Below are 57,671 nucleotides of genomic sequence, written 5' to 3'. Positions count from 1 at the left end.
CAGGCTGGCTGCTCGGCGAAGCCTACGACGCAGTGGCAGCCGTCGCCGGACGGCTCCTTCTGGTCATCGGATTACTCCTGCTGGTCCTCGGAGTGGTCTGGGCAGTGGTGTTATACAGCTACCGCTGGGCAGCCAGGAATCTTGATCAGTCGATCGCCCGCCTATTGGCCTGGTCGCATCGTCATCCCACTTTAGGACGCTGGTCAATCTCGGTCTTCGATCCCCAACGACGCGAGTCAGTCCCCCTGGCAGTACTCGCGGTGATGCTGCTCCTGTTGGGCTGGGGCTGGTTCGCACTCCTCATGATCGTCCTGGTCCATGGTGAACCACTACCGATGGATCTTGCAGTCAACAACATGATGTTGGCACTGCGCAATCCATTGGCAGACTACCCAATGACAGCCTTAGCCTCACTAGGCGACTGGCAAATCCTACTGCCCGCCATTACCGTTGCGATGGCATATCTGGCGTGGCACAAACGCTGGATGGCAGTACTGCACTGGTTGGCTGCACTCAGCTTTGGTCTGGCCTTCACTTGGTTGCTCGGCAAGACCATGCATGTCGTGCAGCCGCCAGCCGCCAGCAGCGGCTTTGGCTTTCCGTCCGTTGCAGTCACGATCGTCACCATCACCTTAGGCTTCTTTGCCGTACTGATCGCCCGGGAACTCCCCGGACGCAATCGGGTTTGGCCATACATGGTGACCGGCGCGCTCGCCTCTCTGATTGGTTTCGCACGACTGTACCTAGGTGCACATTGGCTCAGCGATGTGCTCGGCGGCATGCTATTTGGCATCTTCTGGCTCCTGGTACTGGGGATCGCTTATCGGCGACGCCTCACCCATGAACTTCAGGTCAACCCCTTAAGCTGGCTGTTTTATGGCACCTTCTCAATCGCTGCAATAGTGATGGCCCCCCGCCATCTAGAACAGAAGCTAACTAAGTTCGAACCGCCACCACCATCACCACGCACAATCGCTGCGGAAAGTTGGTGGAAAAATGACTGGCGTGAGCTGCCCGCGCGCCGTAACGAGTTCGACGATGCAGAACGCTGGCCGCTCAACGTCCAAGTGGCCGGTTCACTGGTGCCATTGCAGCAACACTTGGAAACCCAGGGATGGCGACGCCAGCCGCAAGCCGGCTGGAAGGAAGCATTGCACTTGCTCGACGTAAATTCCCAACCCAATACTGTTCCGGTGCTGCCGGCCACGTTGGACACACGCGTTGAAGCATTGCTGATGGTACGTAACAGCCCACATGCGGACGAATGCTATGTACTACGCCTATGGCCAACAGCCACTCAATTGCAGCCGGAACAACAACCACTCTGGCTGGGATCGGTACAGACACTGCACTATGATCGCCATTTCAGCTTAATGGGCCTCTGGTATCCGTTGCGTGGCGTGGACCTGGCACTGAAAGAATTGCAATCCTCACTCAGTGCATTGCACCATCGGGAAGAACACCACCCAGACACCAACACCCCGATACTGCTGATCGATAACCGGGCACCCACAGTCCCAACCGGTGCACCCACTATCCCTCAGGAACCGAGTGGCCTCCCTACAAGATAAGAAGTGACCGTTGAATCCTTCAGCCCGTCCCATTGATCAATCACCACGCCGCCCCTCAGCCGGGCGGCAGTAGAAACCACGCACATCATCTATAAAGATCTCTGCATGACGAGTACGGCCTGTGTCCAGTCACAAGACCGACCGATGCGCGGATCATCAGTCTGCAATAGTGATGCGGAGGCGTTCAGTATAGACACCAGATCACACAGGCACTACACAAAAACCGTAGCTTGCTTCTCGCTGCACACATTCACAGCCCCCCCCTTAGCGCAACTGCGCTAAGAATCGACGTGGTGCACCATCAAATCCACCATTAGACATGAATACAACATGGTCACTGGCATGTACCACCTCATTGAGCATCGACAGTAACCCCTCAGTATCATGAACCACATGCACCTGACCATGCATCTGTGCAACCACGCCTGCTGCGTTCCACACCAATCCTGGATGATCCAGAAACACCACGGTATCAGCCGCCTGTAGCGACGGCGCCAAGGCCTGCGCATGCGCCCCCAGCCGCATCGAATGACTGCGCATCTCGATCGCGACCACAATACGCGCATCACCCACATTCGCCCGTAACCCCTCCAGCGTGGTAGCGATCGCAGTGGGGTGGTGTGCAAAGTCGTCGTAAACCGTCACCGCCCCTCTCTCACCCAAGCATTCCAAGCGACGTTTGACACTGCGGAACTGCGCGAGCGACGGAATCACCGCAGCCGGCGCAACACCCACCGCATGTGCAGCCGCCAGCGCCGCCAGCGCGTTGAGTACATTGTGACGACCAAGCAACGACCAACTGACCTGACCGACCTCACATCCCTCGTGCCAGACCGAAAAACGACTCCCATCGGCAGCAATCAAACGCGCACTCCAGTGGAACTCAGGATCGAAACCGAAGCGCTCCACCGGCGTCCAACACCCCATCGCCAAGACCTCGGCCAAACGTTGATCCTCACCATTCACGATCAGCCGACCACGACCAGGGATGGTACGCACTAAATGGTGGAATTGCCGTTGTATCGCAGCCACATCAGGGAAGATATCGGCATGGTCGTACTCTAGATTATTCAGAATCACCACACGTGGACGGTAATGTACGAATTTGCTGCGCTTATCAAAGAATGCAGTGTCGTACTCATCCGCCTCCACGACAAACAACGGTCGAACAGCTGCAGACACCTCACCCGCCACCAACGGATCCATACTCCCCTGGCTCAGCACACCGCCAAGCCGCGCTGACACACCAAAATTCTCAGGCACACCACCAATCAGGAATCCCGGCGCACGTCCGGCTGCCTCCAATAACCAAGCCAAGATCGTCGTTGTCGTCGTCTTACCATGCGTTCCTGCCACCGCAAGCGTGTCGCGCCCTGGCAATACCCGCTCAGCTAACCATTGGGGCCCCGATATGTAACGGCATCCGCTATCAAGCAACGCCTCAACCGCTGCATTACCACGCGACAGCGCATTCCCTACCACCACCTCAGCACAATCCGCAGCGATATGCTCCGGCAAATAGCCATGCATCAATGTGATGCCAAGCCGTTCCAATTGCACTGACATTGGCGGATAGATGGCCTGATCGCTCCCCGCAACATTCCAGCCCAATTCACGTGCCAGCGCAGCGATGCCCCCCATAAATGTTCCGGCAATACCAAGAATATGCAATTTATTCATCGGGCCATTGTCACCGATCAGTGCAACGCTACGGACATCAGCAGATAAACGTCTATTTCAGAAGAGCCATTTCAGCGACTGGCTCCCACTCCAACTTCCAACAGCAACACTCCCCATGATGCACCTAAGCACCACAGTGACACATGCTTAACGGCAACACCCCATTTTCAGCAAGTCAATACGCTTGCCTCCTCCAGATAAGTAAAGAGGACCTCTGAACCCAAGTGGCATCATGTCAGAGCGTCATTGATACCGCACCTCTTCTCCAACATCCTAAAGTCACGTGAACCGACTTCAGCAACCCAGCGCAACCGCAATACGCTGGGAAACCTCATCCAAACGTCCCACACCATCCACGCGCAACAAGATGCCGCGCTGCTGATAGAAACCGATGACCGGCGCGGTTGAATCGTTATAGACCTGCAAACGCTTACGCACCGCATCAGGAGTGTCATCCTCACGGCCTTCCGCCTGAGCACGGCCAGCAATACGTTCCACCAACACATCGGTGGGTACCTCAAGCTGCACCACAGCATTTAAAGGATGCCCGAACTTGGCTAACAACCCATCCAGCGCAGCGGCCTGAGACAGATTGCGCGGATAGCCATCAAGGATGAAGCCTTTTACTACATCCGTATGGCTCAAACGTGACTCAAGCATGCCAAGCAAAATCGCATCGGAAACCAAATCACCTTGTGCCATGACTTGCTTGGCCTGTAGGCCAAGAGGAGTCCCAGCAACCACTTCACTGCGCAACAGGTCACCAGTGGAAATATGCGGAATCTGTAATGTTTCCTGCATTTGCGCCGCCTGAGTGCCTTTACCTGAACCAGGTGGTCCCAATAGAACCAATCGCATTAATTCACTCCATATAGAAAAAAAACAACGGCAAGCGGGGTTACACTTCGACCCTCTGCCTACACCGCACCATGATGCCGCGCAGCTTAACGCATCCAAGCGATGTCCCGGCAATGTCCTCGCACTACAAGAGCTCGTCCCACATGGCAAAAGAGACGTTGTTATACGCCCAATCCGGCGGCGTTACCGCTGTTATCAACGCAACCGCCGCCGCGGTCATCACCGAAGCACGGTCACACCGCATTAAAGTCCTCGCCGCACGCAATGGCATCCTCGGTGCACTGCGTGAAGACCTGATCGATACATCCAAAGAATCAATCACGGCAATCCGTGCCTTGACCCATACCCCAGGAGGCGCATTTGGCTCGTGCCGTTTCAAGCTCAAATCGCTTGAAGCCGATCACGAAAAATACGAACGGTTACTTGAAGTATTCAAAGCACATAACGTGCGCTGGTTCCTCTACAACGGTGGTAATGACTCCGCCGATACAGCGCTCAAAGTCTCACAGTTAGCCAAAACATTTGACTATCCACTGCACTGTATCGGCGTCCCTAAAACCATCGACAACGATTTGGCGATCACCGACGCCAGCCCCGGCTTCGGTTCAGCCGCAAAGTACACTGCTGTCTCCATATGCGAAGCCGCGCGGGATGTCGCAGCGATGGCCGAGACCTCAACTAAGGTTTTCATTTACGAAGCAATGGGCCGCCATGCCGGTTGGCTCGCTGCGGCTGCTGGCTTGGCCGGCCAAGGGCAGGAAGAAGCCCCCCACATCATCCTGCTCCCTGAACGCACCTACGACGAAACAGCATTTCTGGCGAAAGTCCAACAGGTAGTCGACCGAGTCGGTTGGTGCGTAGTAGTCGCCAGCGAAGGTATCCGCAGCAATGATGGGCGCTTCGTTGCCGATGCTGGCGGCACCACTGATGCCTTTGGTCACACGCAACTTGGCGGCGTCGCCGCTTACCTCGCCAACCGAGTGAAACAGGCACTCGGACTCAAAGTGCACTGGACGCTGCCAGATTACCTACAACGCTCCGCAAGGCACATCGCCTCCAAAACAGACTGGGAACAAGCACAGGCTGTGGGTAAAGCTGCAGTGCACTACGCACTGGAAGGCATGAATGCAGTCATGCCTGTCATCGTACGCACCTCTGACACCCCATACCGTTGGAAAATCGAGCCGGCAGCACTCACCAAGATTGCCAATCACGAAAAAACCTTACCAGCAAGCTTCTTACGCCGTGACGGCTTCGGCATCAGCGAACGTGCACGCACCTACTTTGAACCATTGATTCGTGGCGAAGCACCCATGCCCTACGAACGCAACGGATTACCGCGACACGTCCATCTGAAAAATCAAAGCGTACAGAAACGGCTACCTGCCTGGGAATAACACCCCTCACTGGTCACCTACAGTCTGCTTACTGACTTGAAACGTCATTGAAGGCCCAATCACCGAAAATTCCGCTTGCTTCCAGCAAGCGGTGATAGCGATCAATATTGCTGGTCGCTGCCAATGCAGCCAACTCTGTACAACAAAAATTTTAAATAAAGTAAAGAACGCCATACCAATCATCTGCGATGCACTGGATAGAAAGTAACCATAAACAAAGACATCAGTATCGGCTTAATCTCACCCAACAGCTTGCTTGAATCGTCTCATCGAACATCGCAATAAACAGCAACATGCCGATACCAAGCGACCAGATGACCTATGCCTCCATCAACAGGCGCTGCAATCACAGACAGCACGCCTTTAAAATCGTCCCACACCAACAATCGACACACATACGATCACATCATTCCATGCATCGTCATACCCTACTTGGCCTACTGTTGTTTCTATCCATCACAACCACAGCAGTAAATGCTGCTCCACAGATTCATGGCCGCGAAATCATCATTCCAGCGGAGGACATACAACCCTTTGTCTCCAACCACTTCCCACAAACAAAAACACTGCTGGGCGGACTGATCGAACTAAGCACCAGCCAACCACGCATCGCAATTCCACCCGGTCACCGAATGACACTCTCATTCGACCTGGCGATCTCCAGCGGTGGCGGCCAACCATCCCCGCTAGGGCGGGTCGGACTGAGCAGCGCGATGTACTACGATACTGCACGCCAAGCATTCTTCCTTGATCAACCCACCCTGGAGCATTTCAAACCAGCACATTCTGGCATCGAACTTGATGAACAAATCCGTGAGTTCATCAACACCTGGTTGCAAGACTATGCTCGCCGCGAACCGGTGTACCAGCTCAGTCCAGCACTGACCGCCATGCTAGGAAACGTCCATTTGCAATCCTCCACGATCACTAATGGCCACTTCTCACTGACCTTTGACCGCGACATCTCACCGCTCATACCAGACAATTGAAAAACAAATCACAACATCGCACGCGCAGTACATCGCAGCATAGAGACACATCATCCAACTAAACTGTAAAGAAAGACAGAACGTTGCTGGCACTGATAAAACCATCAGCAACAGGATGCAAAGATAATTAAAATAGGGAAAACAATAGCGCTAAAGACATAGAAAACATCTCACATCAATAACGCTCAATAAAACGTCCATTCTGAATGACGAAACAATTCACCCGATCGTTCTACAACCAAATAAGAAATTCACATGCATTTTGATTGATACAAAGCAAGGCTCATCAACACAAAGTAAATAAAAAACTCAACATGACATTAAGATTCACCCATCTGAATGCGACTCCGAAAATAACCATTGCACCTGAGAAATAAACACTCTACGTCATTGCAACACATCTGCATCCTTACGACATATCTCAATGCATCACGCCACCCAGGCGCAGCGGTACGGCAACCTAAATACACTTCAATTCAAATATCAGTGGATAGATGTGACGTCATGCATCAACACAGGCTATGCGTATGTGCAACGAGCAAACCAATCAATACACGCTTTGAATACCGCCACTCAAACCTAACAGGTATTTCATATCCGCACGACGACATAAAACCCCAACAGCTGTGATACAACACTGCACCCACTGTGTGAACGAACATCCCGATTGACGCATAAATTCATCAGAATCACTGCTATCCATCAGAAGTGACAATCACTCCAAACATTGCACCGTGACATTAATGCGAATGCCACACATGCGATGACCTCCCATGACCAAGCAACACCCTTATTTCAGCCACACATGGTCCACTTGGCTTTCCATAAATTGGAAACCACACCTAAAAAATTTATTCCTCATCACTAAAGCAATGACAGCATGAAAATATTGGAAGAGAAAAAAAGTGCCAGTAACTTAAATCATCTTAAAACGGCTTTTTTTGGGATGATTATTCTCTCCCTTGGTATTGGGATCGGACGGTTTCTTCATACACCTATCCTTCCGGTCATGCTGCATGAAGGCCAATTTACCTTTAGCCAACTTTCCTATATCGCCAGCGCTAACTACGCAGGCTATCTACTAGGAAGCCTATTTCTTTCCTTCGGAAAATTAGGCAACACATCCCGCACCACCATGATGTTATATGGTGCTGCCATTGTTACAAACGTACTAATCTTCGCAATGGCATTCACTAGCTATTTTTTTCTAGTGATGCTGATTCGTTTCACAGCAGGTATATCCAGCGCCGCCATGATGATTTTCGGCTCCATCACCGTCATGCGGCATACATTTAATGTACGGGTGATTGCGTCCCTATACGCTGGCGTCGGTATCGGAATTTTATTGGGCAACGAATACGTTGTTATCGGCCTACGTCATGGACTGAACGCCAGCGGGTTATGGTATGGAGCTAGCCTTTTATCCTTTATTTTTTTGCTATTGCTGTTTGTGCTGACACCACACGTAGAGGATAAGCCTCGTGAGGCCAGCGCATCTTTCCCAGTACAGCAAAATCCCTTTCTCTGGTGGCAATTGGCTGCACTGTATGGCTGTGCAGGGTTTGGCTACATCATCATCGCTACCTACCTGCCACTGATCGCAAAAACGTTCAATGTCCCTTTTATTGCCGAACATCTCTGGTCGCTGGTCGGACTGACCATCATTCCCAGCTGCTTTGCCTGGCTGTGGGCGGCGCAGCGCTGGGGAACACGACGCTGCCTGACCACCAACCTACTCATTCAAGGCTGTTGTGTATTGCTGACACTACTCAGCCAAGCGCCCTTTCTCTTAGTCATCAGCTGCATCGGTTTCGGCGCAACTTTCATGGGAACGACATCTCTTGTGATGCCACTTACTCGACAAGTCCGCGCACCACACCGTATCAACTTACTCGGACTCGTCACCCTCACCTACGGTATCGGCCAAATTCTCGGGCCACTGCTGACCAGTTTGCTGCACTCCAGATTGAACACTGTCACGCCCGCGATTATGTGTGGTGCAGTAGCCCTCTTCGTCGCGGCTGGCATCTGTCAATATTGCCTCGATAAAAAAGCAGTCAACGTCTAGAACCCATTTCCTTTAAGGACACGAAAACGTACCAAGCACTACGGTGACCATTCCTGGGATAGGTCCTCTTGGACAAACGGAACATCCAGTCTATCCGTCATCTGGCCGCCCTAATGATACGCATGGAATGCATCACCATTGATGTTGTAGCAATCCACACCGCCGCCAATAGCAGTACTGCTGGAAATCACATTATTTCTGTTGAACTTACTCCTCTGGGGTAGCCACGCATTACGCCATGCATCGTGCTACCCAACATACCCAGCCCAGCAACTTAGGAACAGCACGCACAACGGACGACGTGATTGACGACGTAATAAACATTAAAAACTGGCCCTACCTATGGATAAGCGCTGCAAACGTGCCGCCATCAACGCATCAGATCACCAATAACACATCCATCCGTGACAATGCCGACGCACGAAACTACCGTACGTCGGCATCCATCATCACCTCATACTAAAAACCAAGCTGGTAACGCAGTCCAAGACTCTCCCCACGGCTACGTGTACCAAAGTAATGCTCTAACCCCATGGTCCACAGACCTGCGGTCACTCCGACAGGCAAGACCATCGATAATCCAAGCACACCCCCAGAACGACCAGGCCAGGACGAAGCCACCAACGGCGTCCACGACGAAGTCGCTGTAAAGCTGGCCTGTGGATTCAAACCACTCTGACGCAACGTCTGCTGCCATTCACCATAACCACGCCATTGCACGCCACCCCAGCGCCACTCCGTACGCACACCGGCCAGTAACTGACTCCGCGTCGCTTGGGCGGACTGTACCTGTAAGCCAAAGCCAGAGCCACTCTGCTCACGGAATCCATCCGTCCGCAGTTGCGTTTGATCCAGACCAAGATACGGGGTCAATGCCAAGGAACCCTGACGCCAGTGATAGCCAGCCTCCACACTGCCACTCCAAAACTGACCGCTGTAGCGACTGGATGTCCAATCGTTCCAGTCACCCAGTTGCAACTGCCGGTCCAGGCGACGTTGGAAACTACCAAAACCAAGCTGCCCCAAGACATACAAGGGCCCCTGGGTGCGCTGTAAATACACACGCCCTTGCACTTGTCTGTCTATCCCTCGCAACCCAGAGGCACTACCGGAGGGGCTGCTATCGGCCTGACCAAAAGCAACACCCACAATGTCACCGGAGGCAAGTTGCGCATCATGTCCCACCAACCAGCCAGACAGGGAGAAGGTGCCGCTAGCCGCACCATTGTGCCCCGGACCACCCAAGGCTTGATGCCACGTCACAATACGCTCGCCCGAACGAGGCGCATCTAGACGCGTCGCCAAACTGCGGCGCCCCAAATCAATGGCATCAAGGCTAGCCGCCGCCGCCGCAACATGCGATTGCCCCGACAAACTCTGCAACGAAGCCGCCGCCACTGCCGCGCTACTGGACTGTTGCAATGCCGCTGCCGCCCCAATAAAACTGGTGGGCAACGCACCGCCGCCTTGCGCCTGCTGTGCATCAATTGCACGGAATGCATGCTCAACACGCTGGGCAGAGGCCTGCGCAACTCTATCAACGATCCCCAAAGCCTGTGCCGCCGCGCTGACATTCAGACGCTGCAGGGTCACGTAGGCATTGTTAGTGCCGTAAGTCAGACGACCTTCTCCAAGCAGCACAGCCGGACCCCAAGTCAACTGCGAGAACGTGCCGGTTAAACTACCATCGGCCTGCAATACGCTGTAGGAAGTATTGAAGGTCACATAATCACGTTTACCCAACACTTGGAGTTCCCCCCCTTTCAGGGTGGCATTACCAGCCACGCTCAGCTGATCTCCAACGTACAGTGCAAGACGCCCTGTCTCCAATTGGGTGTAATCACCCTGCACCTTGAGCCCATCCTTCCCAAGCTCCAGGGTGCCGGCATTGCTCACCGCACCGCCGAAGCGACCGCTACCAATCAACGTCGCAGTATTAGCAACGCTGACTGCGGATGCACCCAAGCTGGACGCTTGCAATGTGCCTCCCAGGACTTGGGTGGCTCCGGTGTATTGATTATTGCTGCCGCCAAGCACCAGTGTTCCGGTACCACGCTTGATCAAGCCGCCGCTGCCGGTAATGTCATTGCCCCAGGTGGAACGCCTGTCATCAAAGCTAACTTGGACATCACCCCAATCGAACTTAGCCGGGCCCAGCACTGCTTTACCCACATTCAGTGCACCATAGCCGAAGACTTCATCCACGCCGGGAGCACCAAGATCAGTCGCCGTACCAAGCAGGGTCTGCCGCACCAGGTCGTTGCTGAAATAGGGAAATGCCTCCCATACCAATGCCGCTGCACCAGAAACCAACGGCGCTGCAAACGAGGTGCCGTTCTGTATTAAATAACCATTTAGATAACCTTTATCACCATCCACTGGGCTAGTGGTAACGTTAGTGTCGATTTCAATGAGATCACCTGGTGCAGCTAAGCAATAGTGCATTGCGATGCCGCAATGGTTCGAGTACGAAGTCAATTGGTCGGGATGATCGAAACTATCCAGTGCAGCAACCACTAACCATCCCCTTTCCAGATCGGCAGGCGATGCCCCCCCTCCACCGTGGGCAAGCTCGGCAATCTGGAAAGTCGACCCGGTTGCTGTTGACTGTAGTTACCACTGGCGAAGATCACTAAGACATTGTTATTCAGCACTAAATCACGGTATACGTTCACGAAACCATCTGTCACCGCTGGATCTATCCATACTTGCTTATCGCCGGTGTTCTGATTCTCATATCCCCAGGAGTTGTTTTGGATACGCACTCCTGCGGCAATCATGTCGGCATTGACGCGTTTTAGCTGGGCTGCTTCTCCTTCAAAAAAGTTCCCGCCTATTGGGCTTTCTTTTGCACTTTCTGCTGCAGACGAGAAGACGCGCGCTGAGAAGATAGTCGCACCTGGTGCGATACCACCGGGCCAGTATTCAACGGGTTGCCCCGCAATGAGCTGTGCCACATTGGTGCCATGGCCACTCACATCATCTGGACTGGCGGGGTCTTGATAATCCACATACACATTGTTGTGGATGACCTGATCGTGCAATGTCACATGGTTACGATTCACGCCGGAATCAACGACGCCAACCATGTAGCCCTTACCAGTAAAGCCAAGTGTATGAGCGGGTTCTGTATTCGTAACATCTAGGTGCACGCGAAACTTGGCAGCTAACGCCGGATCCAAAACAGGTAATGGTGTTGGTGTTGGTGTTGGTGTTGGTGTTGGTGTTGGTGTTGGTGTTGGTGTTGGTGTTGGTGTTGGTGTTGGCGTTGGCGTTGGTGTTGGTGTTGGTGTTGGTGTTGGTGTTGGTGTTGGCGTTGGCGTTGGTGTTGGTGTTGGCGTTGGCGTTGGCGGACGAACTAACCCGCTACCACCGCAGGCACTCAAGAAAGCAACTAACGTTAATACCAGGATGCTACCGGGAAAAAATGCCGTTTTCATATTTTTCATCTTTATCCTTTAATGAAGATAATCAATAACACTTTTCGCTTTTACTTTATTTATGGAATGCCACTGCTTTGCAACTCTATTCTTATGATAGTTATCAAGTTATCAATTCAGATACGTGTTATATGCCCTGTCTCAAAATAAAAGTTTTAACATTGGCATAGTGTTCTTCTTAGATTTAGATAAATCAGGCTTTCTGGTCGGCGATAGATACTCCCTCTTTCTATAAGATTATTGTGTGAAATTTCAATGCAATCCAAAGTAACGATCTAGGAAATAGCACGCGAATCTTAATAGTACTATATGCATAAGACGACCGAAAATGAGTTGCACTGTATTGATGGTGGTTCTACAGTGCGTTACTGCGCATAAGCAAGATTTACTTATGCGCGTGAAATTCTCATAAAATCGAAATGAGTAATAGAACCTTAGTATCTCAGAGGCCACGCCACTAAATGAATTTTCCAGTGCAGATCACACTTTATACTTCGGCTCGAGGCAATGAGACGCTTCAGGTGCATTGATGAATATCATGATATCCGATGAGACAAATCATTCATTGCCTTTCAGGTCACGGACACAATAAAAGATTTTTCGCCTCAATAAATTGTCATGGACAGTAAGATTAAGATCCAGTTAACCGCACCCTCACCATGTCACCATTGATTAAATATTCAAGCTGAGCAAAGTCCATCATTAATTAAACGGCAGCGCCCGTTAGAATAACTAACAGAAAGCGCAATGTAATTCTAGAAGAGCCAGATCAAGGGAAAATCCGTCGGGGAGAAATATCTAATCTTCTAACAATTTCAGCGCCGTTTTTTTATGAATCACCTCGAAAAAGAAATAGCGAAACGGTAAAACTAACTGCCAACAACAGTTTGGCCAAAGATGACAATACAACATGAATGGGCCGCATCCTTGTCTAGGAAGACAAACGATCATGTGACGGGAGACAGGCGAAATCAACATCTTATTTATATACTCGATCAAAGATGAGTCATCTGTAGACAAGCGGCGTGCATCAATAGGATTACTATCGTAATAGGCACTACTCGATACGTTTGAAAAGATCAAGCAGACGATATGCAATGGGGAAAGAAACATAAAACACGAGCATAAAATATTCGGTCAGGTTATAAACTAAGATATTCTCGCCTTATTAACAGTTCTGAGAGAGCTGCAACGCCACTACAAGGGATGGAGAATCGGCGTCATTAGCTATAGCAAGTCAACGTTTCCTTCAAACAACTCATCAAGGAGCAGAACAACAATTAGATTGGGGGACTCAATAATGTAGTCATAGATCGCTTCGCGGTCTTGAACAATTTAGGCCATCTAGTGCAACCCCATCATTTAAATGGTTCAAGCAAACAGCACAACAGAATGGAAAGTTGGCTTCAAACTCAGTAGCCAACACTAAACGACCAACGTTTGCGGAACTAACATTGGTTTGCGCCTATTTTCAGCCGGAATCTGGTAGCCAAAGGTTTTTTGGATCATTGATGGTTGCGGACAATAGACCGCAGTCAAATAAAATGTATTGGCCGTAAGCAGTTTTTACTTAGGCGAATGGCGTATTTCTTATTGACGTATGCAATAACGCCTCATCAAACGGACTACACAACTAGGATATATCAAGCTACCCAAGCACGCCGGTTAACCAGCTTACTTCACGAATACGCCATTAAAAAGTGATTCTATAAAGCCATCGGCTTACTTAGTACGTTGGCTTATTTATTAATAATGAAGTTGCCTTCATATTGGATGTATGCGACAGCGCTTTATCCAACGCAGCCTGCCAATGCGATCATATTAAGAATAAAGGCAGCTGGAATATCTTGATAAGATAATCCAGCTACCCATCTCCACAGATTACTTCGCGAAGTTACCACTAAACAGGGAGTTCATAAATCCAGTGGTGTAGGTGTAGGTCAAATCTTTGTCAATGACGAAACCGGCGATGAGACCGCCGATGGCACCAGCAATGCCGCCATAGACCATGCCGACGCCTTGGCCGATTGATCCAATACCTATAACGCCGCCGCCATCACCACCGCGGGTTCCACCCCAGATAGAGCCAGCAAAAAAGGCTGCAACGCCTAAAACGATGCTTGCCTCAAGACGCGAAGCCAAGTCTCCGCCGGACACGTTATTCATTTCGTTTGATGTTAATTCACGCATTTTATAACCCCTTAAAGATTTAGTCTAAATATAATGTTAATCACTTGTAAAAAGTAATATGTATCACAATAACACATCAAATAATGAAAGTCATTCAAACAACGATTTAATATTCTGATGGAGAATAATACATACTAAGCTACGCCCCACTACTTACTTATCGACACAGAGATAATCTAATAGAGGAAATCGATTATTGAATTACATATCAATATTTGACCCCTAATGATTGATCACCGGTATCTCGAGCATAATCTCCAATTTTCATTTACCATAGACAGTTCGATATGTTCTTCTGATAATCTAGAAGTAAATATTAATTATCCGTGAGTTGGCATTGACGGAAATTGACAACGTATCCGGTGCCGATCTCCATTCGTGGCTTAGCGCATCTGTTCTGGGTGGCGTTGCTGCTTTTATTGCTGGGTCCATCTGGGACGGACTACACAATTAGGATGTATCAAGCTGCCCAAGCTCGCCGTTTGTTAACAAGCTTACTTCACAAATACGCCATTAAAAAGTAATTCTATAAAGCTATTGGCTTACTTGGGAGGTTGGCTTATTTATTAATAATGAAGTTGCCTTCAAATTGGATGTATACAACAGCGCTTTATCCAAAGCGATCATATTAATAATAAAGGCAGCTGGAATATCTTGATAAGATAATCCAGCTACCCATCCCACAGATTACTTCGCGAAGGTGCCACTAAACAGGGAGTTCATAAATCCAGTGGTGTAGGTGTAGGTCAGAGTTTTGTCAATGACGAAGGCGCCGATGGCGCCGCCGATGGCACCAGCAATGCCACCATAGATCATGCCGACGCCTTGGCCGATTGATCCAACACCTAAAATGCCGCCGCCATCACCGCCGCGGGTTCCACCCCAGATGGAGCCAGCAAAAAAACCAGCAACGCTTCCGACAATGCTTGCCTCAAGACGCGAAGCCAAGTCGCCGCCGGACACGTTGTTCATTTCGTTTGATGTTAATTCACGCATTTTATATCCCCTAAAGATTTAGTCCAAAGTTAATGTTAACCACTTGTACAATGTGATATGTATCACAATAACACATCAAATAATGAAAGTCATTCAAACAACGATTTAATATTCTGATGGAGAATAATCTTAATAATATATATTTAACCGAGAAATCATCGCGCATTCACTAATACCGGAAGATACTGGCGACGATTGATTATTGAATTAAATAAATTTAAATATTTGATTCGCAATAATTGATCATCGGTATCTCGAACACAATCTCTAACTTTCATATCGAGAATGTTCGAGATGTTCTTCTAATAACCTTGGAGCAAAGAGAAATTATGCGTGAATTGACATTGACCGAAATTGACAACGTATCCGGTGCCGATCTCGGTTCGCGGCTTAACGCAGCTATCGTAGGTGGCGTTGCTGCTTTTTTTGCTGGCTCCATCTGGGGTGGAACCCGTGGTGGTGATGGCGGCGGCATTTTAGGTGTCGGAACAATCGGCCAAGGCGTGGGCATGGTCTATGGCGGTATTGTTGGTGCCGTCGGCGGCGCCATAGCCGGCTTCGTCCTCGACCAGAGTGTCACATACTCCTACACTAGTGGGTTTATGGCCTCTCTCTTTAACGGCACCTTCGCTAAGTAATCTGCTTAAGCCGCAGACTAGGCAGCTGGATATATTCCAGCTGCCTAGCCCTTTTGGTAACCCTTGTTGCACATATTAATAGAAATACACCACCCGCCTAAGTGAACAGCTTACTGATGGCCAGCACATTCCATCTGACTACGGTGTATCGCCCGCAACCATCATTAAAGACGCGCCAACCTTACTTCAACTCAAAATTTTGCGCGCCATCTGTGCGTTCCCATAGGGACCACTGCCCAGCAAACTGGCGACCAAGAGAACTGAATACCCTTTCGATTCTGCTCGATAGTTTGAACCAAAGGTCGGCCAAACTGGCCGATACCGTGTCTTCATTAACGTCGCTGAGATTTGTATTGAACACCTGACCGAATAAGCCACACATCTATCTCTATATAGTTGGCTCAACATCACCCGCACACCGATCATTGAGCACTCCAACATCTAATCCATTCAGCAGCCTCCCACTATCGCTGCATACACACAAATACATAGAAATACTGCGCGCTTCGTGACTCCCCGCAACCTGTTGCGACACCTAAACAGGCTAGCTCCAGCTACACTTCAACATCATTTAGCAAGGAGTTACTCATGTCACTACCCGCCTTCAAGGCCTACGACATCCGCGGCCGCGTGCCAGATGAATTAAACGAGGACTTGGCCCGCCGCATCGGCATCGCACTGGCGGCACAGTTGGACAGAGCAGCCCCTGTGGTCCTGGGCCACGATGTACGCCTGACAAGCCCATCACTACAAGAGGCACTGTCAGCCGGCCTACGTGCCAGCGGCCGCGAGGTGATTGATATCGGCCTCTGCGGCACCGAAGAGGTCTATTTCCAAACACAATATCGCAATGCGGCTGGTGGCGTGATGGTCACCGCCAGCCACAACCCGATGGATTACAACGGGATGAAACTCGTACGCGAGCAGGCACGTCCGATCAGCTCAGACACCGGCCTATTCACAATCCGCGATGCTGTTGCCACCGACATCGCAACCATTACGCCCCCCACTGCCGCAGAACATCAGTATCTGGACAAGTCAGCCTACATTGCACACCTGCTGAGCTACGTCGACAGCAACGCCCTCAAACCACTGAAGCTGGTCGTCAATGCCGGCAACGGCAGTGCCGGCCTAATCGTTGACCTACTCGCCCCACATCTACCGTTCGAATTCGTGCGTATATTCCACGAACCGGACGGCCACTTTCCAAACGGCATTCCAAACCCACTGCTGCCTGAAAACCGCGATGCCACCGCACAAGCCGTCAAGCATCACGGTGCAGACCTTGGTATCGCCTGGGACGGAGATTTCGACCGCTGCTTTTTCTTTGATCACACCGGTCGTTTTATTGAAGGTTACTATCTCGTCGGCCTCTTAGCCTCAGTGATTCTGTCCAAACATCCTGGTGGAAAAATCGTGCATGACCCACGTCTCATCTGGAACACCGTCGAAATGGTTGAGGCTGCCGGCGGCATCCCGGTACTGTCCAAGAGCGGCCATGCCTTCATCAAAGAAAAAATGCGTAAAGAAAACGCCGTATACGGTGGTGAGATGAGCGCTCACCATTATTTCCGCGAATTTTCCTACGCCGACTCAGGCATGATCCCATGGTTACTGATCGCCGAACTGATCTCACGCAGCGGTCGCTCCCTGGCCGACCTGGTCGAAAGCCGCATGCAGCAATTCCCGTGCAGTGGTGAAATCAACTTTAAAATCACCGATACCAAAACCGCCACAGCACGCATCATGGACCATTACACAGCACAATCTCCGACGATCGACCATACCGACGGAATCAGCGCCGACTTTGGAGATTGGCGTTTCAACCTGCGCAGCTCCAATACCGAACCGCTACTACGCCTGAATGTGGAAACCCGCAACAATGCGGCACTGCTAAAACAACGTACTGATGAAATTTCAGCACTGCTGCGCACCTGAAACACCTTCCATCTGCTTCCCACCTCCCCCATGCATGGAGTTAGCCTCGCCTATGAACGATATCCTTCCCGTGATCCTATCCGGCGGTTCTGGCACCCGGCTATGGCCACTATCGCGCGAAGCCTATCCCAAACAGTTTCTGCCACTGGTCGGCCACCACAGCATGCTGCAAGCCACATGGCTACGCGCCGCTCCCGTGACAACGCATTCACCCATCGTCGTTGCCAACGAAGAACACCGCTTTATTGCCGCAGAACAACTGCAGCATTTGGGCGTGTATCCCTCAGCAATTCTGCTTGAACCCACAGGCCGCAACACCGCCCCGGCAATCGCCGTGGCCGCACTGGAAGCAACACGGACCGGCAACGATCCACTGCTCCTCGTCCTACCGTCCGACCACGTCATCCGTGACGAAACAGCGTTCCAAACTGCCGTCCATGTGGCCGCCGCCGCAGCCGCTCAAGGGAAATTGGTCACCTTTGGCATCACCCCAAACACCCCGGAAATTGGCTACGGCTACATCAAAGCCACCGGCAACGACACAATACGTCCCGTTGAGCGCTTCATCGAAAAACCAGATCTGGCCACCGCTCAAAGCTATCTGGCCTCCGGCGACTATTTTTGGAATAGCGGCATGTTCCTATTCCGCGCCTCACGCTACCTAGCAGAACTAAGCACCTTTCAACCAGCAATCGCCGAAGCCTGCCAACGGGCATGGAGCGCAGCAAAGCGCGATACCGACTTCATCCGATTAGATAAAGAAGCATTCGAAAGCAGCCCAGCGGATTCTATAGATTATGCAGTCATGGAACACACCGCCGACGCCGTCGCCGTGCCACTAGACGCCGGCTGGAACGATGTCGGCTCCTGGTCGGCCCTACATGAAGTCTCCAAACAAGATAACGACGGCAATGCCCACCAAGGCGATGTGATCCAAATCGACTGCCGCAACACCTACGCCTATGGATCGCGTCTGATCGCAATGGTTGGACTGGAAAACGTGGTGGTCGTAGAAACCGATGACGCCTTATTAGTCGGCCATCGTGACAGCATCCAGACCGTCAAAGAGATCGTTGGCAAAATCAAAGCAAACGGACGTCCCGAAGCCACCTGGCACCGCAAAGTCTACCGTCCGTGGGGTGCATACGACTCCATCGACACCGGCCAACGCTTCCAAGTCAAGCGCATCACCGTCAAGCCCGGCGGCACACTCAGCCTACAAATGCACCATCACCGTGCCGAACACTGGATCGTGGTCAGCGGCACCGCCGAAGTCACACGCGGCAGCGAAATCCTATTACTCACCGAAAATCAGAGTACCTATATCCCCCTCGGCGTCACCCACCGCCTACGTAACCCAGGGAAACTGCCGCTCGAATTGATTGAAGTACAGTCCGGCAGCTATCTCGGTGAAGATGACATCGTGCGTTTTGAAGATACCTATGGTCGTACTTAACACTCAGGTCCGGGGCCGCAGCAGCGGCCCACGTGATCACTGCGGCATTCCCAATAGCTACACAACACAGCTGGTGATGCGGTGATGCACAGCGACCCAACACCGTACTGACATAGCCAAGCACACCAAGACACACCCTCGCCCCCGAGTCTCAGCAAACATCATCCCACTTCACCTTTAACGCGACCTCTTGACGATCTCGTCCAACACACCGCGCACGCCCTGACGCCAATCTGGTAACACGATCCCAAACGCCTCCACCAACGCCGTCGTATCCAGACACGAATACCCCGGACGCCGCGCCGCAGTCGGATACACAACACTCCCAATGGCCTGTACCTGCGGGACCCGCATCATCAAACCGCATGCCTGCGCCTGCACGAAAATCTCCTCAGCAAAACCATGCCAACTCGTTTGACCGGCCGCCGTCAGATGCCAAATACCCGCATGCCGACTTTGCACCTGCTCCACCAACAACTGCGCAGTAACATCCGCAATCAACCCCGCCGCAGTCGGCGTGCCGATCTGATCCGCCACCACCCGCAAACACTCGGATGTCGCACCCAAACGCAGCATAGTGCGTAAAAAATTGTGGCCATGCGCCGCATAAACCCAGGACGTACGCAAAATCAGAGAACACCCGCCCGCCGCCCGGACCGCACACTCCCCAGCCAGCTTACTCGCACCATAAATATTCAACGGCGCGACAGGATCATCCACACCGTACGGAGACGTACCCTGCCCATCAAACACATAGTCAGTGGAATAATGCACCAGCGGCACCCCATGCTCCGCACACCAATGCGCGATCACACCTGGTGCCTGGGCATTGATACGGAACACCACATCAGGCTCAGATTCCGCACGGTCAACCGCCGTATAAGCAGCCGCATTCACCACCTGCACTGGCCGCTGCGCGTCAAGCAATGCGCGCAGCGTCTCGGGCTGACCAAAATCCGCCTGCACACACCCCACCCCATTCGGCAACCGTCCACTGCGCGTGACGGCACACACCACACGACCACTCAGTGACCGCAGCAACTCCTGACCAATCTGACCACCCGCCCCAAAGACCAACACCGTCACGGCACGTATATCGGCAAACGATCAATAGGGACTTCCTCCATAAACGGCGCTTTCTGATCCTTAGCCGAGAGCAGCGGCGCAGCAATCGGCCAATCCACACCAATCACCGCATCATTCCAACGGATGCCAGCATCGGCCTCCTTCACATACACATCCGTACACAGATAGTTGAATACCGCACGCTCAGACAACACCACAAACCCGTGCGCAAACCCTTCCGGAATCCATAACTGGCGCTTGTTTTTGGCACTGAGCAACACCGCTACCCAACGCCCGTAATGCGGCGAGCCACGGCGGATATCAACAGCAACATCGTAAACCTCACCCTCCAACACACCGACCAACTTCCCCTGCGGACGCGGCCACTGATAATGCAAACCACGCAAAACACCATAAATTGATATGGACACGTTACTCTGCACAAAGCGCGATGACATCCCCTGGTGCTCGAAACACTCCGCATTCCATACCTCAAAAAATTCACCGCGCGCATCATCAAACACCCTCGGCTCAATCACCAAACAGCCTGGCAGCGCCGTATCAATCACCTTCACAGAGACCGTCCCCGCTGCGCTAAATTCAACAAATACTGCCCGTAAGCATTCTTTGCCAACGGTGCCGCCAAGCGCTCTAAATGCGTCGCATCAATCCATCCTTTCCAGAACGCGACCTCCTCAGGACAACACACCTGTAAACCCTGCCTCGTCTGGATCGTTCCAATAAAGTTGGACGCATCGTGCAACGACTGATGGGTCCCTGTATCCAACCAGGCATAACCGCGTCCAAGCGCCTCCAAGTGCAACGCACCTTCTGCCAAATAACGGCGATTAAGATCAGTAATCTCCAACTCACCACGCGCCGAAGGCGTCAGTTCCGCAGCAAATGCAGGCGCACGCCCATCGTAGAAATACAACCCCGTCACCGCATAGTTAGAACGTGGCTGCGCCGGCTTCTCCTCAATATTAATCACTCGTCCGTCCCCATCGAACTCCGCCACCCCATAGCGCTCCGGATCACTGACCCAATAACCAAACACGGTCGCGCCCACGGTGCGCGCATCGGCATGACACAGCGTGTCCGTCAGACCATGACCATAAAAAATGTTGTCTCCCAAAATCAGACAACTTGGCTTGTCATCGATAAATGCACGGCCAATCAAATAAGACTGCGCCACACCATCGGGACTGGCCTGTACCGCGTAGCAAATCTCCATCCCCCACTGCGTACCATCACCCAACAGGCGCTGAAACAACGCCTGCTCATGCAACATCGTGATCACCAGCACCTGGCGAATCCCTGCCAACATCAACACACTGAGCGGGTAATAAATCATCGGCTTGTCATACACCGGCAGTAACTGCTTACCGATCCCTTGAGTGATCGGATACAACCGTGTCCCGGCCCCACCCGCCAAGATGATGCCCTTGCGCTGTGTCATGGAACGATTTCCTGATATGAAAGTCTGCATATGGATACGCACTCTTTACCGAACCTAAGGCCTTACACCGCAGTCAGTAGGCCCTCAACGCGGTCACGCCCTTGGAGCACCGCACGTACCCAATCCTGATGCTGCAAATACCAATCCACAGTCAGCGCAAGTCCCTGCTCAAAGCGATACACCGGCGCCCAGCCTAACTCACTCACCAACTTGGACGTGTCGATCGCATAACGGCGATCATGCCCCGGACGATCTGCAACATGAACAATCTGGCTTTGATAACTCAGCCCATCGGCACGCGGGCGGCGCTCGTCAAGCAAACGGCAAATCATGCGGACCACTTCAAGATTCTCACGCTCGGCCTGCCCCCCGATATTGTACGTTTCACCCACCCGCCCTCCAGCCAATACAGCACACAGCGCGGTACAGTGATCGCCGACAAACAGCCAATCACGCACGTGCCGCCCATCGCCATACACAGGTAACGGCTCACCCGCCAACGCCTTGGTGATGACCAGCGGAATCAGCTTCTCCGGAAAATGATATGGCCCATAGTTATTTGAACAATGCGTGGTCAGCACCGGCAATCCGTACGTATGGTGAAACGCACGGACCAAATGATCAGACGCGGCCTTTGACGCCGAATAAGGCGAATTAGGTGCATACGCCGTCCTCTCTGTAAATGCGCCCGTCTCCCCCAAACTGCCGTAAACCTCATCTGTGGATACATGCAGAAAACGGAACGCAGCACGCGCCGCCTCCGGCAACGCCTTCCAGTACCCACACACCGCCTCCAACAACAGCAACGTGCCAACCACATTGGTCTGAATGAACGCAGCGGGAGCATCAATCGAACGATCAACGTGACTCTCAGCAGCAAAATTCAGCACTGCATCCGGGCGATGCGTATCCAGCAAACGGCTCACCAACGCACGGTCGCCAATATCACCATGAACAAAAAGATGCTCCGCGCACCCATCAAGCGCAGCGAGCGTCTCCAAATGACCCGCATACGTCAGAGCATCAAGATTAATCACACGATGCCCGAAGCTAATCGCTTGCAATACAAAATTACCGCCGATGAAACCGGCACCACCGGTCACGAGCCACGTTGCCAATCCCATTCTCCATCAAGCACCACACCCCTGCACCTGACAGGGACCGTCTAGCACCATAGGATACCCCGGTCACATACCACCACGGTTGACATCCAACAACAGCCACTCCAATCAACTGACACAGGCACAGAACCACCACATGCCCCGTAGAATTGGCACACTTGCGTATAACCCACCACCGCAACCTAACTTTCACGCATCAGTTCCAGGACCTCCACACAATGAAAATCCTCGTCGCCTATAAGCGCGTGGTTGACTACAACGTCCGCATCCAAGTGAAACCCGATGGATCCGGCGTGATGACAGAAGGTGTTAAAGTATCTGCCAATCCTTTCGACGAAATTGCTCTCGAAGAAGCGCTACGCCTGCGTGATGCAGGCATCGCCAGCGAAGTCGTCATCGCCACACTCGCCCCGAACGACGTGACCGCACACCTTCGCAACGGACTGGCGATGGGGGCCAACCGTGCTATCCACATCGTCACCCACACCACAGTACAACCACTCACTGCGGCACGCGCTCTACTCAAACTGGTTGAGAAAGAACAGCCAGCACTGGTAATCCTGGGAAAACAGGCCATTGACGACGACGCCAACCAAACCGGCCAAATGTTGGCCACACTATGGGGGCGCCCACAGGCCACCTTTGCATCAAAAGTGACCATCGCTGATGGCAAAGCCACCGTCACCCGCGAAGTCGACGCTGGTTTGGAAACACTGCACATTGATCTACCGGCCGTGATTACCGCCGACCTGCGCCTAAACGCCCCACGCTTCATCAAACTGCCGGACATCATGAAGGCCAAGAGCAAACCACTGGAAACCATCGCCTTCGCCGACCTTGGCGTAACAGCGCATGATAGCCTGCAAACCACACATTACGCCCCCCCCAAAAAACGCAACCAAGGCGTGATGGTGAAAAACGTCACCGAACTGGTGACCCTCCTCAAGAACCAAGGAGCCCTATCATGACCAAGCTGCTTATCATCGCCGAACACTTGGATGGTCAACTCAACGCGGCAACGGCTAAAACTGTCAGTGCAGCGCTTGCACTATCACCCGAAGTCATCGACATCGCCGTACTAGCTGCCATCCCGGACAGCGTCGCCGCGCAAGCCCGACACATTGCAGGTGTCACACGCGTACTCACCATTGCCAACCCTGCCAACAAGCACCCGATTGCACAAATACTAGCCCCACAAATCGCCGCACTCGTCCAAACCAACAGCTACACCCACGTGTTCGGACCCTCGACAACGTTTGGCAAAGACCTCATGCCCGTCGTGGCGGCACTACTCAACGTCAACCAAATTTCGGACCTAATGGGCCTCCAAGACGCCTACACCTTCACCCGTCCCATCTACGCTGGTAACGCAATCATCACGGTGAAAGCACCTACTGATCAGATCGTCGTTGCCACCATACGCACCGCATCATGGCCAGAAGCCACGAAAGGCGGCAACGCCACCATAGAAGCAGTAACGGTCTCAGCACACCTACCAAACCACACCCGCTTTCTCAGCCTGGATGTGCACACCTGCGACCGTCCAGACCTACAAAATGCCAAACGTGTGGTGGCTGGTGGCCGTGGCCTTGGTTCCCCAGAAAACTTCAAATTGATCTATAGACTCGCTGACACACTCGGTGCGGCAGTCGGTGCTTCACGTGCTGCAGTGGACGCCGGTTACGTACCGAACGAACTGCAAATCGGCCAAACCGGAAAAATCATCGCCCCGGATTTGTACATCGCCATCGGCATTAGCGGTGCCATCCAGCACCTGACCGGGATCAAAGATGCAGGGACCATTGTCGCCATCAATCAAGACGCCGATGCACCAATCTTCGAGATCGCCGACATCGGCTTAGTCGGCGACCTGTTTCAACTCATCCCAGAACTGGACATGGCTCTCAACAAATAAGCTTCCAGAAAAAGCCCAAATCTGGGAGCTCATCCATCGCCAACAACACTGTGAAATAACCTTTCATGTGCTGGTGCATCGACCAAAGCTCACTGGATATCACCGTTTCATTCAACGCAATAGAGAGTCAACACAGCAACACCGGAGACAAAAGCCAAAAAACAGAAATAGGGAAAGAGCACCGCGCTTTCAAGCATAACGAGCGATGCCTCACACCTGAACCAACCCCTTGTGAACGTTTCGACAACAACCCATATTAAAGCGCACAATAGCCCCCCTGAGGCCGCTCAGTTGCGGCGGTGCTCTCCGGAGTTCTCATGTCAAATCCATCTTCTACGCCGCTGCTGTTTGCAGATCTCGGCCTCTCCGATGCTGTGATGCAAGCCGTCACAAAAATCGGCTACGAAACTCCGTCGCCCATCCAGGCGGCGACCATCCCAGCCTTGCTTGCTGGGCGCGATGTGCTGGGCCAAGCCCAGACCGGCACTGGGAAGACTGCCGCATTCGCGCTACCGTTGCTCACACGCACCGTTCTGAACCAGGTCAAGCCGCAAGTGCTCGTACTGGCACCCACCCGCGAACTGGCTATCCAAGTTGCCGAAGCATTCCAGCGCTACGCTGCCTCAATCTCTGGCTTCCGTGTCCTACCCGTGTACGGCGGCCAATCCTATGGCCAACAACTGGCGGCACTGAAACGTGGTGTCCATGTGATCGTCGGTACCCCGGGCCGGGTGATTGATCACCTAGAGCGCGGCACCCTGGATCTATCGGAATTAAAAACGCTGGTCCTCGACGAAGCCGACGAAATGCTGCGTATGGGTTTCATTGAGGACGTTGAAGAAGTCCTACGGAAGTTGCCCGCTTCACGCCAGGTCGCTCTGTTCTCGGCAACCATGCCACCTCAGATCCGCCGTATCGCACAAACCTATCTACAAGATCCGATTGAAGTCACCATCGCTACCAAAACCACGACCGCGGCCAACATCCGCCAACGTTACTGGTGGGTCAGCGGCCTCCACAAGCTTGATGCACTCACACGCATTCTTGAGGTGGAAACCTTCGACGCAATGATTATCTTCGTGCGCACCAAAGCTGCCACCGAAGAATTGGCCGAGAAATTGCAGGCACGTGGTCTGACCGCCGCAGCGATCAATGGCGATATGCAACAAGCGCAACGCGAACGCACCATTCACCAACTCAAAGATGGCAAGCTGGATATCCTCGTTGCCACCGACGTCGCCGCACGTGGTTTGGACGTAGAACGTATCAGCCACGTGCTGAACTACGACATCCCTTACGACGTTGAGAGCTACGTCCACCGTATCGGACGCACTGGGCGTGCCGGTCGCAGCGGCGAAGCAATCCTCTTTGTGACTCCGCGCGAAAAAGGCATGCTGCGCCAGATTGAACGTGCCACTCACCAACCGATCGAAGCCATGCAACTGCCCAGTGTGGATGCAGTCAACGACACACGCGTGACCAAATTTTTCGGACGCATCAGCAATGCTCTGGTGGTCGGCGCTGAAATCGACTTCTACCGCAAACTGCTGCAACGTTTCGAGAGCGAGCACAATGTCCCTGCCATTGAGATCGCTGCTGCCCTGGCACGACTCCTTCAGGGGGATAGCCCCTTCCTGCTGAGTGTCCCGACGCGCCCCCAACGTGAGCGCAGCGAGCTGGCATCCGAGCATCATGTCAAACGCCCCTCATCCTTCAAGCAGACAGAGCGTCCAAACAACACTGAACACCCCAAGCGCCCCCAACGGAACGCACCTGCCCGCAATGTCCCAGAGTTCGGTATGGAGTCTTACCGCATCGAAGTCGGCCGCATGCACGGTGTGAAGCCAGCCAATATCGTCGGCGCTATCGCCAACGAAGCTGGATTAGAGAGCCGCTACATTGGCCGGATTGACATCCGTGACGATCACTCGGTTCTGGATCTCCCCGCAGAAATGCCACACGAGATCCTGCAACACCTAAAAAAGGTCTGGGTATCAGGACAGCAACTACAAATGCGTCGGATCGACACAACCGAAACAACCACACCTGCACGGGAATTTAAGTCAAAACCGGGTGGCGCTGGCAAATTCCCGCCGAAACCCCATCACAACAAATCAACCAAACCAAAACCACCATACAGCGGTTGAATCCCCTGCGATCGCATTAATCCACAGCCGCGCGCGCCCACCGACATCCCTTCCGTGGGCGCCGTGCTGAAGCATTACCGCCAACCTTTACACAATGCGATACAACCCAATGATGTGTCATACCAAATTCTGAAACACCATGCGTGGTATGCACGGCACATCAGCGCTTTATATTCAACCAAGGCATGCTTGCTTCTTGATGGCCTACTCACATCCTGAAAAGCACGTGACTACTGTGAAACAGAAAAAACACGCATGATCTGATCGCGGTGCCTAATGACACACACCTACATCACTGCATCCCCTCTTTACTGTTGATGAGCTGAGCGATGCCGCTACTGCGGGGACGACGCCCGACCACGCCGCTCCAACATCGGATGTAATAAGACCACGCCAAGAACAACTGCCACGCCTAAATAAAAAAGTCCTGTCAGCTCGCGCTGCTCACCGAGCAACACAATCGCCAGTGCAATCGAGTAGACCGGCTCCAAATTAGTCACCAACTGGAGCGAATAAGCACTGAGATAACGCAGTGCGACCAGCGACAACGCAAACGGCAGCAGGGTGCACGCAAATGACAATATGAGCAACAGGAAAATGTCATGCGCGCTGGGTATCTGCCACGGCATCTCATGCAACGTCGGAAACACCAGCGACAACAGCAGCATCAATCCTGTCAGTGTCAAAATGCCAGACCCCAGCTCCAAAGCAGTGACAGTCAACGGATCAGCGTGCACCACCATACGTTTGTTGAGCGAACCGAATAACGCAGCTAATAACGCCGACACAACACCAATAAAAATACCAATACGCATGCCATCGGGGACCCCACCCACCACAAGCGCCACGCCTGGCAGCACCATCAGCCCCAACAGCAGCTCACGTGCCCGGAACGGCCGCCCCACCACACAAGGTTCCACCACCGCAGTAAACACCGGTGCCAATGCAATGCAGGTTGCTGCCACCGAAGCATTGGCCAATTTGACCGCACTATAAAAAGCCAACCAGTGCAACGCCACCAATGCACCAATACCAGCATAAGCAAGCATCACACGCGGATGCAGCGCACGTAGACCACGCCACACACGCGGCAGCAACACCAATGAAACAACAACCATTGTCATCCGCCACCACACCAGCGGCAACGCTTCCAAAGTAATCAACCTGCCAAAGATCGCAGTAAATCCCCAGAGCAAGACGCAGACATGGATTTGCAATTGCGCCGTGCGCACTTTGGAAGAGATCAGCATCTTGACTATTGTCCCTGAAATTATCTTTTCACTGTGCCGATGTCATCTCACGCAACTCTAAATAACCGTCACATTTATTCCGAATCGCCTGAGCGCAACTGGCCATACCGCGTGGAATATTGCAAAAATCCGACCATCGCAGGGGCGCTAGACGGGAAACGACATGTGATGCTGCTGACCATCAATGAAATAAATGCCCCACCGAAACGTATGAACAATGCCCATGCCAGATGTCTTCTTCAATGTACGCGCAACCGACGGCAGCACAAGGGATTCAACAACAATCACGGCCAACAACAACTGAAATCAACATCAAACCGCAAATCCAAACAACCGCTCCCCATCCAAGCTGTGCCAGCATCCACCAACAAAGTCAGCCGCAACGGCTGCCATGCTCAAAAACCGCACTACTCCACTGGACACTCCGAAATTTTGGAAGCACATCGCTGTGCATCACACATGACCACATTAGATGTAACGCCGCCCTCTGCGTTCATTGCACATCAAATCCCGCATAAATAATGCATCAAGCACAGATGCAAGTGATCGGTCTCACACCCAACCCACTGCAGCAGTGCCTTCCAGTGATTGGTGTTGGCATCCTCCACATCACTGCAAGCCGCATCACACTAAGTAGAATCAAGGCCACTTGCGACGGATTCAAGCCATGAGGAGCAGATCTCATGCGACCTTGGGGACATCCTGGTCGTGGTCCTGATGCTGCTTCTGTCTCAGCGCTGGGACGATGAACGCGATCAGCACCCATAGATATTCGGCCGTTTTATACCCGACGCATGCCTGCCTAAAGAATACGTTGATGAAACAACTGCGTGCGTTGATGCAGCCATCCGTAATGGTGGTAGTGCTGCCGATGTTATTCACTGATTCCAGTCTAAAAACCAAGCTACGTGTGCTGCTACACACGTAGATCCTACTGGTCGTGATCGTCATTGTGTCTGTCTGCTTCCTCAGCAAACATGTGCTGTGTTGAGGGTGAGAACCATCGCCAAGCAATCGCCATTGGCACGCCGACAAATCGGCGCCATGGACAAAAACTATGCAACAGCAATATCAGGAACATCGAACCAGATTTTTAAGGGGCGCTCTGATACAGAGGATGCACACGATCATGCTTGGACTGATAGATAGCCAGCATTCATACACCACCAACGCTGCCAATTCAGCACAACATGCTGTCTGCTCATTTCACACCTGCCCCAAGTGCGTGCATCCTGACTCCACACAATCTAATATTTGTGACACTTTTTCTACGAAACCCCAAGCAAATCGCAGCGCAAGGTCCGCTGCTCACCGGACTCACGCATCTTAACAACACCGGCAACATACAGACATTGGCCTCCTAGTGTTGCATAGCGATACAACAAGGAACGCCATGATGATTAATGACAGCAAGGCTTCATGCGTGATGCGCACCATTGCTGATGACAACGTGCTGCTACACCAAAGCCAAGTTTCAGTCATTCAACTCGGAACGTAACGAAAGCTGTTTAAATATGATCAGCTCATTCAGCAGCCGCAATAATTGCCGCGTTTACCTTTTTGGGGAACTCCCAAAAAGAACACACGCTTTCAGTGCATGAAACGTCAATTGATTGCTGATCCGTATATATGATGACTCCGAATGTCACACGCACAACCATTCACGACACACGCTCCCAGCACTTTGGAATTTACAGGAAGGTTTAGTATCGACAACATCGCCGGCAGCCGAATCCCAGTGCAACCACAGCAACGTTGTCATCGCTGCTTGACTCACTACATACCTTAAATGAATGGGTCGGCATCACCGACCGGAGATACTTTGTGAAAAACAATATCCTGACTCTGTCGATGTGCATCACACTTGGTGTCATCACTTTAAGCAGTTGCGGCAGCGACACATCACCGCAAACAACGCCGCTGCGCACGGTAAAACTCGAGACGGCTGGAGCTGAAAATCTCGCCAAGACCCAGTTTGTAGCCAGCGTGCGTCAGGAACAACGCGCAGATCTAGCCTTCGAAAACGGCGGGCGGATTGCCGCAATCAACGTCGATGTTGGCGACAAAGTGCGCCATGAACAAGTGCTGGCCCGCCTGGACAGGGAGCCAGTGCGGCTAAAACTGCAACAAGCAGAAGCCACTTTACGTGCTGCCACCGCACAGTTGCACGAACGCCAGACTCAGCTGAATCAGCAGCAAGCGATGTTTAAAGAAGCGATGGTTTCTCAGGCTGCGCTCACCAGCGCACAAGTCGCATTAGACGCTGCGCAAGCCGATCTGCACGTAGCCGAGTCCAATCACGCATTAGCTAAACGCGCACTGCGCCAAAGCGAACTGCGTGCACCATTCGATGGAAGTGTCGTCGCACGTCTCTTGCAACCACAGGCTGATACTGCACCAGGTCAAACGGTGTTGCAGATCGAAGGACGGGGGCGTCTACAAGCAGTAGCCACCCTGCCAGCCGAGATTGCCCAGGCACTGAGTCCAGACAAGGTGATCCAGGGAAATCGCACCGATACACCGCAAGCAAGCATCTCACTGCGCCTGCGCAGTGTGTCTCCACGCTTGGAAAGCGGTGCCAGCCTGCAAGCAATCTTCGATGTGACAGAGACAACGACTCCGCTGCACAGTGGCGACACGCTGTTATTGGCACTGTCTGCCACCGCAACGCCGGCACTGTCGGTGCCGCTGCCCGCAGTGATACCGGGCTTGAACGGCAACAGTGGAATCGTGTTTGTCTATCAACCTAAAACCGGGGTGGTGTTACGCCGCGATGTCACACTCGGAATGATCGAAGGTGAGCGGATGCAGATCCGCTCCGGACTCAAGCCCGGAGAACAGGTTGTGGTTGCCGGGGCAGCGTTCCTCAGCGACGGTCAAAAAGTGCTGCCGTTCCGTTCCAGCTCGCGTTTGAGTACTGGAGACAGCCGATGAAGATTACGCACGTAGCAATGAGTGCCAACCGGCTGACTCTATTCACCGCAGTGTTGCTACTGATCGCCGGTATCGCCACCTTTCTCAACTTCCCCTCGCAAGAGGAACCTTCGGTCACGGTACGCGATACGCTGATATCAGTGGCGTATCCAGGGATGCCTAGTGAGCAAGTCGAAACGTTATTAGCAAAACCTATCGAGGAACGGCTACGGGAGATTGTCGGTATTAAGAAAATTGTCAGCACCGTACGGCCAGGGAGTGTGCTCATCCAGTTGACCGCCTATGACAATGTCAAAAATTTGGAGACGTTGTGGCTGCGCGTCCGAGCCAAAGTCGCTGAAGCCGGTACAGGGTTACCCACCGGCACGCTGGGTCCGTTTCTCAATGACGACTTTGGCCGCGTGGCAGTCGCTTCCATCGCAATCACGGCACCTGGCTTCAGCATGAGCGAAATGCGTGAGCCATTACGCCGAATGCGCGAACAGTTGTATACGGTGCCTGGTGTGGAACGCGTCACGCTGCACGGTCTACAGGAGGATCAGGTTTACGTTGCGTTTGACCGCGCCAGACTGGTCGAGGCCGGGTTAACTCCGGCAGCAGTGATCCAGCAATTGCAAGCACAAAATGTCGTTGCACCTGGAGGACTCGTCTCCGCGTCCGGGATGGCGCTAACTGTCGCTACCAGCGGTGAAGTGGGTAGTGTCGATGAGTTGCGCCGCTTTTTGGTGTCGGTACCTGGTTCTTCCAGTACACGCGAAGTGCCATTAAGTCAGATCGCGCAAGTACAGGTGATGCCTGCGGATCCACCGCAAACGGCAGCGGTGTATCAGGGACAATCGGCCGTAGTGTTGGCAGTATCAATGACCAGAGGACGCAATATTTCAGAGTTCGGCAACACACTACGTGCTGCACTTGAAGAAACCAGTCAACTGCTACCGATAGGGTTCCAACAGCACGTGGTGACCTTCCAAGCCGATGTGGTCGACCGTGAAATGGGCAAGATGCATCGTGTCATGGGCGAAACGGTGCTCATCGTGATGGCTGTGGTGATGTTGTTCTTGGGGTGGCGCACTGGTCTGATTGTTGGAGCCATCGTGCCGCTGACTGTTCTCAGTGCGCTGATCATCATGCGCGCAATCAATATCGAACTGCATACCGTCTCGATTGCTGCAATCATTATGGCCCTGGGTCTGTTGGTGGATAACGCGATTGTCATCGCTGAGGACATTGAGCGCCGTCTTGCCATTGGCGAGGATCGACGCCATGCCTGCATCGAAGCAGGACGCACGCTGTCTATCCCATTGTTGACATCATCGCTAGTGATTGTGCTGGCTTTTTCTCCTTTCTTCTTTGGTGAAACTGCAACAAATGAGTACTTGCGTCCGCTAGTCATCGTGTTAGCGATTACTTTGCTCAGTTCCTGGTTGCTTAGCATCACCATCATTCCATTGCTGTGCTTGTACTTCGCCAAGGCGCATCGTGCGCCCACCGAGGATCAAGGACATAATCTTTACGATTCGGCGTTTTATCGTAGTTACCGGGCAATCATCAGCCGCGTGCTGGAGCACAAGGTGCTGTTCATCGGTAGCATGCTGGCATTGCTCGCCGTGGCCGTCATCGTCATCACCTTGATTCCGTATAGCTTCCTGCCTAAATCCGATCGTTTGCAATTCCAAATGCCCATCACGCTGCAACCCGGCAGCGATTCACGGCAAACGCTCGACACCGTCCAACAAATAAGCCGTTGGTTCGCTGAAAAACAGATTAATCCGGAGGTGGTAGACAGCATCGGTTACGTCGCCGACGGTGGCCCGCGTATTGTGCTTGGTCTGAATCCACCGCTGCCGGCACCCAATGTTGCCTACTTCACCATCAGTGTGCATCCAGGCACTGACATTGATGCAGTGATCGCACGCACCCGCAAGCACATGCACAATGCGTTCCCATATGTGCGTGCTGAACCCAAACGATTTTCGTTGGGAGCAAACGAAGCGGGCGTTGTGATCTACCGCATCGTCGGACCGGATGAAGCCGTGCTGCGTCAATCTGCTAAGCAAATCAGCGAGGCTCTAAGCGCGTTGCCAGGCACGTATGACATTTATAACGATTGGCAGGCACGTGTACCACGTTATATCGTGCATGTGGATCAGTTGAAGGCACGCCGTGCCGGGATCAGCAGTGAAGAGATTGCTCAGGCTCTACAAATGCGCTACAGCGGTGTGAACGCTTCGCTGATCCGCGATGATGGGGTTGCCGCACCGATCGTATTGCGTGGCAATGCAATGGAGCGCACCGCGCAGGGGAATCCAGGCGACACGCTGGTGTACTCTCAAACACAGGGCACGCCGCTGCCGTTATCAGCAATCGCAAAAATAGAGAATGATACTGAACCCTCTACGCTGATGCGCCGCAATCTCAACCGCACGATCACGATTATCGGACATAACGCGGGAATGACCGCAGGCGAAATTGTGCAGGCACTGGCACCCAAGGTTGCCTCACTCAAGCTTCCGCCTGGTTATCGTATTGAGCTTGGTGGCGAGATCGAAGATGCCGCACAAGCCAATCAAGCATTGTTGCAGTTCATGCCGCATGCATTAGTGGCAATCCTGCTGCTGTTTATCTTGCAATTCAATTCGTTCCGTAAATTATTCATCGTCGTAGCCAGCATTCCATTTGTGCTGATCGGTGCAGCGACAGCACTGCTGATCACCGCGCATCCTTTTGGCTTTATCGCCACCTTCGGGCTGCTCGCGTTAGCCGGCATCATTGTCAATAACGCTGTATTGTTATTGGAACGCATTGAAGTCGAACTCGCCGATGGCTTACCGCGTCGGGAAGCCGTGGTGTCTGCAGCGGTCAAACGTCTGCGACCCATTGTGATGACCAAGCTGACCTGCATTGTTGGTTTGGTACCACTGATGTTGTTCGGTGGTCCTCTATGGACTGGGATGGCGATCACTATGATCGGTGGTTTGGCACTAGGTACGCTGGTGACTTTGGGGTTGATCCCAAGTCTGTATGACATGCTCTTCGGTTTAAGCTTTAGAAAAAGAAACGTTGTGGAAACATCGGGGTGAACGTGTCAGTCATCATAACGCGCGTGACTGGCAGCTGTTGCTGGTCACGTGTCTGGCTGATATGAACATCTGAAAGTTTGTGTGCGATAACCAAACTGAGTTGGCAAAGCGTATTTTCTATCTCGAAAGAACAAGAAGAAGGCTGATTTTGAGCCTTGCCACTTCCGCAAGTCCACTTTAGACAAGGCCCAAACAACAATCCAGAATTGAGGAAATCAATTTACCTAAAACGGGATAAGGGCTGCACGCGTGTGCTTATAGGCGATGATGATGCATTAGGGAACAAGCATGCATCCAAAACCGATGAAAGCTCACTGGTGTGAAAGAACAAACCAGGCAGTCTATCGCTGGACGAGAAAGACATGACGATGTGCCGCATATTGAGAATACCGCTTCTGGACATCCAAGACATCAATAATGCTGTAGGCATTTCGCAGGTCCACCAAATAATAGTGAAGTAACTATTGTGTCAGTGACGACACGAAGCAGTTAGCACGTTGCAGCGATGTAGTCATGATGGCGTCATGCACTTCATTCACGCTAATGCAATCACACGATGTACTCAACGGATAGCGATCTGTGAGGTTTGAATATAGGTATGTAGCGATATGTTCGGTGATGTTTCTCACTTAAAAACACAAGGTAAATATAACGATGGGACAATACAAAAAGATCAGGGAAACATTTCTCCAGCTATGGCTTTGAGAAATCTCACGCTGCTGCATAGGCGCTGGTCAGCGATCAAACCACTTGGCTATCGTTACCAGACTAATCAACAGCACGCACAGTTTTTCGTGCACTCAGGATTCAAGAGGAACAAAGTGACGGTGCACAATCACAAGTCAAGTGGTGTATTTGCTCTATTCATGCCATGCCTTTTCGATATTCAACGTGGCAATCAAGCGATCCCTTCATGCAATGCAGTGCTATATGAGAGCTGACTCTCAGGCTCTAAATAGCAACCAAGATGGCTAAGCAGGCAGTGATATTTGGCTGCAGACTGAATCAAACAATGCCAGCAATACAGGAGAAAACGACTCACCTAACACCATCACAATTAAGACTATTGCTATCCCTTAAGTAGGTTGATGGCACTGCTCTATTTATTACTGCAATGATATGTTTAAGGGAAACATCAGCAGTAATCATGGGTGCTGATGAAGTCGACAAGCAACTTCACCAGCGACACTGATTTTGAACATCCAGTGATCAATCATACCCTTGGGTCACTGAGTCACTGCAATCAAAGAACACACAGAAGTAGCTTAGCGGACTGCAGAAAGTGCTTTGGCAACCACTTCACGTAGCGGAGTAGTCGGCCGTCCGATAAGAGTACTAAGTTGATGACTGTCATCGAAGAGTGCGCCCTGGGAGGCACCAATATCAGACTGTGCCAGAATTGCAGCAAAGCTCTCCGGCAACCCTACTTGCATCAAGATTGCAGCGTACTCAGCTTCGGGTAAATCGCGGTAAATCACCGGCTTCCCAGACTGTTGTGCAATCTCGGCAGCGTACTCTGGCATGGTAAATGCCTCATCACCAGCCAATTCATAGGTACGTCCGGCTTGATCGACATCAGAAGCCAATATAGCCGCAGCCGCAGCCGCATAATCGGCGCGTGTAGCCGCAGCAATGCGGCCTGTACCAGCACTACCAAGGACGGCCCCATGAACCAACGCTGCTCCTATAGAATCAGTGTAGTTCTCGGTATACCAACCATTACGCAATAGGACGTAAGGTATTCCCGATCCTTTCAATAACGCTTCGGTTTGCACGTGATCCTTGGCCAGCAACAATGACGAGTTATCGGCATGTAACAAGCTGGTGTAAGCAAACAAACCAACACCAGCACGTGCCGCGGCTTCAATCACGTTGCGGTGTTGCACCAAACGTTGATCAATGACATTAGAGGACACCAGCAAGAGACGTTCGACCCCCTGAAAGGCAGCCTCTATGCTGATCTGATCTGTGTAATCCAATAGGCGTGTTTCAACACCACGTCTACTAAACGCCATTAATGCCTTTGGATCACGTGCCGCGGCGATTAAATGAGATGCATGTATCTTTTTTAGCAATTCTTCTATCACTAAAGCGCCAAGTTGGCCGCTGGTACCAGTCACAAGGATGCGGGAAATAGTTCGGGTCATGCTAAAGTGCTAAGAGGATATTTCAAAATATCACGTTTATTGTCGAGACTATGATTTTTTCGCAAGAAGAAATTTTTACAGTCAAGGTAATTTTTTTAGGCCCCCATCATGAATATGTTTGCTTCTATCGCTTCCTCAGCCCCTCCACCTGGATGGGAAAATCTCCCGTTCGACGCGACAAAATGCCCAGTGCGCGATGTACTGGATCATATAGGCGATAAGTGGTCGCTCCTGATTTTATTAACTCTAGTGCCCGGACCAACACGTTTCAGCGCTATCCAGCGTGCCGTACCTGACATCTCCAAACGGATGCTCACGCAAACTCTACGGCATCTTGAGCGTAATGGAATGATTGGTCGCACAGTCTATCCAACCAAACCACCAAGAGTAGAGTATGCGCTCGCACCTCTAGGCGAAAGTCTGTTGGTACCTGTGATGCATTTACTTAAATGGGCAAGCACACACCATGACGAAGTGCGCAGTGCACGCGACCGTTTCGATCACGCGCAACAAGGTGGCCTGGCAATAGCCAGCCGGATTTAAAGCATCACCTGCGCTCTATCCAAAAGAGGTTATCAATCGGTGTTGTAAGCAGATGATGGCAACGAGTAATGCGCTGCCATACATGCATAAACCTTATATGAATTCATTTTCTGCACTATCCAGAGGACATCAGGTAGAAAGTCATATGCTGGCAACCTCTTCCTCCACTGCTTTGATCGAAAGACGGATTCGACCTTGCTTATCAACTTCTAAGACCTTCACACGAACCACATCGCCTTCCTTCAGCTTGTCGCCAACACGCTCCACACGCTCGCTGGATATCTGGGAAACGTGCACTAAACCATCTTTTCCAGGCAAAATAGTCACAAAAGCGCCAAAATCCATAATCTTAGCAACCTTGCCCTCATAAATCCGACCCGGCTCAACATCCGAGGTAATTTGCTCAATACGACGCTTAGCCTCCCGGGCTGCAGCATTGTTGACTGAAGCGATAACGATCGTACCATCGTCCTGAATATCGATCTGTGTTCCAGTCTCCTTAGTGATCGCCTGGATGGTCGAACCACCTTTACCAATGACATCGCGGATTTTGTCAGGATGAATCTTAATCGTCAGCAGGCGAGGAGCGTAGTCGGACAACTCGGCACGCGGTGCAGCCAGTGCCTTGTCCATCTCGCCAAGGATATGCAGACGTCCAACTTTAGCCTGCTGTAGAGCCTGCCTCATAATCTCTTCTGTTATGCCTTCGATCTTAATGTCCATCTGTAACGCGGACACTCCTTCGGAGGTACCAGCAACCTTGAAATCCATATCGCCAAGGTGATCTTCGTCACCGAGAATGTCGCTCAACACAACAAAGCGCTCCCCTTCCTTGACTAAGCCCATCGCAATGCCAGCCACTGGTGCTTTCACCGGCACACCAGCATCCATGAGCGCCAGCGAGGAACCGCACACCGAAGCCATAGATGAGGAACCGTTCGATTCGGTGATCTCAGAGACAACACGGATCGTGTATGGGAATTCATCCAAACTCGGCATCACAGCCAACACCCCGCGCCTAGCAAGACGGCCGTGACCGATCTCACGGCGCTTCGGTACTCCAAAACGGCCACATTCGCCCACTGAATATGGCGGGAAGTTGTAATGGAATAAAAAATTTTCCTTATATTCACCAGTGACTGCATCAATTACTTGGCCATCGCGCGCTGTACCCAAAGTAGTGACTACAATCGCTTGAGTCTCTCCACGTGTAAATAACCCGGAACCATGAACACGCGGCAGAACCCCAACCTTTACGGTGATCGGGCGTACAGCTTCCAGAGAGCGTCCATCAATGCGGACTTTAGTGTCCAACAGTGCATCACGCATAGTACGGTATTCCAGTTCACCGAATTCCTTTAACAATTCCGCCAAGTTCCAGCCCTCAACTTCAAGACGGCCAGCCAACTGCTGAATCACATCATCTTTAACAGCAGCGATCGCGTCGCGACGCTGCAACTTGTCTCTGATATGGAAAGCGTCGGACAAGCGACCACCAATTACTTTCTTCAACGCAATGACCAAAGCATCATTCTTGGCCGGGGGCACCCAATCAGACGGCTGCGTACAAGCTTCTGCGGTCAGTGAATCAATCACCTGAATCACTTTTTGCATTTCGCGATGACCGAAAATAACCGCCCCTAACATTACTTCTTCGGAAAGCAATGCAGCCTCAGACTCAACCATCAGCACGGCATTGGCAGTACCAGCGACAACAAGCTCCAACTGAGATTTTTTCAGTTCACTGACAGTGGGATTGAGGATATATTGACCATCATTGTAACCAACCTTAGCAGCACCAATCGGTCCCTTAAACGGAATACCAGCCAGTGATAATGCAGCTGAAGCACCAATCATTGCGGGAATATCACCGTCGATTTCCGGATCGAGTGACATAACCATAGCGATAATCTGAACTTCGTTCTTGTAATCTTCAGGAAACAACGGACGGATCGGACGGTCAATCAATCGAGAAATCAACGTTTCTTTTTCGGTGGCACGGCCTTCACGCTTAAAGAAGCTACCCGGGATCCGCCCACCGGCATAGAACTTCTCCTGATAATCAACCGTCAATGGGAAAAAATCCTGCCCCTCTCGCGCAGTTTTTGCAGCAACAACAGTGACCAGAAGCACAGTGTCATCCATCTTGACGATAACAGCTCCACTCGCCTGACGGGCGACTTCGCCGGTTTCCAGGGTCACGGTATGCTTGCCATACTGGAAGGTTTTGGTGATTTTTGCCACGAGAGTTTCCTTAGGATGATGCTTTATAAACGGATCAACTATGCTGAGTGTTTGCAAATAACGCGGTTATGAGGATTTACAATCCCTTGAAGTAGAGTGCGAATCCAAACACAACCACGGCACGTCTCTGATCCACGGCGAAGGCGAAAATCTCAGCGGCGCAAGCCGAGTTTTTCTATCAACAACTTATAACGTTCGTTTTCCTTTTTATTAAGGTAATCAAGCAAACTACGACGTCGATTAACCATCTGTAAAAGACCACGGCGACTATGATGGTCTTTCTTATGAATTTTGAAGTGCTTGGTCAGTAACTCAATACGAGCCGTCAACAGTGCAACCTGCACTTCTGGGGACCCCGTATCATGGGCACTGCGCTTATTGTTCTCGATAATGCTCTGAGTATCGATCGACATAGTGGGTTCTCTAAAAAGACGCGGAGTTGGCAGAGATGCTGGGTTAAAGACGCATACCACCTAACTCGCCGTTTGCTGAAAGGACGCGCTTATAGCGCAAGATACCTAATGTAAGGCAGTGAAATTGTATCGGTCCAAAAAGTTCGGCACAAGCTGATAGTTTTTAAAAAATCCAGATTCAAAGATTGAAAAGACGCTGCGGCACCAACAAGCCTTCACTATCCACCTCCCCCAGCCCCGCAGGGATACCATCTCGACTGAACACCGCAACCCGCCCAGTCTGAAAACTATGATCGCGCAAGCGCTGCCCTAGCCTGAAGCAAGCTAGACGCTGGGCATCAAGTTCCAGCGCTGGGAAACCGGCTAATCCTTCAACCAATGGCAATAACAGAGAATCAGGATCTCTCCCTGCACTCAATGCCTGCTCCAATGCATCCAACGTCAACATCTTCGGTATCTGAAATGGAGCGACCCAACGACGGCGCAATGCATTGATATGTGCGCCGCAGCCCAAGATTTCGCCCAAATCACGAACTAGGCTACGAATATATGTACCCGAACCGCAAGTCACACGTAATTGTAATCGCGGCGTAGCCAAAAAAAGCAATTCGATCGCATGCACCTCAACCTCACGTACCGGGGCATTGACCACTTCACCACGCCGAGCTTTAGCATATAAAGGTTCACCCCCCTGTTTGAGAGCAGAATAGATTGGGGCACGTTGCCTAATCCGACCAATCAATTGAGGTATAAGAGCATCAACCATTTCGGCATCTAACGTCGGCACAGGGCGCGTAAGTAATACAGCCCCTTCAGCATCATCCGTCGTCGTCGTGGTGCCGAGTAGCACGTCAGCGTCGTATGCCTTGGTAGAATCCAGTAGCAAACCAGCGATTTTGGTGGCTTCTCCAAAACACAGCGGCAACAATCCAGTAGCGAGTGGATCCAAGCTACCAGTATGCCCCCCCTTTTTAGCACGCAATAACCGACGCGCGACCTGTAACGCACTGTTAGAACTTATGCCAGCTGGCTTATCAAGCAGCAAAATACCATCCAAACGACGATAGGAAATGCGAGACATAAGCAAGAAGCATCAAACACGGGAAGAACGAACAAATACAGCATACTATGGACAAAGGATCAACACCTTGAATTGGTTATTTCACCAATACAAGGTTTAACCAGATTCATCTTTTTCCGCATCAGCAGGTGGTATCAGGTCGCGCAATAATGTATCAATGCGTTCACCACGATCCAAAGAATCATCGTAATGGAAGTGCAATTCAGGCACGAAACGCAGTCTCATGGTTTGCGCTAATTGCATACGCAATTCGCGTGCCAATGCTTTCAACCCTGCCACTGCCTCGAATGATCGCTCTGCTTGAAGAGCAGTCACGAACACCTTAGCGTGCGCCATGTCGCGAGTCACCTCAACATCAGAGACACTCATAGAAGGCAGCCCATGATCACGCACAGCGGCCTGGACAAAAGCACCTAAATCGCGGCGGATCTGGACAGAAATACGTTCAGTACGCTGAAATGATTTCTTAGGCACGGGGAAAATTTTATTTTGGAAAGAAACGAAAAATGGCAAGCTGACGGAAATTAGACCTATAAGTAAAGGGACAACAGTTAAAAATAACAGATGCGCACAGGGGTACCGCTTACAACGTACGTGCAACCTCAATACGTTCGAAACACTCTATGCTATCACCAACTCTGACATCATTGTAAGCCTTCACTCCAATGCCACACTCAATACTGTTACGCACCTCGTCAACATTCTCTTTAAAGCGACGCAATGACTCCAATTCACCCTCAAACACAACAGTGTTATCACGGAGCACACGGATTGGTTTGGAACGCTTGACAACACCCTCAATGATCATGCAACCGGCAACAGCGCCGAACTTGGAGCTCCGGAACACATCCCGTACCTCGGCAACACCGATGATCTCCTCACGAATCTCAACCCCAAGCAAACCAGAAGCGACCTGCTTCACCTGATCAATAACATCGTAAATGATAGAGAAATAACGCAAATCTACGCCATTCACCTCAATGATCTTACGAGCAGATGCATCGGCACGGACATTGAAGCCAATCACAGTAGCCTTAGAGGTCACGGCAGAGTTGGCATCCGACTCAGTAATACCTCCAACACCAACATGAATTACATTAATTCTAATATCGTCGTTTGACAGTGCGACCAATGCCTGTTTAAGCGCTTCTAGCGAACCTTGAACGTCGGCCTTAATCAACAAGTTAAGCACTTGCTGATTCTCGCCTTTACCCATCTGAGCCAAGATGTCTTCCATGCGATTGCCAGCAGAAGTAACTAGACGAGACTCACGGCGCTTAGCCTCGCGCTGCTGCGCTACATCTTTAGCAAGACGTTCATCATCAACAACTACGAAATCGTCTCCAGCATCAGGCACACCAGACAATCCCAGCACCTGTACAGGAATTGATGGAGATGCAGCAAGTGGTTGGTGACCAACTTCATCGAACAGAGCACGCACACGACCATAATGAGTACCGCATACCAAGTAATCACCCTTTTTCAGACGTCCCTGCTGCACCAATACCGTTGCTACCGGACCACGTCCTTTGTCTAGCGAAGACTCGATCACAGTACCGGTCGCACGACCTTCAATCACAGCCTTTAGCTCCAACACCTCGGCTTGAATCGAAATTGCGTCCAACAACGCATCAACCCCAACACCAGTTTTAGCAGACAACTCGACAAACTGCGTGTCTCCACCAAATTCCTCGGCTACGACGCTCTCGGTTAACAACTCGTTTTTTACACGCTGCGGGTCAGCAGTAGACTTATCAATTTTGCTGACAGCTACAATAAGCGGCACACCAGCCGCCCTAGCATGTTGTACTGCCTCCTTGGTCTGTGGCATCACACCATCATCGGCAGCAACCACGAGCACCACAATATCCGTGATTTTGGCACCGCGCGCGCGCATTGAGGTGAAGGCGGCGTGGCCAGGCGTATCCAAAAAGCTGATCACTCCACGCGGGGTCTCCACATGGTAAGCACCGATGTGCTGAGTGATGCCACCAGCCTCCCCCACTGCAATTTTGGTACGACGAATGTAATCAAGCAACGAAGTTTTACCGTGGTCAACATGCCCCATGATCGTCACCACAGGTGGACGCGGAACCGGCTCACCATGCAATTCCTCGGTATGGGCCAGTAAAGCATCCTCAAAATCACTGCTGCTAGCACGAGTCACCTTGTGACCCAGTTCCTCGCTTACCAGTACTGCAGTGTCATGATCAATGGTCTGCGTGATTGTCACCATCACGCCCATCTTAAACAACGCCTTCACCATATCACCACTTTTCAGCGCGAGCTTCTGAGCCAAATCAGCTACGGTGATGGTGTCTCCGACAGCGACTTCACGCACCACTGCAACAGTAGGACGCTCGAAACCATGAGCACCACTAGAACGAATACTGTTCTCGTTACCTCGATGAGTAGCGCTACGGTGAGAACCACCTCCTTTGCCTCGTGTGTTGCTACCACGGCGAGCACGTTCAGCAGCCGTCAGGTGCATTTGACCAGCAAAACGGCGTGCAGAATCATCCTCGTCCGAAACAATCACATGCGAACCACGAGCCTTATGCCGCACCCCACCATTGCTATTACGGTCATCCGAACGCGATACGGAAGGGCGCGCAGCAGGTGTTGGCCGGACTGTTCGTGGCAACGCACGCGTGCGCTCCTCAGAGATTGGTTTAGACACCGGTTTGACGGAATTGGAATCTGTCTTGACAAGAATCTCCTCAACTACGCGACTTTCAGTCTTCTGGCGCTCAAGCTCGGCCTGTTCTTCTTCACGGCGCTTTCGCTCCTGCTCCTCAACACGCTGACGGTCAACTTCAGCTAAACGCTGCTGCTCAGCAAGATTTCGCTGGCGTGATTCTTCAAGTTTACGCAATATTTCAACGCGCTCGGCATCAGCCAGCTCTATGGGTGGTTTTGTCGGCGTATGATATTCGCTCTCGGGGGGCTTCACATAAGTGCGCTTTTGGCGCACTTCCACGTTTACCGTAGTCTTGTTGCGGCCAGCATTAACGGTCACTTCTTGTAGCCGACGCCGATTAAGCGTGATCTTTTTCGGTGCCTCACGGACAGTCCCAACCGACACATCAGACTTACCATGTGTGCGGCGTAAGAACCCGAGCAGCTTCATCTTTTCAGTGCTGGTCACGACCTGGTCGGGACCACTGAACTTCATACCAGCCCCAGCCAACTGCTCTAGCAGTTTCTCAACCGGCGTGTTGACCAGCTCGGCAAGCTTACGAATAGTGGTTTGCTGCGACATTCGGTTCCTATGATCAGTTGGACGCCCCCTCGCCCAACGCAAGGGAAGCGCAAATTTTAAGCCCTGAACAGGTCAAGGCGTTGTTCATTGTCGACTCATTCGCCACGTTCCAAACGAGCAATTTCCTCGGCACGAGCAGCAAGTATCAATACAGCTGCACGCTGTACGGTCATGCCTTGAATATCAAACTCGACGATCTCGTCAGCAGCCAAATCTGAAAGGTCCTCGCTAGTACGCACTCCATGAGCAGCAAGCGCGTGCGCAGTGATCTCGTCCATACCATTGAGCTCCAATAAATCCGGCGCTGGACCAGAATGTTCCAAAACCTCCTCTTCGGCCAAGGCTGCATTCAGTAACGCATCACGTGCCCGAGCACGGAGCTCCTCAACAATATCCTCATCGAAACCTTCCACTGCCAGGAGCTCACCGACAGGAACATAAGCGATTTCCTCTATAGTGTTAAATCCTTCCATAACCAGAATGGATGCAATCTCCTCATCCACTTCCAAGCGGTCCATAAACAGTCGACGGGCGGCAAGCTGCTCGGCTTCCGACTTGGCAGCAACCTGTTCGGCGGTCATCACATTCAATTGCCAACCCGTCAAGCGACTCGCCAAACGTACATTCTGGCCGCCTTTACCAATCGCCTGGGCCAAACGATCCTCAGCAACAGCTAAATCCATCGAGTGCCTCTCCTCATCAACAATGATCGACTGCACCTCAGCGGGAGCCATCGCATTGATAACAAAGTTAGCCGGATTTTCGTTCCACAATACAATATCTACACGCTCGCCGTTAAGTTCGTTGGAGACAGCCTGCACACGCGATCCACGCATACCTATGCAAGCACCGATCGGATCAGTGCGATTATCATGCGCAATCACGGCAATTTTTGCCCTGTCGCCAGGATCACGAGCACACCCTTTGATCTCGACCAAACCCTGACCAACCTCAGGGACTTCCAATTTAAACAATTCGATCATAAACTCTGGAGCAGAGCGACTAATGAAGAGCTGCGGGCCACGTGACTCAGAACGCACCTCAGCCAAGTAACCACGCACACGATCTCCAGGACGTATTACATCTCGCGGGATACCCTTGTCCTTAGGGATAAAAGCCTCCGTACCTCCACCTAAATCGACATAGATATTACCGCGTTCAACACGCTTGACTACGCCAGTTACTAACTCGCCAACACGATTTTTCCACGCATCAACAACCTGCTGACGTTCAGCCTCACGCACACGTTGCACAATCACTTGTTTAGCGGCCTGTGCAGAGATACGGCCAAAATCCGGATTCTCAATCTGCTCTTCAATGTAATCACCAACCTCTACACCATCAGCTTCATCAAGCGCATCCATGAGACGAATCTGGCGTTCAGGCGATTCCATCACCACATCATCAGCGACAACCTCCCAACGGCGGTAAGTCTCATAGTTGCCGTTCTTTTGATCGATCGTGACACGCGTTAGAATGTCACGATCTTGATAGCGCTTCTTCGCCGCCGACGCCAACGCAACCTCAATGGCATCAAAGATGATCTGGCGTGGAACACCCTTTTCGTTAGCGACCACATCAACTACCAATAAAAGTTCCTTGCTCATCTGATCACTCCACGCACGGCTTGCCGTGCCGCCGACTCGTTGGATGGTTTTTTGCTGCCTTGACTCATTTTTTTCGTGTCATGCTTACTTTTTTCTAGCGGCGCCAAGCCTAGCGCGCTCCAGTCAGGGACAATCCGAGCCTTATCAATATTGTTAAAATCCACAGCCAGCTCAACACCATTGACAAGCAAGACAACAAAACCACCCACTTGTTCAACACGCACAATCTTTCCCTGCAAGCGACGAGATCCATGCTGTTGCAACTTCAATCCAACCTTAACAAGGTGGTTATGGTGACGGGCAAATTGCTCCAGTGTGAAAAGTCGGCGATCCAAACCTGGAGAGGACACTTCCAACGTGTAATTGCCGCTGATAGGTTCTTCAAGGTCTAAATACGCCGATACCTCACGGCTCACGCGCTCACAATCATCAATGCTTACCATGCACTCTGGCTGCATAGCAAACGGGATATCAATGTATAGTCGCAAAATAGCGCCACTTGGCACAAGAAGATACTCAGCACCAAGCAGGTCGAACCCAAGCATCTCGACCTTTGGCGCCAACAGATTCACAATTTCAATGCCTTTGTCACTCACAGATTGCCTTAATCCAATTGAATTACTACGTCCTGCTGAAAAATGATGCACACATCACTGATGATACAAAAATAGCAAAGGGCCACTCGGGCCCATTGCACAAAAATCCGACATACAAATAACGATACGATGGAGATGACAAAAATAATTATCATCCAACGTAAACAACTACTAGACGACTACTAGACGTTCTAAACATCTAAAATCAGCTTTTAGCTCCTTGCTCCACCAGAAATATTTTAATCACCTTCATTCAGTGAACTTTAATTTAAGGAAGAGTGGCTTTATTTATTAACGAAACACAGAGGCGACCCAAAGAAGAAAGCCAAAACAGAACAGCACTAGCACCGATTCCGTTAAGTATATGCAAATAAAATAAAAGTCCGAAGTAATGAAAGCATCACATCAACATGCCCTTAAAGGTCAAAATGATACAAACTAATACCACAAACTTATTATTGAGATAAAACCAACAAGCTACCTACCACATATAGCCATACTACGAACCCAACAAACAAGCCACTTAGATAACTGAGCAACATACAAGAACACACATAGAAACATAAATCGCGAAGAAAACAAACTCACCGAGAAATCATCCAAAACAACACTGCTGTTAAAAATGGTAGCGGGGGCAGGATTTGAACCTGCGACCTTCGGGTTATGAGCCCGACGAGCTGCCAGACTGCTCCACCCCGCAGCAGGATTCTAATTATGAAGAATCAAACGGAAAATTACAAGCAATTACTGTGTAAGTCATACCAAGCATAACACCCCCAAAGAAAGCATGATTTACAACAAAAAATGCAATTCTGGAGTCATGCACTTAAACCTAAGGGAGCAGCAATAAACGATTAAAGATTTTGGAGAACACAAATTCACCCCCCCACTACCCATAACTTTCATGACAAAGTCTGCACTAGATACTTTCGACATCCGTCATGGGAAATCTGAAAAACACTTGATACGCTCAAACAGATGCTTAACCATGCTTTTCTGTCCTTATGTATAACAACATGCCATGAACTGCTTCTACGATAAAAATCAACCATCGCCCGAAGCATCCACTACTAACAAAGAACCTCAAGATTAAACCACTTGAAATAATTCCGAACATTTGCAATCAACTATTTCTAATCCATCGGATAGCATGTTGTTGCCTGCAAACGACATTGTTGTGATAAATGTGTGATGTGTTGGACTTGCCTCACACCCACAAGACATCATTTCACCACTATCGGGAAACCCACATATACAGCAGACGTTAGAGTGGTCGAACACCGTTGGAGAGTCGCGCCACGGAAAGCTTGTTTGAGCCATTTATCGTACTACTTGGAGCAATCAGCAACGATTGACTGCGGGTTAGAACCTGAGACGGGCGTTATCTGAAAAAAACTCCTTACAAACTGCTTATTGGCATGCATACTGGATCGAACCTTCAAAACACTCCAGCAAACACAGAGCGTGTAGATCAATAACCAGGCTGTATCATTGAATAGCACACAACACGAAAGCGTATCCGGACGTCACCGGCATATTCTGTAGCGAATGGAACACCACCTCCCAAAGACGCGTGGAATCGGCGCGCTTTCCGCTATCGTATAAATAAGCTCGTGATACATCGAAGAATTGCGGGCGGACCAAGGAATTCGGATCGCAGAATGACGCATTGCACGTACTCACGAACTGCATCAATAAAAGCAACCAGAGTGGCAAACTGATGCTTAACTTAGACTTCATTCCTAATCATAACGTCGCTACAACACTCAACCACGCAAACGCAGCAACACCGCACGCGTTACTGGATCCGCCACTTCAACACTCTCCCCCTTTAATGCAGGTAGTAATTGAACGGCTAAATGCTTTCCCAACTCCACACCAAACTGATCAAACGCATTAATACCCCAAATCACTGACTGCACATACACACTATGCTCATACATCGCAATCAATCCCCCCAATGCCTGTGGAGTCAATGCATCAAGCAAAATCAACGTACTCGGATTCCCTCCTGGATAAACACGATGCGGATTATCGCTAAGCTGGCCGTTCGCTAACACTTCAATCTGAGCCAGCAAGTTGGCATTCAAAGCAAAATGATTCTCAGTGTACAGATCATCATTGCGGATCGTACCGATAAAGTCAGCAGGTACGATATTTGTCCCCTGATGCAGCGCCTGGAAAAAACTATGCTGCACATCAGTCCCCACGCCACCCCACCAAACTGGAACAGTATCCCTATCCACTGGCGTTCCGTCGCACTTAACCCGCTTACCCAAACTTTCCATCACCAGTTGCTGCAAGTAGGTAGGGAGCAATGCCAAGCGCTGGTCATAAGCCATCACCGCATACGTGGCGCAACCAAGGAAGTTACGGTTCCACACCGCAGTTAACCCATGCAACACCGCAACATTTTCTTCTAACGGCACCCTCAGGGCATACGCATCAAACTCAGCCGCACCAGCCAGCAACTCCTCAAAACGTTGAGAACCAATCGCCAACGCAATCGGGAAACCAACTGCTGACCATAAAGAATAGCGTCCACCCACCCAATCCCAGATTGGCAAAACCTGCGTGGGTACAATGTCGAACGCATTAGCGGCCCGTTCCGGATTAGCAGTGACCGCATATAAGCGCTCACTGCCGCCTAACCAATCGTACAAAATACGACCGTTGAGCAACGTCTCCTGCGTACCAAAGGTCTTGGAGATGAGAATGCCTGCCGTACGTGATGGATCCAACATATCCAGAGTACGCCGCATAGCAGCGCCATCAACATTAGAGACAAAATGGACTCGGAAACGTCCTTGGGAAATCGGACGCAACGCATCAACTACTAAACGTGGCCCAAGATCCGAGCCCCCAATGCCAACACTAACAATATCGGTCACCTCACTGGCATCCAGCCCGGCAATCAACGCATACATTCGCTCGCGCACTTTAGCAGCCGCCGTGTAAGCAGCAACCGCCACCGAAGTACCACTAAGATCACCGCGCAGCGCAGTATGCAGCACGGCACGCCCCTCGGTCACATTGACCTGCTCCCCACAAAACATGCGCTGGAACGCACCAGTCACATTATGGTTTCGCGCCAATGCAAACAGTGCTTCCAACGCCACACAGTCATACTTCTGCCGAGCAAAGTTGAAATACAACGGACCAACTTGTCTGGCATATTGCTCTGGTCTTTTTAGCTCAGCAGCCAACAGATCTGGAATTGTCACCCCACGCAAGCGATTGGCATGAAGCTGCAAAGCATCGAACCCATTGTGCATGTGTCATGCGACCTGTGTAGGAATACTGTGGTTGGTATGAGTCATCGCATTGGCAGCATTGACGTATACCAAATTCGGTCTGAAAACTGCTGCCTCGTCCTCACTCATTTGTGCAAACGCAGCAACGATCACCAAATCTCCAACCTGCACGTAACGCGCAGCACCCCCATTCACTGAAATGATGCCACTGCCATGCTCGGCACGTATTGCATAAGTAGTGAAACGGGCACCATTCGTCACATTCCAGATGTGGACTTTCTCAAACTCATAGAGACCGGCAGCCTCCAACAGTAGTCCGTCTATTGCGATAGACCCTTCATAGTTGAGTTCAGAATGACTGACGGTAGCACGGTGGATCTTAGCTTTAAGCAAGGACAGTTGCATGGGAAACACAGCAAAGTAGGGAAAGTGATTGTAGCCAATGACAGACATCTACCGGTGGTAACAATTAATTCGGAACGAATAATCAGAACTCAAGATTATCGATCAGGCGGGTGTTGCCTAAACGTGCAGCAACAAGTGCAATACCCTGACTGATAACAATGCCGTCAATCGGCTCGCATAGATCAGGCAATCGGATAACCGCATAATCAACCTGGAACCCAGCCGCTTCCAAACGCCGAACCGCTTCAGCTTCGACATCTGCGTGTACACCACCTGACATCACAGCATCGCGCATTGCTATCAACGTACGATGAATCTCCGCAGCCTGCGGTCGTTGCTGCATTGATAGATACTGATTACGGGAACTCATCGCCAATCCATCGGACTCACGCACGATACAGCCACCAAGAATCTCAATGGGAAACGCTAAATCAACCACCATCTGCCGGATCACCACCAATTGCTGATAGTCCTTCTTTCCGAACACAGCAACATCCGGCAGCACCTGATTGAACAGCCGTGCCACCACTGTACAAACACCCTCAAAGTGTCCAGGACGGAACGTCCCCTCCAGCACATCACTCACACACGGAATAAACAGACGTACAGTCCGCTCAGTGCCCAACGGGTACATCGTCTCCACACTAGGCAACCACAAGACATCGCAACCCACATGTTCCAAACCGCGCATGTCTGCCTCGGGTGTTCGCGGATAACGCTGAAAATCTTCGTGGGGACCAAACTGCGTCGGATTGACAAACACACTTGACACTACCCGATCAGCATAATGACGAGCCAACATAACCAATGAAAAATGGCCAGCATGCAAATTACCCATGGTAGGCACCAGAGCGACCCGCAAGCCCTGACGCCTCCAGTCAGCAACAATCCCCCGTAGCCTGGACAGATCAGTAACGGTATCAATCACGATGTGTAAGTATGCTCGACATCTGGAAACGAACCATCTCGAACCGCATTCGCATAAGCGCGAACCGCGCCAGCAACCGATCCCCCATGAGCGAGAAAATCTTTAACGAATTTCGGTCGAGGGTGACCGCTATCTAGACCAAGGAGATCATGCAGCACCAGCACTTGGCCATCACAACCAGCACCGGCACCGATACCAATCGTCGGCACCGATGCATCGGTAGTGATCTGCGCTGCCAACTGCGACGGCACACACTCCAATAGCAAGAGAGTAGCCCCAGCCTCCACCGCCGCACGTGCCTCGGCACGCAAACGCCCCCCAGCCTCCTCACCACGTCCTTGCACCTTATAACCTCCAAAACGCAGTACCGATTGCGGAGTCAGCCCCAAGTGTGAACACACCGGAATCTCACGCTCAACCAAGTAACTAATCACCTCAAGCTTGTGCCCAGCACCTTCGATTTTGATCATCTGTGCCCCCACTCGCAGCAATGCAGTGGCAGCCTCTAGCGCACGTTCCGGCGACGCATCAGCCTGAAATGGCAAATCAACCACAAGCATTGCATGACGTACCCCCCGAGCCACACACGCAGTGTGGTACACCATGTCATGCACACTCACCGGAAGAGTCGAGTCATGGCCCTGTACCACCATTCCCAACGAATCGCCAACAAGGATTAGGTCTACGCCGTTTGCGTCAAGAATACGAGCAAACCCAGCATCATAAGCAGTCAACATCACGATTTTAGAACCGTTTCGCTTGGCCTCCGCCAAAGCAGGCACCGTCCAAGGTTTGCTATTGGTATATATGCTCATAAATTCATGAAAATCTAACCAGTGAACATTATCTACCTGATTGGTACCAAGCCCAAGGTATCCATATGCTCCAATAGCTCACATACCATCCCATGACGAGGAAGCACCAACTCCGCAGCAATTTCGGCCAAAGGCACCACTACAAAAGTGCGCTCATGTAGATGAGGATGAGGCACCCTCAGTCGCGGCAGATCCAAAACATGCTCCCCATAAAGCAACAAATCCAGATCAAGTGTACGCGGCCCCCAACGGTCGCCGGGAAGACGCACTCTCCCATGGAGACATTCCACCTCCAACAATGCATCCAACAAGGCTAAAGGCGCTAACCTTGTTTCCAACGCTGCAACCGCATTAACAAACTCCGCCTGATCCTGACGTCCCCAGGGAGGGGTGCGATACAAACTGGAAGCAATGCGTAGACGGGTGAACGGCAACTGATCCAACGCAGCAATTGCGGCTCGCAACGTCATCTCAGCCGGGCCGAGATTGGCGCCCAACCCAACATAAGCCACCACATTGCCACTGGTCACTCTACTTGACCACCTTGGCATTACCGCTGACGCGACACACCCACTTCCTCCGATTCAAACCGCACAGCATCAATGGCTGACGCCAGAGAGTCTTCAGAAGGCTACTGTTGTGCAACACGCCAAAACTCCACGTCTGCAGCATGCTCAGCAGAAGCCGCCAAACGCACTACCAGGAAATCGAAGGCAGCACGAAAACGCGGATGTTCCAGAAGCCGTAAGACACGCTTAGGTTGGCGTGAAATAAAACGGTTTTGCAACAACCAAATCTCTTGCATCGGCAAAGAAAAGCGGCGCGGCAAAGCGACACGCTCAAGATGATGCAACGTCACCCGATCAGCTGCACGACGTTGTGCCTCCTCTGGCTGCACACCCTGCAATTGCAACGTGACCAACGCATGGCAAAAACCAGGCCATAACAACAATGCGAACAAGAATGCCGGGGACACTGGTTCATCTTTAATCACCCGCTTATCAGTACTGTGCAGCCCTTCGATCAATACCCGCCGCAATGCACCACTACGGTTAGCACGCAATGCCTTAGCGCTCTCGGGAAACAACACATCAATCAGACCAAAATCCTCTAAGGCCTCGAAACTGACCACAGCATGTCCTGAGAGAAATAGCTTGAGCACTTCCTCAAACAAACGGGCTGGCGCCACGTCAGCCAACAATCCAGCCATACGTGAAATTGGTTCGGCAGTACCAGCCTCAATCTCGAAACCGAGCTTCGCTGCTAAACGCACCGCACGCAGCATGCGCACTGGATCTTCCTGATAACGTCGCACTGGATCGCCAATCAATCTCATCAGCCGAGACTGGACATCCTCAAAACCACCGACGTAGTCACGTACTGAAAAATCTTCGATAGTGTAGTAAAGCGCGTTACAGGTGAAATCGCGACGGGTCGCATCGTCCTCAATCGTACCGTAGACGTTGTCACACACTAAACGGCCATTCTCCAGCTCACGATCACCACTTCCATCATCACTATTGGCACGGAAGGTAGCGACCTCAATAATCTCGCGCCCGAAAACCACATGCGCCAAACGAAAGCGGCGACCGATTAAACGACAACTCCTGAACAACTGCTTGATCTGCTCAGGTGTTGCATCGGTAGCCAAGTCGAAATCTTTGGGATGACCGCCTACCAACAAATCACGAACCGCACCGCCAACCAAATACGCACCAAAACCTGCCTCACGCAGGCGGTACAACACCCGCAACGCATTCGGACTAATGTCCTTACGTGAAATCGTATGGTGTCCACGCGGTACGATGCAAAGCATGAACTAATAGTGCCCCTAAAGATGAGTTGCCTTCAGGCGAAGGCGCTTTTATATTAACGGGCCTTTATCGAACTGACCAACGCTCCCTTCGTCTAGCGGTTAGGACATGGCCCTCTCAAGGCTAAAACAGGGGTTCGAGCCCCCTAGGGAGCGCCAGTTTTTGGCTTTAAACACACATTCAACCTCAGTGATATCCCCATAACCCTTGCAACAACTCCAACAACCCTAGGTAGAGTAGCCACAAGGTGTGCACTACCCTTCCCATGACAGTGACCGCTAAACTGCCCTTCCACAGCCCACCTTCACAAATGAAGCCATGTAGAAAATCATTAAGGACGGCGCTCCAATGACTCCAGGTCTTTCGCCTTCGGCAGCAAATCTTGCTTACTGACCTTTAAAGGGCCAATGGTTAACAATGGCACCGCCATAACCACTGAAGACACCACCACAATCACCGCACCAGCCATATGGGTTTCAGCCAACCCCTCCATTGAGCGGCCGCCGTACAAGTACAACGCAAACGCCGACAGAAAGAACATGACCGCCGTAATCACCGTACGAGATAGCGTCTGATTGATCGAACGATTCAACACCTCTAACGGCTCCACACGCAGGCTACGGAAGTTCTCACGCACACGGTCAAACACCACAATGATGTCATTGATCGCAAAACCCATCACAGACAACAAGCCAGCCAGAACAGTCAAGTCGAACTCCCGACCAAGCAGCGACATATAAGCGATCGTCAAAATCAGATCGAAGAACGCCGTTAGACTGGCTGCAACCGCAAACTTCCACTCAAACCGAAACCCGATATAAATCAAAAAACCCAACAGCATAAAGATCGTTGCGTATACACCATTCATCGCGAGATCTTTTCCCACCTGTGGACCAACGAATTCCCCAGGCTGTACAGTTGCCGGATTATCCGGCAACGTAATCACTTTGCGCACAGCTTCGGCAGCGTTTTTGGCCACATCATCGTTATTATGCTCGCCATACGGCTGCAAACGGATCAGCAACTCGTTGCCACCCCCGACGCTCTGTACCTGTGCATTCCCTAAACCACCAACCTCCAGCCGCTGACGCACCTGATCGGCATCCACAGGCTTGGCGAACTGAGTACGCACTAGCGTGCCGCCGGTAAATTCCAGCGCATAGTTAAATCCCTTAAAAACGACAACCAAGACTGATATTGCAAAAAGTATCGACATCAAACTCAACGTCGGTTTACGCCAGCGCATGAAGTCGATCTTGGTGTCGTTCGGAATGAGATGCAGCGGGAATAATTTCATAATGTTGTTCTCTTCCCGGTCAGATAGCCAAAGACTTGAGATTGTTGCGCGTACCGTAAATCAGCGCAGAGAGCGAACGCGATACCGTAATCGCAGTAAACATTGAGGCGAAAATCCCGATAATCATAGTCAACGCAAAGCCCTTCAAAGGACCGGTTCCGAAAGCATACAAGGCAACACCAACAATCAGTCCGGTCAAATTGGCATCAAGAATCGTGCTACCCGCCTTGTCGTAACCGGCCACAATCGCCGATCTCGGAGGCATCCCGTGACGCAACTCCTCACGGATACGCTCGTTGATCAACACGTTAGCATCCACCGAAAGCCCGACCGACAGCGCCAACCCGGCAAAACCCGGCAAAGTCATGGTTGCACCAAACAGCGACATCACAGCTACCACAATCAACAGATTAAACAGCAATGCCAATGAAGTAATCACACCAAACATGCGGTAATAGATGGTGAAAAACACCAGGGTGAATAAGAAAGAAAACACCACTGCAGTCACACCACGTTCTACATTCTCTGCACCCAAACTAGGACCGATCACATATTCCTCAACGAAATCCATCGGTGCAGCCAACGAACCAGCGCGCAACAATTTAGACAGATTTTCAGCCTCAGTCTTCTCCAACCCGGTGGTACGGAAGTTTTTTCCAAATACCCCAGCAATCCGTGTTGGGGACAATGCCTCTTCCTTCAACCGCACGCCACGCACTTCCTTACCATCAACCATGCTCACAGTCGGAATACGCTCGATGTAGACCACAGACATCAGCTTGTAAAGGTTGCGCTGGGTGTAGTCCAACATACGCTGACCAGCAGCATTACTGAGGGTGACATTGACCGCTGGCATGCCGTTCTCATCCACACCGACAGTGGCATTCACCATCTCATCACCAGAAACAATCACACGCTTATTCAATAAAACTGGCTGGTTGGTGCCGCGTATGTAATACACCCTGGCCTCAGGAGGAACATTCCCAGTACGGACTGCCTCATAGGCATCACCGTCGACCACACCCCGAAACTCCAGCGTAGCAGTCGCACCTATCAGACGTTTAGCCTCAGCAGTATCCTGAACACCAGGCAACTCAACAACAATACGATCATCCCCCTGACGTTGGATAATTGGTTCGGCCACGCCTAATTCATTGATGCGATTACGCAGAGTCGTCAAATTTTGCTCAACCGCACCACTGGCAATCTGACGCAACTCATTCTCAGAAACACGAGCAATCAAAGTATTTCCGGATACCGAATAACTCAGCCCCACTTGCTCCTTAAACAACACCATACGTGCTTCATTGAGATGAGCATCATCATCAAACGTCACTCGAATCGTGTTGTCCGGACGGCGTTCGACCATGCGGAAGCCAATACGCTTGCTACCCAACGTCGAACGTACCTCCTCAACAAAAGCATCCATACGTTTATTCAGAGCGGCCTTCTGATCCACCTGAAGCGCGAAATGCACACCGCCAACCAGATCCAAACCTAACACCATCGGTCGCCCACCCAACTTAGCCAACCAATCTGGCACAGTGGAAGCGAGATTCAATGCAACGGTGTAATTCTCACCCACCTTAGCCCGCAACACATCGCTGGCACGGGTCTGCATCTCCAACGACATCAAGCGCACCATCAGGCTCTCCCCCTCCTTGGTCACGGCCTTAGGCACAATGCCGGATGCTTGAAGATCAGTCATCACCTGCTGGCGGAATGCATCGTCGATATGGCCGCCTCGATTGGCGGTAATCTGCACGGAAGGATCTTTCTGATACACGTTTGGTAACGCGTACAGCGTGCTCAACACAAGCACAACAAAAATAAGAACATATTTCCAACGGGGTAATTCAAGCATTGCGCAAGTCTCGGGCGACACCAGCTACAGCATCGCACCCTAGGAAAATCACAAAGGAGATAGACATCATTTTGCCGACGGCAACGAGCCTTTGGGCAACGCCTTAGCAATGGCGCTTTTTTGTACGCGCACGCGCACATTTTCCGCAATCTCTACAGTAACAAACTCATCCCCAATCACTGACACCACACCGGCAATGCCGCCAGCAGTGATCACTTCATCGCCACACCCAAGATGATCCATCATGGTCTTGTACTCTTTCTGACGTTTCATCTGCGGACGAATGATAGAAAAGTACATGACCGCAATCAGAATGACCGGCAAGAAAAACATTTGCAAACCGCCACCTGGTGAAGCCCCGGCCGGAGCCGCGCTCTGCGCCTGAGCAACAGGAATGAAGAAATCAAACAAGTTCATAGTTATTTCCATCTCTAATCATCATTTCATGGACAGGACACGGAGACATGCCCAACTTTATGCATCCGCCGAAGCGGTAGTAAGCCGACAATTATGCCATGAGAGCCGACATCTCATTTGGCTCACCCGGCGCAACCAGCCACCTAAGGCAGAGGCGGAGGATCAAGACCACGCGCCAGATAGAAAGAACGCCGGAATGCAAAAAAAGTCCCCGCTGTAATCGCCGCACGCATATTAGCCATCAATGTTTCGTAGTACCAAAGGTTATGTAAGGAACCAAGCATTGATGCCAACATCTCGTTACAACGGTCCAAATGGCGGAGGTAAGCACGAGTATAGCCGCCAACACAAGCCGGACAACCACAGCCCTGCTCAATGGGATCCACATCCCTCGCATAACAAGCATTACGGATCTTAACCGTACCGAATCCAGTAAAATACTGCCCATTACGCGCATGACGGGTGGGCATCACACAATCGAACATATCCACGCCACGGGCCACACTCTCAACCAGATCCTCCGGTCGACCCACCCCCATTAGATAGCGCGGTCGGTCCGTCGGCAGACGTGGATGCAGGTACTCAAGAATCACATTGCGCTCAGATTCCGACTCACCGACGGCCAAACCACCAATCCCGTAGCCATCAAAGCCGATCGCCTGCAAACCGTCCAACGACCGACCGCGCAGATCAGGATGCACACCGCCTTGAATAATCCCAAACAGAGCCGCGTCATTGTCCAAGGCATCATGGGCATCACGTGAACGCTGCGCCCACCGCAGACTCAACTCC

General features: G+C 51.4%; 41 protein-coding genes, 2 tRNA genes and 3 pseudogenes (2 of these 46 cut by a window edge). 16 read left to right on the top strand and 30 right to left on the bottom strand.

Annotated elements, in window-relative coordinates:
• A protein-coding gene (locus F7G16_RS01150; RefSeq protein WP_004087993.1) for a bifunctional DedA family/phosphatase PAP2 family protein crosses the window boundary here: on the top strand, positions 1-1,571 show its 3' portion. It extends 484 nt beyond the left edge of the window; the window shows 1,571 of its 2,055 coding nt (coding positions 485-2,055); the start codon falls outside the window, past its left edge; its stop codon occupies positions 1,569-1,571.
• 264 nt (positions 1,572-1,835) lie between these two features.
• Here F7G16_RS01150 and mpl read toward each other — a convergent pair whose 3' ends face one another.
• On the bottom strand, positions 1,836-3,251 hold the full coding sequence (gene mpl / locus F7G16_RS01145; protein WP_004087995.1) for a UDP-N-acetylmuramate:L-alanyl-gamma-D-glutamyl-meso-diaminopimelate ligase: 1,416 nt from the start codon (positions 3,249-3,251) through the stop codon (positions 1,836-1,838).
• Positions 3,252-3,545: 294 nt separating this feature from the next.
• Positions 3,546-4,109 carry an adenylate kinase gene (locus tag F7G16_RS01140; protein WP_004087997.1) on the bottom strand — a complete coding sequence of 188 codons (564 nt, stop codon included), beginning with the start codon at positions 4,107-4,109 and terminating at the stop codon, positions 3,546-3,548.
• Between the two features lie 143 nt (positions 4,110-4,252).
• Here F7G16_RS01140 and F7G16_RS01135 point away from each other — a divergent pair, with 143 nt between their 5' ends.
• The 3 genes from F7G16_RS01135 (at position 4,253) to F7G16_RS01125 (ending at position 8,563) form a co-directional block, all read left to right on the top strand.
• Entirely contained in the window at positions 4,253-5,506 is a 1,254-nt protein-coding gene (locus F7G16_RS01135; protein WP_004087999.1) for a 6-phosphofructokinase, read from the top strand.
• Positions 5,507-5,919: 413 nt separating this feature from the next.
• A complete protein-coding gene (locus tag F7G16_RS01130; protein WP_004088001.1) occupies positions 5,920-6,495 on the top strand; it encodes a DUF1439 domain-containing protein in 576 nt (191 codons plus the stop codon).
• Positions 6,496-7,375: 880 nt separating this feature from the next.
• A complete protein-coding gene (locus F7G16_RS01125; RefSeq protein ID WP_011097547.1) occupies positions 7,376-8,563 on the top strand; it encodes an MFS transporter in 1,188 nt (395 codons plus the stop codon).
• A 459-nt stretch (positions 8,564-9,022) separates the two neighbouring features.
• Here the strand turns inward: F7G16_RS01125 and F7G16_RS01120 are convergent.
• The 3 genes and pseudogenes from F7G16_RS01120 to F7G16_RS01110 form a co-directional block, all read right to left on the bottom strand.
• Positions 9,023-12,012, bottom strand: a pseudogene (locus F7G16_RS01120) (S8 family serine peptidase).
• A 1,872-nt stretch (positions 12,013-13,884) separates the two neighbouring features.
• Positions 13,885-14,193 carry a hypothetical protein gene (locus F7G16_RS01115; protein WP_004572927.1) on the bottom strand — a complete coding sequence of 103 codons (309 nt, stop codon included), beginning with the start codon at positions 14,191-14,193 and terminating at the stop codon, positions 13,885-13,887.
• Between the two features lie 687 nt (positions 14,194-14,880).
• Positions 14,881-15,189: a hypothetical protein gene (locus F7G16_RS01110; RefSeq protein ID WP_004572928.1), complete on the bottom strand. Its 309-nt coding sequence runs from the start codon at positions 15,187-15,189 to the stop codon at positions 14,881-14,883.
• Between the two features lie 329 nt (positions 15,190-15,518).
• Here F7G16_RS01110 and F7G16_RS01105 point away from each other — a divergent pair, with 329 nt between their 5' ends.
• From F7G16_RS01105 to F7G16_RS01090, 3 genes are all read left to right on the top strand, one after another.
• Positions 15,519-15,827, top strand: coding sequence for a hypothetical protein (locus tag F7G16_RS01105; protein WP_004572929.1), 309 nt, complete (start codon positions 15,519-15,521; stop codon positions 15,825-15,827).
• Between the two features lie 588 nt (positions 15,828-16,415).
• Positions 16,416-17,765, top strand: a complete 1,350-nt coding sequence (locus F7G16_RS01095; RefSeq protein WP_004572931.1) for a phosphohexomutase domain-containing protein — start codon at positions 16,416-16,418, stop codon at positions 17,763-17,765.
• Between the two features lie 52 nt (positions 17,766-17,817).
• Entirely contained in the window at positions 17,818-19,221 is a 1,404-nt protein-coding gene (locus tag F7G16_RS01090) for a mannose-1-phosphate guanylyltransferase/mannose-6-phosphate isomerase (protein WP_011097545.1), read from the top strand.
• 177 nt (positions 19,222-19,398) lie between these two features.
• Here the strand turns inward: F7G16_RS01090 and rfbD are convergent, their stop codons facing one another.
• The 4 genes from rfbD to rfbB form a co-directional block, all read right to left on the bottom strand.
• Positions 19,399-20,307, bottom strand: coding sequence for a dTDP-4-dehydrorhamnose reductase (gene rfbD, locus F7G16_RS01085; protein WP_004572933.1), 909 nt, complete (start codon positions 20,305-20,307; stop codon positions 19,399-19,401).
• The gene (gene rfbC, locus F7G16_RS01080; RefSeq protein ID WP_011097544.1) at positions 20,304-20,861 is read right to left on the bottom strand and encodes a dTDP-4-dehydrorhamnose 3,5-epimerase; all 558 of its coding nucleotides are present in this window, start codon (positions 20,859-20,861) and stop codon (positions 20,304-20,306) included. Before rfbC ends, rfbD begins: the two co-directional genes overlap by 4 nt.
• Positions 20,858-21,745 carry a glucose-1-phosphate thymidylyltransferase RfbA gene (gene rfbA, locus F7G16_RS01075; protein WP_004572935.1) on the bottom strand — a complete coding sequence of 296 codons (888 nt, stop codon included), beginning with the start codon at positions 21,743-21,745 and terminating at the stop codon, positions 20,858-20,860. The genes rfbC and rfbA overlap by 4 nt, the downstream gene beginning before the upstream one ends.
• Before the next feature lie 62 nt (positions 21,746-21,807).
• Positions 21,808-22,869: a dTDP-glucose 4,6-dehydratase gene (rfbB, locus tag F7G16_RS01070; protein ID WP_004572936.1), complete on the bottom strand. Its 1,062-nt coding sequence runs from the start codon at positions 22,867-22,869 to the stop codon at positions 21,808-21,810.
• Between the two features lie 215 nt (positions 22,870-23,084).
• Between rfbB and F7G16_RS01065 the strand changes: the two genes are divergently transcribed.
• From F7G16_RS01065 to F7G16_RS12855, 4 genes and pseudogenes are all read left to right on the top strand, one after another.
• On the top strand, positions 23,085-23,834 hold the full coding sequence (locus F7G16_RS01065) for an electron transfer flavoprotein subunit beta/FixA family protein (protein ID WP_010892794.1): 750 nt from the start codon (positions 23,085-23,087) through the stop codon (positions 23,832-23,834).
• The gene (locus F7G16_RS01060; RefSeq protein ID WP_004572938.1) at positions 23,831-24,781 is read left to right on the top strand and encodes an electron transfer flavoprotein subunit alpha/FixB family protein; all 951 of its coding nucleotides are present in this window, start codon (positions 23,831-23,833) and stop codon (positions 24,779-24,781) included. The genes F7G16_RS01065 and F7G16_RS01060 overlap by 4 nt, the downstream gene beginning before the upstream one ends.
• 317 nt (positions 24,782-25,098) lie before the next feature.
• Positions 25,099-26,431 (top strand): annotated as a pseudogene (locus F7G16_RS01055) (DEAD/DEAH box helicase); the annotation flags it as partial.
• Between the two features lie 128 nt (positions 26,432-26,559).
• Positions 26,560-26,928 (top strand): annotated as a pseudogene (locus tag F7G16_RS12855) (DbpA RNA binding domain-containing protein); the annotation flags it as partial.
• A gap of 335 nt (positions 26,929-27,263) precedes the next feature.
• On the opposite strand, the gene F7G16_RS01050 reads toward F7G16_RS12855, so the two are convergent.
• On the bottom strand, positions 27,264-28,175 hold the full coding sequence (locus tag F7G16_RS01050; protein ID WP_172632650.1) for a DMT family transporter: 912 nt from the start codon (positions 28,173-28,175) through the stop codon (positions 27,264-27,266).
• A gap of 684 nt (positions 28,176-28,859) precedes the next feature.
• Positions 28,860-29,129 carry a hypothetical protein gene (locus tag F7G16_RS01040; protein ID WP_014607583.1) on the bottom strand — a complete coding sequence of 90 codons (270 nt, stop codon included), beginning with the start codon at positions 29,127-29,129 and terminating at the stop codon, positions 28,860-28,862.
• A gap of 900 nt (positions 29,130-30,029) precedes the next feature.
• Between F7G16_RS01040 and F7G16_RS01035 the strand changes: the two genes are divergently transcribed.
• The 3 genes from F7G16_RS01035 to F7G16_RS01025 all read left to right on the top strand — a co-directional run bounded on the left by F7G16_RS01035 (position 30,030) and on the right by F7G16_RS01025 (position 35,133).
• Positions 30,030-31,112: an efflux RND transporter periplasmic adaptor subunit gene (locus F7G16_RS01035; protein WP_004572943.1), complete on the top strand. Its 1,083-nt coding sequence runs from the start codon at positions 30,030-30,032 to the stop codon at positions 31,110-31,112.
• Positions 31,109-34,192: an efflux RND transporter permease subunit gene (locus tag F7G16_RS01030; RefSeq protein ID WP_011097539.1), complete on the top strand. Its 3,084-nt coding sequence runs from the start codon at positions 31,109-31,111 to the stop codon at positions 34,190-34,192. The genes F7G16_RS01035 and F7G16_RS01030 overlap by 4 nt, the downstream gene beginning before the upstream one ends.
• Positions 34,193-34,800: 608 nt before the next feature.
• On the top strand, positions 34,801-35,133 hold the full coding sequence (locus F7G16_RS01025; RefSeq protein WP_004572945.1) for a hypothetical protein: 333 nt from the start codon (positions 34,801-34,803) through the stop codon (positions 35,131-35,133).
• 324 nt (positions 35,134-35,457) lie between these two features.
• Here F7G16_RS01025 and F7G16_RS01020 read toward each other — a convergent pair whose 3' ends face one another.
• Entirely contained in the window at positions 35,458-36,339 is an 882-nt protein-coding gene (locus F7G16_RS01020; RefSeq protein ID WP_004572946.1) for an SDR family oxidoreductase, read from the bottom strand.
• A 108-nt stretch (positions 36,340-36,447) separates the two neighbouring features.
• Between F7G16_RS01020 and F7G16_RS01015 the strand changes: the two genes are divergently transcribed.
• Entirely contained in the window at positions 36,448-36,882 is a 435-nt protein-coding gene (locus F7G16_RS01015) for a winged helix-turn-helix transcriptional regulator (protein WP_004572947.1), read from the top strand.
• Between the two features lie 141 nt (positions 36,883-37,023).
• Here the strand turns inward: F7G16_RS01015 and pnp are convergent, their stop codons facing one another.
• The 14 genes from pnp to pcnB form a co-directional block, all read right to left on the bottom strand.
• Positions 37,024-39,126 (bottom strand): polyribonucleotide nucleotidyltransferase, encoded by a 2,103-nt coding sequence (pnp, locus tag F7G16_RS01010; RefSeq protein WP_012382430.1) that lies wholly within the window; start codon positions 39,124-39,126, stop codon positions 37,024-37,026.
• A 152-nt stretch (positions 39,127-39,278) separates the two neighbouring features.
• Positions 39,279-39,539, bottom strand: coding sequence for a 30S ribosomal protein S15 (gene rpsO, locus F7G16_RS01005; RefSeq protein WP_004572949.1), 261 nt, complete (start codon positions 39,537-39,539; stop codon positions 39,279-39,281).
• A gap of 178 nt (positions 39,540-39,717) precedes the next feature.
• On the bottom strand, positions 39,718-40,620 hold the full coding sequence (gene truB, locus F7G16_RS01000; protein WP_012382429.1) for a tRNA pseudouridine(55) synthase TruB: 903 nt from the start codon (positions 40,618-40,620) through the stop codon (positions 39,718-39,720).
• Positions 40,621-40,716: 96 nt separating this feature from the next.
• Positions 40,717-41,094, bottom strand: a complete 378-nt coding sequence (gene rbfA, locus F7G16_RS00995; RefSeq protein ID WP_004572951.1) for a 30S ribosome-binding factor RbfA — start codon at positions 41,092-41,094, stop codon at positions 40,717-40,719.
• A 109-nt stretch (positions 41,095-41,203) separates the two neighbouring features.
• Entirely contained in the window at positions 41,204-43,882 is a 2,679-nt protein-coding gene (infB, locus tag F7G16_RS00990) for a translation initiation factor IF-2 (protein ID WP_004572952.1), read from the bottom strand.
• A gap of 95 nt (positions 43,883-43,977) precedes the next feature.
• Positions 43,978-45,489, bottom strand: a complete 1,512-nt coding sequence (nusA, locus tag F7G16_RS00985; RefSeq protein WP_004572953.1) for a transcription termination factor NusA — start codon at positions 45,487-45,489, stop codon at positions 43,978-43,980.
• Positions 45,486-46,085: a ribosome maturation factor RimP gene (gene rimP / locus F7G16_RS00980; protein WP_012382428.1), complete on the bottom strand. Its 600-nt coding sequence runs from the start codon at positions 46,083-46,085 to the stop codon at positions 45,486-45,488. Before rimP ends, nusA begins: the two co-directional genes overlap by 4 nt.
• 623 nt (positions 46,086-46,708) lie before the next feature.
• Positions 46,709-46,785: transfer RNA gene (locus F7G16_RS00975), tRNA-Met, on the bottom strand.
• Between the two features lie 1,066 nt (positions 46,786-47,851).
• Positions 47,852-49,360, bottom strand: a complete 1,509-nt coding sequence (gene pgi, locus F7G16_RS00970) for a glucose-6-phosphate isomerase (RefSeq protein ID WP_004572957.1) — start codon at positions 49,358-49,360, stop codon at positions 47,852-47,854.
• Positions 49,361-49,363: 3 nt separating this feature from the next.
• Positions 49,364-49,744 (bottom strand): aspartate 1-decarboxylase, encoded by a 381-nt coding sequence (gene panD / locus F7G16_RS00965; protein WP_011097535.1) that lies wholly within the window; start codon positions 49,742-49,744, stop codon positions 49,364-49,366.
• An 82-nt stretch (positions 49,745-49,826) separates the two neighbouring features.
• A complete protein-coding gene (panC, locus tag F7G16_RS00960) occupies positions 49,827-50,672 on the bottom strand; it encodes a pantoate--beta-alanine ligase (protein WP_011097534.1) in 846 nt (281 codons plus the stop codon).
• Positions 50,669-51,487 (bottom strand): 3-methyl-2-oxobutanoate hydroxymethyltransferase, encoded by an 819-nt coding sequence (gene panB / locus F7G16_RS00955; protein WP_004572960.1) that lies wholly within the window; start codon positions 51,485-51,487, stop codon positions 50,669-50,671. Before panB ends, panC begins: the two co-directional genes overlap by 4 nt.
• Positions 51,488-51,519: 32 nt before the next feature.
• Positions 51,520-52,038 (bottom strand): 2-amino-4-hydroxy-6-hydroxymethyldihydropteridine diphosphokinase, encoded by a 519-nt coding sequence (folK, locus tag F7G16_RS00950; protein ID WP_042466345.1) that lies wholly within the window; start codon positions 52,036-52,038, stop codon positions 51,520-51,522.
• Between the two features lie 80 nt (positions 52,039-52,118).
• A complete protein-coding gene (pcnB, locus tag F7G16_RS00945) occupies positions 52,119-53,303 on the bottom strand; it encodes a polynucleotide adenylyltransferase PcnB (protein ID WP_004572962.1) in 1,185 nt (394 codons plus the stop codon).
• Between the two features lie 81 nt (positions 53,304-53,384).
• Between pcnB and F7G16_RS00940 the strand changes: the two genes are divergently transcribed.
• A tRNA-Glu gene (locus tag F7G16_RS00940) sits at positions 53,385-53,459 on the top strand.
• A gap of 173 nt (positions 53,460-53,632) precedes the next feature.
• Here the strand turns inward: F7G16_RS00940 and secF are convergent.
• From secF to tgt, 4 genes are all read right to left on the bottom strand, one after another.
• Positions 53,633-54,598: a protein translocase subunit SecF gene (gene secF / locus F7G16_RS00935; RefSeq protein ID WP_004572963.1), complete on the bottom strand. Its 966-nt coding sequence runs from the start codon at positions 54,596-54,598 to the stop codon at positions 53,633-53,635.
• Positions 54,599-54,617: 19 nt separating this feature from the next.
• Positions 54,618-56,462, bottom strand: coding sequence for a protein translocase subunit SecD (secD, locus tag F7G16_RS00930; RefSeq protein WP_004572964.1), 1,845 nt, complete (start codon positions 56,460-56,462; stop codon positions 54,618-54,620).
• Between the two features lie 66 nt (positions 56,463-56,528).
• Positions 56,529-56,879, bottom strand: a complete 351-nt coding sequence (gene yajC, locus F7G16_RS00925) for a preprotein translocase subunit YajC (protein ID WP_004572965.1) — start codon at positions 56,877-56,879, stop codon at positions 56,529-56,531.
• A gap of 143 nt (positions 56,880-57,022) precedes the next feature.
• Positions 57,023-57,671, bottom strand: the 3' portion of a protein-coding gene (gene tgt, locus F7G16_RS00920) for a tRNA guanosine(34) transglycosylase Tgt (RefSeq protein ID WP_004572967.1). It continues 485 nt past the right edge of the window; the window shows 649 of its 1,134 coding nt (coding positions 486-1,134); its start codon lies off the right edge, out of view; the stop codon is at positions 57,023-57,025.

Source organism: Xylella fastidiosa (genome assembly GCF_011801475.1).
Taxonomy (GTDB): Bacteria; Pseudomonadota; Gammaproteobacteria; order Xanthomonadales; family Xanthomonadaceae; genus Xylella; species Xylella fastidiosa.
The sequence above is the reverse complement of the archived record's forward strand: the minus strand, read 5'-3'. Positions and strand labels throughout refer to the sequence as shown.

Coding starts and splice junctions, on each gene's coding strand:
- mpl (WP_004087995.1), bottom strand. CDS start 3,251: ATGAATAAATTGCATATTCTTGGTATTGCCGGAACATTTATGGGGGGC.
- F7G16_RS01140 (WP_004087997.1), bottom strand. CDS start 4,109: ATGCGATTGGTTCTATTGGGACCACCTGGTTCAGGTAAAGGCACTCAG.
- F7G16_RS01135 (WP_004087999.1), top strand. CDS start 4,253: ATGGCAAAAGAGACGTTGTTATACGCCCAATCCGGCGGCGTTACCGCT.
- F7G16_RS01130 (WP_004088001.1), top strand. CDS start 5,920: ATGCATCGTCATACCCTACTTGGCCTACTGTTGTTTCTATCCATCACA.
- F7G16_RS01125 (WP_011097547.1), top strand. CDS start 7,376: ATGAAAATATTGGAAGAGAAAAAAAGTGCCAGTAACTTAAATCATCTT.
- F7G16_RS01115 (WP_004572927.1), bottom strand. CDS start 14,193: ATGCGTGAATTAACATCAAACGAAATGAATAACGTGTCCGGCGGAGAC.
- F7G16_RS01110 (WP_004572928.1), bottom strand. CDS start 15,189: ATGCGTGAATTAACATCAAACGAAATGAACAACGTGTCCGGCGGCGAC.
- F7G16_RS01105 (WP_004572929.1), top strand. CDS start 15,519: ATGCGTGAATTGACATTGACCGAAATTGACAACGTATCCGGTGCCGAT.
- F7G16_RS01095 (WP_004572931.1), top strand. CDS start 16,416: ATGTCACTACCCGCCTTCAAGGCCTACGACATCCGCGGCCGCGTGCCA.
- F7G16_RS01090 (WP_011097545.1), top strand. CDS start 17,818: ATGAACGATATCCTTCCCGTGATCCTATCCGGCGGTTCTGGCACCCGG.
- rfbA (WP_004572935.1), bottom strand. CDS start 21,745: ATGACACAGCGCAAGGGCATCATCTTGGCGGGTGGGGCCGGGACACGG.
- rfbB (WP_004572936.1), bottom strand. CDS start 22,869: ATGGGATTGGCAACGTGGCTCGTGACCGGTGGTGCCGGTTTCATCGGC.
- F7G16_RS01065 (WP_010892794.1), top strand. CDS start 23,085: ATGAAAATCCTCGTCGCCTATAAGCGCGTGGTTGACTACAACGTCCGC.
- F7G16_RS01060 (WP_004572938.1), top strand. CDS start 23,831: ATGACCAAGCTGCTTATCATCGCCGAACACTTGGATGGTCAACTCAAC.
- F7G16_RS01040 (WP_014607583.1), bottom strand. CDS start 29,129: ATGACGATCACGACCAGTAGGATCTACGTGTGTAGCAGCACACGTAGC.
- F7G16_RS01035 (WP_004572943.1), top strand. CDS start 30,030: ATGTGCATCACACTTGGTGTCATCACTTTAAGCAGTTGCGGCAGCGAC.
- F7G16_RS01030 (WP_011097539.1), top strand. CDS start 31,109: ATGAAGATTACGCACGTAGCAATGAGTGCCAACCGGCTGACTCTATTC.
- F7G16_RS01025 (WP_004572945.1), top strand. CDS start 34,801: ATGTTCGGTGATGTTTCTCACTTAAAAACACAAGGTAAATATAACGAT.
- F7G16_RS01020 (WP_004572946.1), bottom strand. CDS start 36,339: ATGACCCGAACTATTTCCCGCATCCTTGTGACTGGTACCAGCGGCCAA.
- F7G16_RS01015 (WP_004572947.1), top strand. CDS start 36,448: ATGAATATGTTTGCTTCTATCGCTTCCTCAGCCCCTCCACCTGGATGG.
- rpsO (WP_004572949.1), bottom strand. CDS start 39,539: ATGTCGATCGATACTCAGAGCATTATCGAGAACAATAAGCGCAGTGCC.
- truB (WP_012382429.1), bottom strand. CDS start 40,620: ATGTCTCGCATTTCCTATCGTCGTTTGGATGGTATTTTGCTGCTTGAT.
- infB (WP_004572952.1), bottom strand. CDS start 43,882: ATGTCGCAGCAAACCACTATTCGTAAGCTTGCCGAGCTGGTCAACACG.
- nusA (WP_004572953.1), bottom strand. CDS start 45,489: ATGAGCAAGGAACTTTTATTGGTAGTTGATGTGGTCGCTAACGAAAAG.
- pgi (WP_004572957.1), bottom strand. CDS start 49,360: ATGCACAATGGGTTCGATGCTTTGCAGCTTCATGCCAATCGCTTGCGT.
- panD (WP_011097535.1), bottom strand. CDS start 49,744: ATGCAACTGTCCTTGCTTAAAGCTAAGATCCACCGTGCTACCGTCAGT.
- panB (WP_004572960.1), bottom strand. CDS start 51,487: ATGAGCATATATACCAATAGCAAACCTTGGACGGTGCCTGCTTTGGCG.
- folK (WP_042466345.1), bottom strand. CDS start 52,038: ATGCCAAGGTGGTCAAGTAGAGTGACCAGTGGCAATGTGGTGGCTTAT.
- pcnB (WP_004572962.1), bottom strand. CDS start 53,303: ATGCTTTGCATCGTACCGCGTGGACACCATACGATTTCACGTAAGGAC.
- secF (WP_004572963.1), bottom strand. CDS start 54,598: ATGAAATTATTCCCGCTGCATCTCATTCCGAACGACACCAAGATCGAC.
- secD (WP_004572964.1), bottom strand. CDS start 56,462: ATGCTTGAATTACCCCGTTGGAAATATGTTCTTATTTTTGTTGTGCTT.
- yajC (WP_004572965.1), bottom strand. CDS start 56,879: ATGAACTTGTTTGATTTCTTCATTCCTGTTGCTCAGGCGCAGAGCGCG.